This is a genomic window from Sphingomonas sp. (genome assembly GCF_036677245.1).
Classification (GTDB): Bacteria; Pseudomonadota; Alphaproteobacteria; order Sphingomonadales; family Sphingomonadaceae; genus Allosphingosinicella.
In genome coordinates this window covers 1-56,876 of the sequence record NZ_JAKFCG010000053.1, presented here as the reverse complement: position 1 = coordinate 56,876, position 56,876 = coordinate 1, and the positions used below count along the sequence as shown (strand labels likewise).

49 protein-coding genes (1 of these 49 running past the window's edge) are annotated in these 56,876 nt (G+C 67.5%); 20 read left to right on the top strand and 29 right to left on the bottom strand.

All coding sequences use genetic code 11. The annotated features are described in order from the left end of the window. Positions 1-1,813, bottom strand: the 5' portion of a protein-coding gene (locus tag V6M48_RS05955; protein ID WP_332811612.1) for a potassium transporter Kup. Its footprint begins 122 nt before the window's first position; only the first 1,813 of its 1,935 coding nucleotides appear in the window; its start codon is at positions 1,811-1,813; the stop codon falls past the left edge of the window. Positions 1,814-2,083: 270 nt separating this feature from the next. Here V6M48_RS05955 and ald point away from each other — a divergent pair, with 270 nt between their 5' ends. Next, positions 2,084-3,181 carry an alanine dehydrogenase gene (gene ald, locus V6M48_RS05950; protein ID WP_332811611.1) on the top strand — a complete coding sequence of 366 codons (1,098 nt, stop codon included), beginning with the start codon at positions 2,084-2,086 and terminating at the stop codon, positions 3,179-3,181. Positions 3,182-3,210: 29 nt separating this feature from the next. Here the strand turns inward: ald and V6M48_RS05945 are convergent, their stop codons facing one another. From V6M48_RS05945 to V6M48_RS05935, 3 genes are read right to left on the bottom strand one after another with little or no spacing between them, the layout of a single operon-like run. Continuing rightward, positions 3,211-3,546 carry a 2Fe-2S iron-sulfur cluster-binding protein gene (locus tag V6M48_RS05945; RefSeq protein ID WP_332811610.1) on the bottom strand — a complete coding sequence of 112 codons (336 nt, stop codon included), beginning with the start codon at positions 3,544-3,546 and terminating at the stop codon, positions 3,211-3,213. Beyond that, entirely contained in the window at positions 3,543-4,664 is a 1,122-nt protein-coding gene (locus V6M48_RS05940; protein ID WP_332811609.1) for a cysteine desulfurase family protein, read from the bottom strand. The genes V6M48_RS05945 and V6M48_RS05940 overlap by 4 nt, the downstream gene beginning before the upstream one ends. Further along, positions 4,661-5,722, bottom strand: a complete 1,062-nt coding sequence (locus V6M48_RS05935; protein WP_332811608.1) for a cysteine desulfurase family protein — start codon at positions 5,720-5,722, stop codon at positions 4,661-4,663. Before V6M48_RS05935 ends, V6M48_RS05940 begins: the two co-directional genes overlap by 4 nt. A gap of 118 nt (positions 5,723-5,840) precedes the next feature. Here V6M48_RS05935 and V6M48_RS05930 point away from each other — a divergent pair, with 118 nt between their 5' ends. Beyond that, positions 5,841-6,497, top strand: coding sequence for an alpha/beta hydrolase (locus V6M48_RS05930; RefSeq protein WP_332811607.1), 657 nt, complete (start codon positions 5,841-5,843; stop codon positions 6,495-6,497). Between the two features lie 57 nt (positions 6,498-6,554). Here V6M48_RS05930 and V6M48_RS05925 read toward each other — a convergent pair whose 3' ends face one another. After that, complete coding sequence (locus tag V6M48_RS05925; RefSeq protein WP_332811606.1) at positions 6,555-6,737, bottom strand: hypothetical protein; 183 nt, start codon at positions 6,735-6,737, stop codon at positions 6,555-6,557. A gap of 661 nt (positions 6,738-7,398) precedes the next feature. Here V6M48_RS05925 and V6M48_RS05920 point away from each other — a divergent pair. Both V6M48_RS05920 and V6M48_RS05915 read left to right on the top strand, forming a co-directional pair. Beyond that, complete coding sequence (locus V6M48_RS05920; protein WP_332811605.1) at positions 7,399-8,586, top strand: type III PLP-dependent enzyme; 1,188 nt, start codon at positions 7,399-7,401, stop codon at positions 8,584-8,586. A 136-nt stretch (positions 8,587-8,722) separates the two neighbouring features. Then, a complete protein-coding gene (locus V6M48_RS05915; protein WP_332811604.1) occupies positions 8,723-9,775 on the top strand; it encodes a 1,9-bis(guanidino)-5-aza-nonane synthase in 1,053 nt (350 codons plus the stop codon). A gap of 125 nt (positions 9,776-9,900) precedes the next feature. Here the strand turns inward: V6M48_RS05915 and V6M48_RS05910 are convergent, their stop codons facing one another. Genes V6M48_RS05910 through V6M48_RS05880 form a run of 7 tightly spaced genes read right to left on the bottom strand, consistent with a single transcriptional unit; the run spans position 9,901 to position 17,755 of the window. Continuing rightward, positions 9,901-11,085 carry a class I SAM-dependent RNA methyltransferase gene (locus tag V6M48_RS05910; protein WP_332811603.1) on the bottom strand — a complete coding sequence of 395 codons (1,185 nt, stop codon included), beginning with the start codon at positions 11,083-11,085 and terminating at the stop codon, positions 9,901-9,903. Between the two features lie 5 nt (positions 11,086-11,090). Then, a complete protein-coding gene (locus tag V6M48_RS05905; protein ID WP_332811602.1) occupies positions 11,091-12,467 on the bottom strand; it encodes an NAD(P)H-hydrate dehydratase in 1,377 nt (458 codons plus the stop codon). 2 nt (positions 12,468-12,469) lie between these two features. Beyond that, complete coding sequence (locus V6M48_RS05900) at positions 12,470-12,844, bottom strand: hypothetical protein (protein WP_332811601.1); 375 nt, start codon at positions 12,842-12,844, stop codon at positions 12,470-12,472. 28 nt (positions 12,845-12,872) lie between these two features. Continuing rightward, a complete protein-coding gene (locus tag V6M48_RS05895; RefSeq protein WP_332811600.1) occupies positions 12,873-13,601 on the bottom strand; it encodes an N-formylglutamate amidohydrolase in 729 nt (242 codons plus the stop codon). Further along, positions 13,598-14,455 carry a 4-(cytidine 5'-diphospho)-2-C-methyl-D-erythritol kinase gene (locus V6M48_RS05890; protein WP_332811599.1) on the bottom strand — a complete coding sequence of 286 codons (858 nt, stop codon included), beginning with the start codon at positions 14,453-14,455 and terminating at the stop codon, positions 13,598-13,600. The genes V6M48_RS05895 and V6M48_RS05890 overlap by 4 nt, the downstream gene beginning before the upstream one ends. Further along, on the bottom strand, positions 14,455-16,092 hold the full coding sequence (locus V6M48_RS05885) for a tetratricopeptide repeat protein (RefSeq protein ID WP_332811598.1): 1,638 nt from the start codon (positions 16,090-16,092) through the stop codon (positions 14,455-14,457). Before V6M48_RS05885 ends, V6M48_RS05890 begins: the two co-directional genes overlap by 1 nt. 13 nt (positions 16,093-16,105) lie before the next feature. Then, entirely contained in the window at positions 16,106-17,755 is a 1,650-nt protein-coding gene (locus V6M48_RS05880) for an electron transfer flavoprotein-ubiquinone oxidoreductase (RefSeq protein WP_332811597.1), read from the bottom strand. A 117-nt stretch (positions 17,756-17,872) separates the two neighbouring features. Here V6M48_RS05880 and V6M48_RS05875 point away from each other — a divergent pair, with 117 nt between their 5' ends. The 4 genes from V6M48_RS05875 to V6M48_RS05860 all read left to right on the top strand — a co-directional run bounded on the left by V6M48_RS05875 (position 17,873) and on the right by V6M48_RS05860 (position 22,609). Further along, positions 17,873-18,607, top strand: a complete 735-nt coding sequence (locus tag V6M48_RS05875; protein WP_332811596.1) for a uracil-DNA glycosylase family protein — start codon at positions 17,873-17,875, stop codon at positions 18,605-18,607. After that, positions 18,604-20,367, top strand: a complete 1,764-nt coding sequence (locus tag V6M48_RS05870; protein ID WP_332811595.1) for a lytic transglycosylase domain-containing protein — start codon at positions 18,604-18,606, stop codon at positions 20,365-20,367. Before V6M48_RS05875 ends, V6M48_RS05870 begins: the two co-directional genes overlap by 4 nt. Before the next feature lie 172 nt (positions 20,368-20,539). Further along, on the top strand, positions 20,540-21,616 hold the full coding sequence (locus V6M48_RS05865) for a PA0069 family radical SAM protein (protein ID WP_332811594.1): 1,077 nt from the start codon (positions 20,540-20,542) through the stop codon (positions 21,614-21,616). A gap of 366 nt (positions 21,617-21,982) precedes the next feature. After that, a complete protein-coding gene (locus V6M48_RS05860; protein WP_332811593.1) occupies positions 21,983-22,609 on the top strand; it encodes a DUF922 domain-containing protein in 627 nt (208 codons plus the stop codon). Positions 22,610-22,672: 63 nt separating this feature from the next. Here V6M48_RS05860 and dnaE read toward each other — a convergent pair whose 3' ends face one another. From dnaE to V6M48_RS05825, 7 genes are all read right to left on the bottom strand, one after another. After that, positions 22,673-26,176 (bottom strand): DNA polymerase III subunit alpha, encoded by a 3,504-nt coding sequence (dnaE, locus tag V6M48_RS05855; protein ID WP_332811592.1) that lies wholly within the window; start codon positions 26,174-26,176, stop codon positions 22,673-22,675. A 97-nt stretch (positions 26,177-26,273) separates the two neighbouring features. Next, on the bottom strand, positions 26,274-28,277 hold the full coding sequence (locus tag V6M48_RS05850; protein ID WP_332811591.1) for a hypothetical protein: 2,004 nt from the start codon (positions 28,275-28,277) through the stop codon (positions 26,274-26,276). Between the two features lie 187 nt (positions 28,278-28,464). After that, a complete protein-coding gene (locus V6M48_RS05845; RefSeq protein WP_332811590.1) occupies positions 28,465-29,400 on the bottom strand; it encodes a lysozyme inhibitor LprI family protein in 936 nt (311 codons plus the stop codon). Positions 29,401-29,444: 44 nt separating this feature from the next. Then, positions 29,445-30,116 (bottom strand): ABC transporter ATP-binding protein, encoded by a 672-nt coding sequence (locus V6M48_RS05840; protein WP_332811589.1) that lies wholly within the window; start codon positions 30,114-30,116, stop codon positions 29,445-29,447. Continuing rightward, positions 30,109-31,359 carry a lipoprotein-releasing ABC transporter permease subunit gene (locus tag V6M48_RS05835; RefSeq protein ID WP_332811588.1) on the bottom strand — a complete coding sequence of 417 codons (1,251 nt, stop codon included), beginning with the start codon at positions 31,357-31,359 and terminating at the stop codon, positions 30,109-30,111. The genes V6M48_RS05840 and V6M48_RS05835 overlap by 8 nt, the downstream gene beginning before the upstream one ends. Continuing rightward, positions 31,356-32,681: a proline--tRNA ligase gene (proS, locus tag V6M48_RS05830; protein WP_332811587.1), complete on the bottom strand. Its 1,326-nt coding sequence runs from the start codon at positions 32,679-32,681 to the stop codon at positions 31,356-31,358. The genes V6M48_RS05835 and proS overlap by 4 nt, the downstream gene beginning before the upstream one ends. A 443-nt stretch (positions 32,682-33,124) precedes the next feature. Beyond that, positions 33,125-33,790 carry a glutathione S-transferase family protein gene (locus tag V6M48_RS05825; RefSeq protein ID WP_332811586.1) on the bottom strand — a complete coding sequence of 222 codons (666 nt, stop codon included), beginning with the start codon at positions 33,788-33,790 and terminating at the stop codon, positions 33,125-33,127. A gap of 150 nt (positions 33,791-33,940) precedes the next feature. Between V6M48_RS05825 and V6M48_RS05820 the strand changes: the two genes are divergently transcribed. Continuing rightward, the gene (locus V6M48_RS05820) at positions 33,941-34,636 is read left to right on the top strand and encodes a L,D-transpeptidase family protein (RefSeq protein WP_332811585.1); all 696 of its coding nucleotides are present in this window, start codon (positions 33,941-33,943) and stop codon (positions 34,634-34,636) included. A 24-nt stretch (positions 34,637-34,660) separates the two neighbouring features. Here the strand turns inward: V6M48_RS05820 and V6M48_RS05815 are convergent, their stop codons facing one another. Further along, entirely contained in the window at positions 34,661-35,302 is a 642-nt protein-coding gene (locus tag V6M48_RS05815) for a sulfotransferase family protein (protein WP_332811584.1), read from the bottom strand. Positions 35,303-35,431: 129 nt separating this feature from the next. Between V6M48_RS05815 and V6M48_RS05810 the strand changes: the two genes are divergently transcribed. From V6M48_RS05810 to V6M48_RS05795, 4 genes are all read left to right on the top strand, one after another. Beyond that, positions 35,432-35,851, top strand: a complete 420-nt coding sequence (locus V6M48_RS05810; RefSeq protein ID WP_332811583.1) for a secondary thiamine-phosphate synthase enzyme YjbQ — start codon at positions 35,432-35,434, stop codon at positions 35,849-35,851. A 7-nt stretch (positions 35,852-35,858) separates the two neighbouring features. Continuing rightward, on the top strand, positions 35,859-36,326 hold the full coding sequence (locus V6M48_RS05805; RefSeq protein WP_332811582.1) for a YbaK/EbsC family protein: 468 nt from the start codon (positions 35,859-35,861) through the stop codon (positions 36,324-36,326). A 324-nt stretch (positions 36,327-36,650) separates the two neighbouring features. Then, positions 36,651-37,592 (top strand): DUF5996 family protein, encoded by a 942-nt coding sequence (locus tag V6M48_RS05800; protein WP_332811581.1) that lies wholly within the window; start codon positions 36,651-36,653, stop codon positions 37,590-37,592. Positions 37,593-37,884: 292 nt separating this feature from the next. After that, a complete protein-coding gene (locus tag V6M48_RS05795; RefSeq protein WP_332811580.1) occupies positions 37,885-38,352 on the top strand; it encodes a DUF1203 domain-containing protein in 468 nt (155 codons plus the stop codon). 126 nt (positions 38,353-38,478) lie between these two features. Here the strand turns inward: V6M48_RS05795 and V6M48_RS05790 are convergent, their stop codons facing one another. Next, positions 38,479-39,411 (bottom strand): MlaD family protein, encoded by a 933-nt coding sequence (locus tag V6M48_RS05790; RefSeq protein ID WP_332811579.1) that lies wholly within the window; start codon positions 39,409-39,411, stop codon positions 38,479-38,481. A gap of 223 nt (positions 39,412-39,634) precedes the next feature. On the opposite strand from V6M48_RS05790, the gene V6M48_RS05785 reads away from it, so the two are divergent. Then, positions 39,635-40,036: a PRC-barrel domain-containing protein gene (locus V6M48_RS05785; RefSeq protein WP_332811578.1), complete on the top strand. Its 402-nt coding sequence runs from the start codon at positions 39,635-39,637 to the stop codon at positions 40,034-40,036. 27 nt (positions 40,037-40,063) lie between these two features. On the opposite strand, the gene V6M48_RS05780 is transcribed toward V6M48_RS05785, so the two are convergent. From V6M48_RS05780 to tpiA, 3 genes are all read right to left on the bottom strand, one after another. Beyond that, positions 40,064-41,710: a CTP synthase gene (locus V6M48_RS05780; protein WP_332811577.1), complete on the bottom strand. Its 1,647-nt coding sequence runs from the start codon at positions 41,708-41,710 to the stop codon at positions 40,064-40,066. 147 nt (positions 41,711-41,857) lie between these two features. Beyond that, on the bottom strand, positions 41,858-42,274 hold the full coding sequence (gene secG, locus V6M48_RS05775) for a preprotein translocase subunit SecG (protein ID WP_332811576.1): 417 nt from the start codon (positions 42,272-42,274) through the stop codon (positions 41,858-41,860). Between the two features lie 258 nt (positions 42,275-42,532). After that, on the bottom strand, positions 42,533-43,273 hold the full coding sequence (gene tpiA, locus V6M48_RS05770; protein ID WP_332811575.1) for a triose-phosphate isomerase: 741 nt from the start codon (positions 43,271-43,273) through the stop codon (positions 42,533-42,535). Between the two features lie 211 nt (positions 43,274-43,484). Here tpiA and V6M48_RS05765 point away from each other — a divergent pair, with 211 nt between their 5' ends. From V6M48_RS05765 to V6M48_RS05750, 4 genes are read left to right on the top strand one after another with little or no spacing between them, the layout of a single operon-like run. Further along, positions 43,485-45,431: a peptidylprolyl isomerase gene (locus tag V6M48_RS05765; protein WP_332811574.1), complete on the top strand. Its 1,947-nt coding sequence runs from the start codon at positions 43,485-43,487 to the stop codon at positions 45,429-45,431. 7 nt (positions 45,432-45,438) lie between these two features. Next, the gene (locus V6M48_RS05760; RefSeq protein ID WP_332811573.1) at positions 45,439-46,101 is read left to right on the top strand and encodes an anthranilate synthase component II; all 663 of its coding nucleotides are present in this window, start codon (positions 45,439-45,441) and stop codon (positions 46,099-46,101) included. A gap of 55 nt (positions 46,102-46,156) precedes the next feature. Continuing rightward, a complete protein-coding gene (gene lexA / locus V6M48_RS05755) occupies positions 46,157-46,837 on the top strand; it encodes a transcriptional repressor LexA (protein WP_332811572.1) in 681 nt (226 codons plus the stop codon). 16 nt (positions 46,838-46,853) lie between these two features. Then, positions 46,854-47,189, top strand: coding sequence for a VOC family protein (locus V6M48_RS05750; protein WP_332811571.1), 336 nt, complete (start codon positions 46,854-46,856; stop codon positions 47,187-47,189). Between the two features lie 19 nt (positions 47,190-47,208). Here the strand turns inward: V6M48_RS05750 and V6M48_RS05745 are convergent, their stop codons facing one another. Both V6M48_RS05745 and V6M48_RS05740 read right to left on the bottom strand, forming a co-directional pair. Continuing rightward, positions 47,209-47,565 (bottom strand): PilZ domain-containing protein, encoded by a 357-nt coding sequence (locus V6M48_RS05745; protein WP_332811570.1) that lies wholly within the window; start codon positions 47,563-47,565, stop codon positions 47,209-47,211. 107 nt (positions 47,566-47,672) lie between these two features. Then, a complete protein-coding gene (locus V6M48_RS05740; protein WP_332811569.1) occupies positions 47,673-49,835 on the bottom strand; it encodes a ComEC/Rec2 family competence protein in 2,163 nt (720 codons plus the stop codon). Between the two features lie 27 nt (positions 49,836-49,862). Here V6M48_RS05740 and gltX point away from each other — a divergent pair, with 27 nt between their 5' ends. Beyond that, positions 49,863-51,299 carry a glutamate--tRNA ligase gene (gltX, locus tag V6M48_RS05735; protein ID WP_332811568.1) on the top strand — a complete coding sequence of 479 codons (1,437 nt, stop codon included), beginning with the start codon at positions 49,863-49,865 and terminating at the stop codon, positions 51,297-51,299. After that, positions 51,300-52,586, top strand: coding sequence for a citrate synthase (locus V6M48_RS05730; protein ID WP_332811567.1), 1,287 nt, complete (start codon positions 51,300-51,302; stop codon positions 52,584-52,586). A gap of 74 nt (positions 52,587-52,660) precedes the next feature. On the opposite strand, the gene V6M48_RS05725 is transcribed toward V6M48_RS05730, so the two are convergent. The 3 genes from V6M48_RS05725 to V6M48_RS05715 all read right to left on the bottom strand — a co-directional run bounded on the left by V6M48_RS05725 (position 52,661) and on the right by V6M48_RS05715 (position 56,514). Next, entirely contained in the window at positions 52,661-54,082 is a 1,422-nt protein-coding gene (locus tag V6M48_RS05725; RefSeq protein WP_443019054.1) for an ATP-binding protein, read from the bottom strand. Then, the gene (locus V6M48_RS05720) at positions 54,079-55,182 is read right to left on the bottom strand and encodes a DUF2336 domain-containing protein (protein WP_332811566.1); all 1,104 of its coding nucleotides are present in this window, start codon (positions 55,180-55,182) and stop codon (positions 54,079-54,081) included. Before V6M48_RS05720 ends, V6M48_RS05725 begins: the two co-directional genes overlap by 4 nt. A 132-nt stretch (positions 55,183-55,314) precedes the next feature. Beyond that, a complete protein-coding gene (locus V6M48_RS05715; protein WP_332811565.1) occupies positions 55,315-56,514 on the bottom strand; it encodes a hypothetical protein in 1,200 nt (399 codons plus the stop codon). Between the last annotated feature and the right edge of the window lie 362 nt (positions 56,515-56,876).

Sequence of the window (56,876 nt, the reverse complement as noted above, 5' to 3'; positions counted from 1 at the left end):
CCGGCCGCGACGAGGCGAGCAAGGTCTGGCGCGCGAGGAAGAAGCTGGTGTCCATCATCTTGAACATCGGCCCGCAGCCCTCGAGCTGGGTCAGCGACGCCGGGACATTGACCTCCTGCATGAAGCCGAAGCGCAGGATCAGCCGGTAGAAGCCGCTGCCGAGATCGTCGAGGTCGTTGCGCTTGTCGGCGTCGACATAGGGGACGTCCTCGATCCGCACGGTGAGCAGCACGATCCGCTCGTGCAGCACCTTGTTGTGCTTGAGGTTGTGCAGCAAGGCGTGCGGGATGCCGTCCGGCGTCGTGGTCATGAACACGGCGGTGCCGGGCACCCGGGTCGCGCTGTTCGCCGCCGATTTGATGAACACCTGCACCGGCATCGACGCTTCGTTCATCCGGTCGATCATCAGCTTGCGCCCGCGCGCCCAGGTGGTGAGCAGGGTGAAGGCGATCAGGCCGATCAGCAGCGGCACCCAGCCGCCCTCGGGAACCTTGGTCAGATTGGCGGCGAAATAAGCGAGGTCGACCGCCAGGAACATCGCGACGAGCAGGCCGGCGGCGAGGCGGTTCCAGCGCCACAGGTGGAACAGCACGACGCCGATCAGCACGGTGTCAATCAGCATCGCGCCGGTCACCGCGATGCCATAAGCGGCGGCGAGGTTGGTCGAGCTGCGGAAGGTGAGCACGAGCACGATCACCATGATCATCAGCGCCCAATTGACCACCGGGATGTAGATCTGGCCGGCGGCAGAGGCGCTGGTATGCAGGATCCGAAGGCGCGGCACGAAGCCGAGCTGGATCGCCTGCTGCGTCACCGAGAAGGCGCCCGATATCACCGCCTGGCTGGCGATCACCGTCGCAGCGACCGCAAGCAAGGTCAGCGGCAGGCGCAACATCTCGGGCGCCAGGAAGAAGAAGGGGTTGGTCACGGCGTGCAGCGCCGCCGCGCTGTCGAGCGATAGCAGCATCGCCCCCTGCCCGAGATAATTGAGCATCAACGCCGGAAGCACGAACGACATCCACGACACGCGGATCGGGTTGCGCCCGAAATGGCCCATGTCGGCGTAAAGCGCCTCGGCGCCAGTGACCGCAAGCACGACCGAACCCATCGCGAGGAAGGCGCGGACGCCGTCGACCGCGAAGAAGCGGATGGCATGATAGGGGTTGAGCGCCGCAAGGATGGTCGGCATCTGCACGACGTGGATGATGCCGAGCACCGCGATGGTCGCGAAATAGAGCAGCATCACCGGCCCGAACAGCATTCCGACCTTGGCGGTGCCGCGTCCCTGGATCGCGAACAGGGCAATCAGGATGGCGATCGCGATCGGGATCACCCAGGGGGTGAAGCTGCGGTTGACGGTCTCCAGACCCTCGACCGCCGATAGCACCGAGATCGCCGGGGTGATCATGCTGTCGCCGTAGAACAAGGCAGTCGCGAACACGCCGAGCAGGACGATCCCCTTCGTCCAGCGCCGCGGCCCTTCCGAGCGGCGGTTGATCAGCGCCAGCAAGGCCAGGCTGCCGCCCTCCCCCTTGTTGTCGGCACGCATGATGATCGTGACATATTTGAGCGTCACGACGATCATCATCGACCAGAAGATCAGGCTCAGCACGCCGTAGATGTGGAGCGGGTCGGGCGCGAGGACGTGATGGCCCGCGAAGGTCTCGCGAAACGCGTAGATCGGGCTGGTGCCGATGTCGCCGAAGACGATGCCGATCGCGCCGATCGCGAGCTTGACCAGGCCGGCGTCGCGCGGGCCGTGGCCCGGCTCGGCGTCCCCGGCCGCGTCGACCTTACTGCTGTTATCGTTCATGGACGGTGCGGCCCAGCCTTCGGTGAACGGACGTCATCGCCAATTTGTCACCTGCTTGGAACAGGCCAGCGGAACAGGGACGCGCCCCTAGCACTTCGGTGCTTGAGCTGCAACGGCAGGGCAAATCCCCCATTGGGCCGGTCTCCGCGCGACGAAGTGAACGTGGCGATCCACTCACGGGAAGCAATGATGGCCACTCACGGGAAGCAATGATGGAACGTGCACTTTCGCCGCGGCTTTGTATATCCAGCTCTTTGGAGGAAGCAGTCCATGCGGATCGGCGTCCCGCGCGAGATCAAGAACCACGAATATCGCGTGGGGCTGACACCGCCCTCGGTGACCGAGCTCGCCGCCGCCGGCCATGAAGTGTTCGTCGAGACCGGGGCCGGGCTCGGCATCGACTTCGACGACCGCGACTATGTCCGCGCCGGCGCGACGATCCTGCCCTCGCCCGCCGAGGTGTTCGCCGCGACCGAGCTGATCGTCAAGGTGAAGGAGCCGCAGCCCGCCGAAATCGCGCTGCTCGAGCCGCGCCATATCCTCTTCACCTACCTTCACCTCGCCGCCGACAAGCCGCAGGCCGAGGGGCTGATGCGATCGGGCGCGACCTGCATCGCCTATGAGACGGTGACATCGCCGAGCGGCGCCTTGCCGTTGCTCAAGCCGATGTCCGAGGTCGCCGGGCGGATGGCGATCCAGGTCGGCGCGCATTATCTCGAAAAGGAGCAGGGCGGGCGCGGCATCCTGCTCGGCGGCGTTCCCGGCGTCAGGCCCGGGCGGGTCGCGATCCTCGGCGGCGGAGTCGCCGGCCTCAATGCCGCGCAAATGGCGGTCGGCCAGCGCGCCGACGTCACCATCTACGACATCAGCAACGATCGTCTCGCGGAGCTCGACACCTATTTCGGCAGCCAGATCAAGACCGTCTATGCGAGCAAGGCGGCGATCGCGGCGGCGGTCGCCAACGCCCACCTCGTCATCGGCGCGGTGCTGGTGCCCGGCGCGGCGGCGCCCAAGCTCGTCACCCGCGAGATGCTCAAGACGATGAAGCGCGGATCGGTGGTCGTCGACATCGCGATCGATCAGGGCGGCTGCTTCGAAACCTCGCACCCGACGACGCACGACGACCCGGTGTTCGAGGTCGAGGGCGTGATCCATTATTGCGTCGCCAACATGCCGGGCGCGGTGGCGCGCACCTCGGCGTTCGCGCTCAACAATGCGACCCTGCCGTTCGTGCTCAAGATCGCGAATCTCGGCGCCGAACAGGCGCTGAAGGCCGACCCGCATCTCGCCCGCGGCCTCAACGTCGCGGCCGGCAAGATCCGCCACGCTGCGGTCGCCGAAGCGCTCGCGCTACCCTATTCCGCCTGACCCTGTTTTCGTGATCGTGGGGCGGCCGATCAGCGGCCCATCATATTGTGCACGGTCCCCGGCATCCGCACGGTGAGGCTCTCGAGCTCGTCGGTGAGCCAGATCTGGCAGGCGAGCCGTGAGGTGCGGGTGACGTTGGCGGCGAGGTCGAGCATATCCTCTTCCTCCTCGCTCGCACGCGGCAGCCGCTCGAAATCCTCGGCAGCGACGATCACATGGCAGGTCGAGCAGGCCATCTGCCCCTCGCAGGTGCCCTCGAGCGGCTCGCCTTCGGCCTGGGCGACGTCGAGCAACCGTGCTCCCGCGGGCGCATCGACCTCGCGCACGGTTTCGCCGTCCTCCGCGATGAACCGCACCAGGGTCATGCCGCGAAGCTCCGCTGCAGCCGCGCCGCATCGTCGATCAGGGTCAGCGCGCGCACCAGATCCTGCTCCTTGGTATAGCGGCCGAAGCCGAGCCTGATGCTCGAGCGCGCTTCGACCGCGCTCAGGCCGAGCGCCGAGAGCACGTGGCTCGGCCGCCCGGAACCGCTGGCGCAGGCTGAACCGGCGGAGAACGCCACCTCGCGCACCTCGGAGATCAGCCGCGCCGCATCGATCCCGGGCGCGCGGATGTTGAGGTTGCCGTGATAACGCTGCTCGGCCGAACCATTGAGCCGCCAATCGTCGCCGAGCGCTCCCCAGGCCGCGGCCCACAGCGCCTCGACATGCGCCTTGTCGGCCGCACCGCGCTCGCGCAGCAGCCGCGCTGCAGCACCGAAGCCGGCGCAAAGCGCCGGGGACAAGGTGCCGGAGCGGATCCCGCCTTCCTGGCCACCGCCATGGAGCAACGGATCGATCGCGACACCGTTGCGCAGCCAAAGCGCGCCGATGCCCTTGGGGCCGTGCACCTTGTGCGCCGAGACCGCGACCATGTCGTATTGTTCGAGCGGAATCGGAACGCGTCCGAACGCCTGCACCGCATCGCAGAACAGCAGCGCGCCCTGGGCTCGGGCGAGCGCGGAAATCGCTGCGAGCGGCTGGATCACCCCGATCTCGTTGTTGACCAGCATCGCCGCGACGATCCCGGTGCGCTCGTCGATCGTCTCGGCAAGATAGGCGAGATCGACCAGGCCATCTGCCTGGATCGGAACGATTTCGATTTCGAAGCCCTGGCCGCCGAGCCATTCGGCGGTGTCGAGCACGCAGGCATGCTCGGAGGCGAGCGTGACGATCTTGCGGCGGCCGGCGGGGAGCCGCGCTGCAGCGCCCTTCAACGCCATATTGGCGGCCTCGGTCGCGCCCGAGCAAAAATAGATCTCATCCTCGGCTGCGTCCATCGCCGCCGCGACCTCGCCGCGCGCGAGCGCGACCGCGGCGGCCGCCTCGCGACCGAGGCGGTGCGGCGAATGCGGATTGCCGAAGCGATCGTCGATCCACGGCCGCATCGCCGCCGCCGCCTCCGGCGCAACCGGCGTGGTCGCCTGATAATCGAGGTAGATCATGCCGCGCGGCGCCTTGCCGCCAGCCGCGCCCAGAGGGCGGCAAAACGATCCACGTCGGCCGCGTCGGTCGCGGGTCCGAAGCTGACGCGGATCACCTCGCTCAGCGCCGGCTCCTCCCATCCCATTGCGGCAAGGACGTGGCTTGGCTTGAGGCTCCCCGACGAACAGGCGCTTCCGGCGGAGACCGCGATGCCGGCCATGTCGAACTCGATCAGCTGTGCCGCCGCCGCGACACCCGGCATGCGATAGGCGCCGATCGTCGGGATGCGCGCGCTGCCCGCCGCGACGCAGGTCCCGCCCGTGGCCGCGATCGCCTCCTCGAGCCGCGCGCGCAGCGCCGCGGCGCGGTCGATCCAGGGCTCGGATGCATCGAGCGCAGCGGCCATGCCGAGGATCGCGGGGAGGTTTTCGGTCCCGTAGCGATAGCCCTGCTCCTGGCCGCCGACCGGTTCGATCAGCGCCCAGTCGCGAAGCAGCAATGCCCCGGCTCCGGGCGGCCCGCCGAACTTGTGTGCGGAGAGCGCGATCATGTCGGCGTCCGGAAGCGGCAATTTTCCCGCCGTCTGCGCGCAATCGGCGAGCAGGATCCCGCCTTTCGCGCGCACCGCCTCGGCGACCTGCTCGAGCGGCTGCAGGACCCCGGCCTCGTTGTTGGCGTGCTGGACGGCGACCAGCGGCTGCGCGCCGGCGACCGCGGAGAGATGGGCCAAGTCGACAATGCCGTCGCTGCCGACCGCCAGGCGCCGTGCCGTCGGCGCCGCCCGCAGCAATGCGTCATGCTCGACGGCGGAGATGATGCGCTCGCCGGCGCGCCCGCGCTGCAGCGCGATCGTCAGCGCCTCGCTCGCGCCCGAGGTGAACAGGACCGGACCCGGCCAGCCGAGCGCGGCGGCGATGCGCGTGCGCGCCTGCTCGAGCGCCGCGCGCGCCGCCCGTCCCTCGGCGTGGGGCGAGCTCGGATTGTGCCAGCGCGCCAGCGCGTCGGCCATCGCCTCGCGCGCTGCGGGCAGCAGCGGCGTCGTCGCGGCGTGATCGAGGTAGAGGCGCGTCCGGCTCACTCCGGCTCCATGATTGCTAAGCGGGCTCGGAACCCTATATAGGGCGCCGCTCCGGATGGCATCCGTCCATCTGGTGCCGATGTGGGTTTCTTCCCAAACCAGTCCAAGCGCAGGTGCTATGCCCGAAGTCATTTTCCCCGGTCCCGAAGGCCGTCTCGAAGGTCGCTTTCAGCCGGGGCCGCGCCCGCGTGCGCCGGTGGCGATGATCCTCCACCCGCATCCGCACGGCGGCGGGACGATGAACAATGCGGTCGTCCAGGCCCTCTACAAGACGTTCGTGCGGCGCGGCTTCGCGACGTTGCGCTTCAACTTCCGCGGCGTCGGCAAGAGCCAGGGCGTGTTCGACAATGGCATCGGCGAGCTGTCCGACGCCGCCTCGGCGCTCGACTGGGTGCAGCAGATCCATCCCGAAGCCGAGCAGACCTGGATCGCCGGCTACAGCTTCGGCGCGTGGATCGGCATGCAATTGCTGATGCGCCGGCCCGAGGTGCGGGGCTTCATCTCGATCTCGCCGCCCGCCAACATGTACGATTTCACCTTCCTTGCGCCCTGCCCCTCGTCCGGGATCATCGTCCAGGGCGAGAGCGACGAGGTGGTGACTCCGCTCGCGGTGCAGAAACTGGTCGAGAAACTGCGCACCCAGCGCCACATCACGATCCACCACGAGACGATCCCGGGGGCGAATCACTTCTTCGTCAACGAGATGCCGCAGCTGATGAAGGCGGTGGACAATTATCTCGACTTCCGCCTCGATCCGAGCTGCACGATCAGGTGATGCCCGAGCGCGGGCGCGCTCTCTGAGGTGAAAAGCTTTCGGGCGCTGCCCTCCGCCTCAGACGGCGGGGAAAGGAAGCGTCCAGATCAGCACGTTGGCGAGCAGCACCAGGGCCGCGACGATCATCAGCAACGCCTTCTGCCGCTCGTTGCTGCGATACATCCGGATCGCGCCGGCAATCAGCAGCAAGGCGGCGATCACCGCGATCGAGAACAGCAATGCCGGCAATCCTGTGTGCATCGCGCCGCCATGCCACAGCGGCATGCGGGACGAAAGCCGCGGACTTCCGGTAAGGAACGCCGCGTAATCAGGGCAAATGCGGATTTCGGCGACAGGAAAAAGCACGGATTGGTCGTGCAATGAGCTCAAGCCTCCCTTCCCACTCGCGGGACTGCTGCAAAAAATCCGTTCGCGGTGAGCCTGTCGAACCGCTTTCCTTCTTTCTCAGAGAAGAGAGGGCCTTCGACACGCTCAGGCCAAGCGGTTTTTGGCCGAACGGTTTTTGGATGCCTCGGCTGCTTATGCAGCAGTCGCGCAAACGGGAGGGGAAAGTGTCCGACTCGCAGGCCTTCGATGCCGTCTCAGCTGCTGTGTTCCGGCAGCAAGTCCAACGCCGACGAACCCCGCAGAGCCGTCTGAGACTCGGCGATTTCGGCGCTCCGCCCAAACCGCGAAAACCACGAAAAACTCGCGGCCTTTCGCGGACTTGCGCTGCGTTTCGGCGCTGCAATGACACCGTTCGGCTCTGGCGAATCCGGTTCGCCCCTTTGCGGGAAAAAGTCGCCGGCCGGCGGCCCTTTACAGGGGGGTTCAACAAACATATATCGCGGCCCGCTGCCCCATGGGGACTTCCAACCGCAAGGCAGCTTTCTGTCCACTACCCCGTTGGAGGTCCCTTGAGTTGCACAAGCATCATAGCGCGCTGGGGCTAGCTACGTCCCTACGGCCGGTTCAACCGGTCACGCTGATCCGTCCGCACGCCGCACGACGTGCCGCCCGATTCTTCGTGGAGAAGTTTCCGGGCCGCTCGCTCTATGCGGTGAAGGCGAATCCGTCACCCGATCTGCTCGCCTTGCTGTGGGAAAGCGGAGTCACGCATTACGACGTGGCGTCGATCGCCGAGGTGCGCCTGGTCGCCCAGGTCCTGCCCGAGGCGGTCCAGTGCTTCATGCACCCGGTCAAGGCGGAAGAGGCGATCGAGGAAGCCTATTTCAGCTTCGGCGTGCGCACCTTCTCGCTCGACACGATGGAGGAGCTGCAGAAGATCGTCCGCGCCACCCGCGGCGCGACCGATCTCAACCTGTGCGTGCGGCTGCGCGTGTCCTCGGATCATGCCAAGCTCAGCCTCGCCTCGAAGTTCGGTGCCGATCCTGCCGAGGTCAAGGAACTGCTGCTCGCGGCACGCCAGGCGGCCGACGCGCTCGGCCTGTGCTTCCACGTCGGCAGCCAGGCGATGTCGCCGGCCGCTTACGGCGAAGCAATGGCGCGCGTGCGCGCCGCGATCGTCGAGGCGGCGGTGACGGTCGACATCGTCGATGTCGGCGGCGGCTTCCCCTCCTCCTATCCGGGCATGGAGCCCCCGCCGCTCGAGGCCTATTTCGACGTCATCCACACTTGCTTCGAGGCCTTGCCGATCAGCTATTCGGCGGAGCTGTGGTGCGAGCCGGGCCGGGCATTGTGCGCCGAATATGCGAGCGTGCTGGTGAGGGTCGAGAAACGGCGCGGCGACGAGCTCTACATCAACGACGGTGCCTATGGCGCGCTGTTCGATGCGGCGCATATCGGCTGGCGCTTCCCGGTGAAGCTGGTCCGCGAGGAAGATTCGGACGCGCGCGACATGGGTTTCAGCTTCTATGGGCCGACCTGCGACGATCTCGACCATATGGCGGGACCGTTCATGCTCCCCGCCGACGTCGATGCCGGCGATTATATCGAGATCGGCATGCTCGGCGCCTATGGCTGCGCGATGCGCACCGGCTTCAACGGCTTCGGCTCGGACCTCAAGGTGATCTGCGAGGATGAGCCGATGACGACCTTGTACGGCGCCGACGAAGACGAGACGCTTCGCTCGAACGTTGTGAAACTGTAGCAGCGCATTATCTGCATTTGCGAGGACGTCGCGCCGGCCGGTCCGGCGCGCGTTCCGCAAGCTTTCGAGCTCACGCTTTTGAACATATGCCGATGGCCGCTTGGCCAGGGCGGCGCATTTTTTCAAAGGAAAACCAATGACCAACGACGCCCCGATCAACGACACGCGCAAGGCCGAGCTGCTTTCGACCGAGGTCGAGCATATCGACATCAAGAGCTTCGACGCGCGCCCGATCGTCGACGCGATGAAGAAGATGAGCTTCACCAGCCGCGATCTCGGCCGCGCCGCCGAAATCTACAACACGATGCTCGCCGACAAGGACTGCTCGATCATTCTCGTCGTCGCCGGCTCGACCTCGGCCGGCGGCTGCATGGATCTCTACGCCGATCTGGTGAAGCACAATATGGTCGACGCGATCGTCGCGACCGGCGCGACCATCGTCGACATGGATTTCTTCGAGGCGCTCGGCCACAAGCATTATCAGGCGCTCGAGGTGCCCGACGACGATACCTTGCGCTCGCTCTACATCGACCGCATCTACGACACCTATATCGACGAGGAAGCGCTGCAGCAGACCGATCACACGATCGGCGCGATCGCCAACAGCCTCGAGCCGCGGCCTTATTCGTCGCGCGCGTTCATCCGCGAGATGGGCAAGTGGCTGGTCGAAAACGGCAAGAAGGACAACAGCCTGGTCAAGCTCGCCTACGAGCATGACGTGCCGATCTTCTGCCCGGCGTTCACCGACAGCTCGGCGGGCTTCGGCCTGGTCAAGCACCAGGTCGATGCGATGAAGGCGGGCCGCACCTATCTGACGATGGATTCGATCGCCGATTTCCGCGAGCTGACCGACATCAAGATCAAGGCCGGCACCACCGGCCTGCTGATGATCGGCGGCGGCGTGCCCAAGAACTTCACCCAGGACACGGTGGTCTGCGCCGAGATCCTCGGCCACGACGTCGAGGTCCACAAATATGCCATCCAGATCACCGTCGCGGACGTGCGCGACGGCGCCTGCTCCTCCTCGACCCTGCAGGAGGCGGCGAGCTGGGGCAAGGTCTCGACCGCGCTCGAGCAGATGGTGTTCGCCGAAGCGACCAGCGTGCTGCCTTTGCTCGCCTCCGACGCCTATCACCGCGGCCACTGGCGCGACCGCGCCAAGCGCGCGTTCGGGAAATTGTTCGACTGATTTTCTATTCCGGGCACACAATACTTATTTCCGCGGGGCGGTGAAATGCGGGGACACAATACTTAATTCCCTCGGCGCTGTTTGGTAACGACCGTTTGAGCCGAATTAAGTATTGTGTCCCCGAATTATCGCGCGAAGGCGGCGGCCAGCTCGACGTGGACTGACCAGCGGAACTGGCCGACCGGCTTCACCCACAGCAGCCGGTAGCCGCCGTCGATCAGCGTTTTCGCGTCGCGGGCGAAGGTGGCGGGATTGCAGGAGACATAGGCGATCCTGGGCACCGAAGAGCGGGCGAGGTGCGCGACCTGCTCCTTGGCGCCCGCGCGGGGCGGATCGAGCACGACCGCATCGAAGCGCGCCAGATCCTTTTCGTCGAGCGGCGCGCGGAAGAGGTCGCGATGATCGACGAAGATCTGGCGCTGGGCGCGGTTGGCGGCGCTCTTGAGCGCCAGCACCGCATCGCGATCGCCCTCGGCCGCGAGCACTCTCCCCTCGATCGAGAGGGCAAAGGTGCCGAGCCCGGCGAACAGGTCGGCGACGATCGGCGCGCCGCCGAGGCCCTGCCTGACCGCCTCGACCAGCGCCGCCTCGCCTTCCTGCGTCGCCTGGAGAAAGGCGCCGTGCGGCAGCGGAACCGCCGCACCGCCAAGGGTGATCGTCACCGGCTCGGGCTCCCAGCGCGTCTGCGCGCCATGACCGTCGTCGATCGCGAGCCGCGCGAGACGATGGTCCTGCGCGAACGCGCTGAGCGCCTCGGCGGCGCGCAAGCCGTCGGCGGCGACATTCTCGAGGAGCACGTCCGGGCCCTGGTCCGCGAGCGTCATCCGCACGTTGCCATCCTTGCGCGGCGCCAACAGCTCGCCCATCAGCCGCCGCAGCGGCTCCACGAGTGCGAACAGTTCGGGGCGCAGGATGTGGCATTCGCGCATGTCGATGATGCGGTTGCTGGCCTCGGCCTTGAACCCGAGCAGCACGCGGTTGCCGCGCTTCTCGGCGCTGAGCGCGGCGCGCCGGCGGCTGCGCGGCGGAGAGATGTGCGGCGGCAAGATCTCCGGCGATACGATCCCCTGCGTCGCCAGCGCCGCAGCGATCCGATCGGTGAGGAAAGTGGCAAAGGCCGAATCGTCGAGATGCTGGAGCTGGCATCCGCCACATTCCGGAAAATGCCGGCACGGCGGCTCGGCATGATGCGGTCCCCGCGTCACGATGCCGTCGCCGCTCACCAGATCGCCCGGCGCCGCCAAGGCCACGTGGCGGTTGGTCTCGGTCACGCCGTCGCCGCGCGCCGCGACCCGTAGGATCGTCTCCATTCCGCTCACCGTGCCTGCGCCAGCGCCATCGGAATGGCCGAGACGAGATCGTCGGCGATCAGGGCGTCGCCGGCCAGCTCGGCGGCACGGCCGTGGAGCCAGACTCCGGCGCAGGCCGCCTCATAGGCTTCCAATCCGCCCGCCCGCAGCGCCGCGATGATCCCGGTGAGGACATCGCCGGTGCCCGCGCTCGCCAGCGCCGCCGGCGCGGGCGGCGCAATCGCGGCGCGCCCGTCGGGGGCGGCGACGACCGTGTCCGCGCCCTTGAACACGACCACCGCGCCGGTGCCGCGCGCCGCCGCCCGCGCCTGGTCGATCTTCGTTCCCGGCGGCGTGCCGAACAGCTGCGCAAACTCGCCGGCGTGCGGCGTCAGGATCGAGTCGGCCGCGCGCTGCGGCATGTCCGCGCGGCGGGCGAGCAGCACCAGCGCGTCGGCATCGAGCACCAGCGGCGCACGCGACGCCAAAGCCTGCTCGAGCAGCCGCTCCGCCGCCGTGTCGCGGCCCAGCCCGGGGCCGATCGCGATCGCGCCGATGCGCTGATCCTCGAGCGGATCGCCGCTCCCGTGATCGCGCACCACCGCCAATGGCACCGGCACGTCGCCGCCGCCGATCAGCCGCACATAGCCGGCGCCGGCGCGCAACGCGGCGCTCGCCGTGAGGCCGGCCGCGCCGGCCATCGCGCCGGCGAGCACGGCGACATAGCCGCGGCTGTATTTATGATCGTCGGGCCCGGGCAATCGCAGCGAAGGGCGCCCGATCGCGTGCAGCTGGCTTTGCGCCGGAACGCCGATGTCGGCGAGCACCAGGCGGCCGATGTGGCGCGCCGCCGGTTGAAGCAGATGCGAGGGCTTGAGCGCGGCGAAGGCGATCGTGAGATCATAATCCGGGACCGGGGAGAGCAGGCTGCCGTCATCGGTGGCCGCGCCGCTCGGCAGATCGATCGCGACTATGACCTGCGCCTCGGACGCAAGCCGCATCAGCGCCGCCGCCGCGTCAGGATCGAGCGGCCGGACGAGGCCGATCCCGAACAAGGCGTCGATCAGCAAAGGCGCACCGTGCGTGGTCAGCAAATCCTCGACATCGCCGGTCCAGCCGGCCCGCGCCCAGCGGGCGATGGTGGTGCGGGGCTCGGCCAGCGCCGCGACTCTGACCGCTACGCCCCGCGCCGCCAGCAGCCGAGCGATCACATAGCCGTCGCCGCCATTGTTGCCCGGTCCGCAGAGCACCAAAGCGGGGCGCGGTCCGGCATAACGCCAGATCGCGTCCGCGGCGGCGGCTCCGGCGCGCGCCATCAATTCCTCGCCCGAGGTGCCCGCAGCGATCACCGCCTCCTCGGCGGCGCGGATCTCGTCAGCGGTCAGGATGAAGCGCCGGCCCATGCTCAGCGCGGCGCGGATTTCACCGTCGCCGGAAGACGATAACGGTCGTTGCCGATCGCGACCTCGATCAGGCCCTCGCCGGCCGGCGTGACGAGCGCCGGCTCGGCTCCATCGGCGGCGACCACGCCGCGGCCGTCGCTGGTGATCGCAAGACGACGAAAGCCGCCGTCAGGCCCGCGCACCACGAGTATCGGGCCATCGGGGCCCTGGGTCGTCTCGACCGTGCAGGCGCGTTCCCATTGCCGGCTGCCATCGGTGGCGCAGGCGATCAGGGCCTCGCCCCTTGCCGCGCCGGCGCCCTCCCCACTCGGTGCGCCGGAATCGCCGCAGGATGCGAGCAGCAATGCGACGGCGATCGACGGTGCGGCATTTCTCATGCGCCGGAGTCTGGGGGAATGTCGGCGATCAGGCAAGCGCGGCGCAGGTGCGGCTGATGATCGGCGCGAGCCGCTCCGCCCATTGCTTCACTCCACGCGCGTCGCCGATCAGATCCTGCCGCACCTCGAAGCCGAGATAGGGAATGCCGCGGCGCTCGGCGTGCCGATTCATCGTCGCGTTGAGATCGCGCCCGGAATAAGGCTGATTGTCGCCGGTGACGATGCCCTGCGCGCGCAGCAGCGGGATCGCGATCTGTGCCGCACGATCGTCCTGATTGTAGAGGATTCCTACCTCCCACGGCCGCGCCTCGTGAGGCCGGCTCGCAAGTTGCGGGGTGAAGCTGTGCAGGCTGACGATCATGGCCGGGCGGAGCGCATCGAGCCGATCGCCGATCAGGTCATGATAGGGCGTCCAGAAGCGCTCGATCCGCGCCTCGCGCTCGCGCTCCCCGAGCCCGGCGTTGCCGGCGATGACATGGCCGTCGCTGATCGCGGGGATGAGGTTCGTCTCGTCGGGATCGCGGTTGAAATCGATCACCAGCCGCGAAACCCGGGCAAGCACCGCCGGTGCGCCAAGCCGCGCGGCAAGCGCCCGCGTCAACGGCTCGATACCGATATCGGCGGCGACGTGCTCGGTGAGCAACGCAGGTGCGATGCGAAGATCGATGCCCTCGGGAATATGGTTCGAGGCGTGGTCGGCGATCAGCAGCAGATCGCTCGGCACGGCGGCGGCAAGGAATTCGACGGCTTCGTTCATAGGCTCCGACTCTGGGGTGTTGCGCGCAGGCGCGTCGCGCACTGCCACCAGCCGGGATGGCGGACGGCGATCGCGGCGGAGGCGGCGTCACGGTCGGCCTCGGTCGCGAACAACCCGAAGCAGGTGGCGCCCGATCCGGACATCCGCGCCAACCGCACATTCTTGGCGGCTGACAAAGCGGCGAGGACATCGCCGATCTGCGGCGCGATCGCCAGCGCCGCCGGCTCGAGATCGTTACGGCCGGCTTGCGCGGCGGCGATCACGTCGCCGGCTGCGAGCGGACCGCGGTCGACGCCGTCCCAGGCAGCGAACACGGCGGCGGTGGAGACCGCAATCCGGGGATTGACGAGCAGCAAAGGTGCCCTTGCGAGCGCCGTGCCGTCGATCGCCGCAAGATCGTCGCCCCTGCCCTCGCCCCGCAACGGTGCCGAGATGATGCATGCGGCAACGTCGGCGCCGAGGCTGCGCCCGATCTCGAGCAAGGCTTCGGGCTCGTGCGGCAATTCCCACCAGCGCTGGAGCAGGCGCAGCGCGGCCGCCGCGTCGGCCGAGCCGCCACCGATCCCGGCCGCGACCGGCAGGCGCTTGTCGAGACGAAGCGCGGCGCCGCGCACGATCGAGTAGCGCTGGCGCAGCGCTTGGGCGGCCGCGAGAACGATATTGGCTTCGGTGGGTGGGAGGGAAGCGGCGAACTCGCCCTCGCCCTCGAGGCTCAGCTCCTCCCCTTCGGCGACTGACAGCCGGTCACCCTCCTCGGCAAAGGCGAACAAGGTCTCGATATGGTGATAGCCGTCGGGCGCGCGGAGCCGGACGTGCAGCGCCAGGTTGATCTTGGCAAAAGCGATCTCTTGCATCAGGGAGCGGCAAGCTCCGGCGCGAGGCCCGTCTCCAGTTTCGCCCGGATCCGCTCGGCGTCCTTGCGCTCGGCCGACACCAGGGCGGCGCTCCAGGCGTAGCGGGCCTCATAGCGGCGCCCGGCGCTGAAATAGGCGTCGCCGAGATGCTCGTTGATCGCCGGATCGGCGGGCTCGCCGCGCACCGCCGCCTCGAGCAGCTCGATCGCCTTGGCGAGATCGCCTTGCAGATAGCGCGCCCAGCCGAGCGAGTCGGTGATCTGCGGGCTTTCGGGGTCGAGGCGCTTGGCGGCGCGGATCAGCTTCTCCGCCTCGATCATATTCTCGCGCCGCTCGAGCTGCGCATAGCCGAGGTAATTGAGCACCACAGGCTGATCGGGCGCGAGCTTGTAAGCCGCCTCGAGAGACGCCTTGGCATCGGGCCAATTGCCGGCGCGCAGCAACGAGCCGCCGCGCAGCAGCCATAGGGTCCATTCCGGCGTCGCCGACGTATCGCGCGGGGCGCTTCGAGCATGGGTATAAGCCTCGGCCGCCTCCCGATGACGGCCAAGCTCGTCATAGAGATCACCGAGCCTGATCCAGTCGGATGCGCCCGCGGCCTTGTCGCGCGCGGCCTTCTCGGCCTGCTTGAGCGCGAGTGTGGCTTCGCCGCTCGCGGTCAGCAGCCGGATGCGGGCATCGGCCGCCGCGTCGGCGAGCGGATCATCCCGGCCGATATGGTCCAGCGCCGCGAGCGCCGCGCCCTTCTGGTTCTGCGCCGCGAGCAAGCTGCCGACGATCAGCCAGGCTTCGGAATCGTCCGGCGCGAGGAAGGTCGAGAGGCGGGCGAACGACAAAGCCAGCGCGGTGACGTCCTGGCGGCGCAGGTCGATCGCCATCGCGAGCAGGAATTCGGCGAGCCCCTCGGGCGCCGTGTCGATCCCGCCCCCAAGCGGCTTGCCTTCCTGCACCCGCTGCCGCGCGTCGACGAGCGGTTCGGCATCGCCTTTGAGCCAATCGAGCGTGCGCTGGCGGTCCGATCCGCGCGCGAGGCGTGCAGCCGCCGAAAGCTGAACCCGATACGCGCGGCCGTTATTGGCCGCGATCAGCTTGCCCAGCGCCTCCAGGCCTTCCTTCTCGCGCCCCATCGCCAGCAGCAGCAGCGGCCGATGCTCGGCGACATAGGACAAGGCCAGCGAATCGCTGCCCGCGGTCGAAAGCGGTTGCAACGGATCGCCGTTCCTGGCGCCGAACGCGGCCCAGGCGCGCATCACCGGCGCCATGAACGAAAACACCTCGTCGCGCTCGATGCTCGCGATCTGGACGTCCGCCTTGCGCCAATCGCCGCCGCGGACCGCCTCGACGAGCAGGACGAAGCGCGCGTCCGGCGCGACGACGGCGCCGGCCTCGAGCACCCGCGCGGCCTTGACCGCCAGCGGCAGGTTGCCGGCCAGCACCGCCTGGGTCAGCGCGCGCGAGGCGAGCATCTGATTGCCGGGCGCCGACGCCAGCGCAATGCTGTAATCGAGCGCCGCCCGCTCCGCTGCGCCGAGGCTGTCGGCCGCGCGGGCGCGGGCGTAGATGGCGAGCAGCTGCTGATCGGACCGGATCGCCGCGGCCAGCGGCTGCGGCGCAAGCAGTGCGCAGGCCAGGCCCACGCCGATCCCGATCCTACATATTGGGATAGTTCGGTCCTCCCCCGCCTTCGGGCACCACCCAATTGATATTCTGGGTGGGATCCTTGATGTCGCAGGTCTTGCAGTGGACGCAATTGGGCGCGTTGATCTGAAGGCGGGGATTGCCCTCTTCCTCGCCGATGATCTCGTAGACGCCAGCCGGGCAATAACGCTGCTCGGGCGCGTCGTAGAGCCGAAGATTGACGTCGACCGGCACGGCGGCGTCCTTCAAGGTCAGGTGGATCGGCTGATCCTCCTCATGGTTGGTGTTGGAGACGAACACCGAGGAGAGCCGATCGAAACTGATCACGCCGTCGGGGCGCGGATAGGCGATGGGCCGGGCGAGATCCTTGCGCCAGAGCTGGGCGTGATCGGGATGATGCCTCATCGTGAACGGCAGCCCGATCTTGAGCGTACGCATCCACATGTCGGCGGCCGCGAGCAGGGTGCCTGCAAAACCGCCGAACTTGGCGACCATCGGCTCGACGTTGCGGACCAGCTTGAGCTCGTCGGCGACCCAGCTCGAGCGAAGCGCATCCTCATAGGCGGACAAGGTGTCGCCGCGGCGGTCCGCCGCGACCGCCTCGAAAGCGGCTTCGGCCGCAAGCATGCCCGATTTCATCGCCGTGTGGCTGCCCTTGATGCGCGGCACGTTGACGAAGCCGGCCGAGCAGCCGATCAGCGCGCCGCCCGCGAAGGCGAGCTTCGGAATGGCCTGCCAGCCGCCCTCGTTGATCGCCCGAGCGCCGTAGCTGACTCTTCGGCCGCCCTCGAGCAGGCCGCGAATCTCGGGATGCTGCTTCCAGCGCTGGAATTCCTCGAACGGCGACAGATAGGGATTGCGATAGTTGAGCGCGACGACGAGCCCGAGCGCGACCTGGTTGCCTTCCTGATGATAGAGGAAGCCGCCGCCCCAGGCGTCGCGCAGAGGCCAGCCCTGGGTATGGATGACGCGGCCGGGCTTGTGCTTGGCGGGATCGACGTCCCAGAGTTCTTTGAGCCCGATCCCATAGACTTGCGGGCTGCTCTCCTCATCGAGTGAGAAGATGCGCTTCAGCTCCTTGGTGAGATGGCCGCGCGCGCCTTCGGCGAAGAAGGTATAGGCGCCGTGAAGCTCCATCCCGGGCTGGTAATCGGGTTTGCGGCTGCCGTCGCGCGCTACCCCCATGTCGCCGGTCGCGACGCCCTTCACCGACCCGTCGTCATGAAACAGGATCTCGGCCGCGGCGAAGCCAGGAAAGATCTCGACCCCGAGCGCTTCCGCCTCGCCGGCCAGCCAGCGGCACAGATTGCCGAGCGAGACGGTATAATTGCCCTTGTTGCTCATCAACGGCGGCATCAGCAGGTGCGGCAGCGAATATTTGCCCTTCGCGGTGAGCACCCAATGGTGGTTTTCGACGACCGGCACGGTCAGCGGGCTGCCGCGTTCCGTCCAATCGGGGAGAAGCTCGGTGAGGGCGCGCGGATCGACGACCGCGCCCGAGAGAATGTGGGCGCCGACCTCCGAGCCCTTTTCGAGAATGCAGACCGAGATTTCGCGGCCTTGTGCGGCGGCGAGCTGCTTCAGCCTGATCGCCGCGGCGAGGCCCGCGGGCCCCGCACCGACGATCACCACATCATAGGACATCGACTCGCGATCGGCCATTTTCGCTCCCGCTCGGCGCTGCCTGGACTCCTGTCGTCGCACGCAGCCAACGTCTGGCAGATAAGCGGCAATTTTTGAGTTGACCACCCCTCCTACTGCTGACTCAGTGCAGCGGTGGTGTGGGGAAAACAGCCGGTCTGCGCTGCAGACGTCGCGAGCGCGCTGCAATGGTGGAGCGATGCGGGGGTCGACTGCCTGGTCGACGAGGCTCCGCGCGACTGGCTGCGTCCAAAATCCGACCCGATAGCAGCGAGCGGCAACGGCCCTCCGGCAACGGTTGCCGAGGCGCGCGAGAGCCTGCCCGATCAGCTCGAACTGTTCCGCGCCTACCTTGCCGAGAGCGATACCCTCCCCTTTGCCGCGCCCGGCGCGCCGCGCGTCTGCCCTTCGGGCGACCCGGCATCGGGCGTGATGCTGCTGACCGACATGCCGGCGGCCGAGGATTGCAGCGCAGGCGTGCTGCTGTCCGGCGATGCGGGGCGGCTCTTCGACCGGATGCTGGCGGCAATCGGGCGCAGCCGCGAGACGATCTATCTCGCCGCTTTTTCCTGCCTGCGCTCGCCGAGCGGCTCGTTCAACGAGGGCAGCGCAACTCAATGCGCGACGCTCGCACGCCATCATATCGGCCTCGCCGCCCCCAAGGCGCTGCTGCTCCTCGGCGACAATTGCTCGAAAGCCCTGCTCGGCATGCCGATGATGCAGGCGCGCGGCCGCTGGCACCAATTATCAACCCATATGGGCGATATTGCCGCAATGGCGAGCTTCGCCCCCTCCTACCTCCTCGATCAGCCCGGCGCCAAGAAACACGCCTGGGCCGATCTCCAGATGCTGATGGACAAGCTCGAGCAATGACCAAGTCCGGATTCCTGCTGCTCGCCGCCACGATGTTCGTCGCCGCCCCGCTGCAGGCGGCAAGCGAACCGGCGACGCACGATCTTTCCGCAACAATGCCGGCGGAGCTGACGCAAGCCCAGCGCGCCGATTATGCCGCGATCTTTGCCGCTCTCCGGGCCTCGGACTGGATCGGCGCCTCGACCCGTCTCGCGCTCGTCGGCGAGGGCCCGCTGACCGCGCTCGCCACCGCCGAGCTCTATCTTGCCAAAGGTTCGCCGAAGGTCGAGCTCGAGCCGCTGATGGCGCTGCTCGCGCGCGCGCCCGAGCTGCCGCATGCGGCGCAGCTTTCACGCCTTGCCGCGACTCGCGGCGCGCTCGAGCTGCCGCCCGTTCCGGAGGCGCAGCGGTTGATCTGGGGCGAGACCCAGCCGCGCCGGTCTCGCGCCAAAAGCGTCAAGGGCGACATCGTCGCGTCGGAGCTCGAAGGCCTGATCCAGCCGCTGATCAAGGACAACCAGCCGGCCGCCGCGGAAGCTTTGCTCAGCGAGCGCGAGTCGGCGCTGACACAAGAGGCGCTGACCGAATATCGCCAGCGGATCGGCTGGTCTTATTATATCGTCGGCGACGACCGCTCGGCTCGGCGCATGGCCGACAAAGCACGCGCCGGCATCGGCGAGTGGGTGCTCCAGGCCGAATGGCTAGCCGGTCTCGCTGCCTGGCGGTTGCGCGATTATGACGCCGCCGCCGCCAGTTTCGCGACGGTCGCCGCCCGTGCCACCGAGGTCGAGCTCTCCGCCGCGGGCCATTATTGGGCCGCGCGCGCCGACATGGCGGGGGGCCACCCGGAGCGCATCCAGCCACGGCTTCGCACCGCCGCGCGCATGAACGAGACCTTCTACGGCATGCTCGCGCAAAGCGCGCTCGGCATCGCCGCCGCCAATCCCAACGCCTTCCACAATTACCGCGATGCCGAATGGCGCGGCGTGGCCGACCGCTCCAACGTCAAGGCCGCGATTGCGTTGGTCGAGATCGGCGAGCGCGACCGCGCCGAGGACGTGATCCGCCATCAGGCCAAGATTGCCCCCGGCGACCATAACGGCCTGCTCCACCTCGCCGCCGCGCTCGATCTTCCCGCGACCCAGCTTTGGCTGGCCCACAATCGCCCACGCGGCGCCCAGATCAACATGGCGGCGCGTTATCCCGCGCCTGCCTGGAAGCCGGCACGCGGCTGGAGGGTCGATCCCTCGCTCGTCTTTGCGCACACCTTGCAGGAATCGGGCTTCCGGGCGCAGGTCGTCAGCAGCGCCGGCGCGACCGGCCTGATGCAGGTCCGGCCCGGCACGGCGGGCGACATCGCGCGCGGCCGCGGCGAGATCTTCGATCCGCGGCACTTGACCGAGCCCGGAACCAACATCGAATATGGCCAGAGCTATCTCGAGTATTTGCGCGACGATCGCAGCACCGGCGGACTGCTCCCCAAGGTGATCGCGGCCTATAATAGTGGGCCGTTGCCGGTCGCCGAGTGGAACTTGCGCCAGATCGATGGCGGCGACCCCCTGCTCTACATCGAATCGATCCCTTATTGGGAGACGCGCGGCTACGTACCGATCATCCTGCGCAATTATTGGGTCTACGAGCAGAAGGCCGGACGCCAGCAGTCGAGCAGCCGTCTGGCGCTGGTGCAGGGCCTGTGGCCGAGGTTCCCCGGCTTGCCCGGCGCGACCTCCGTCCGGGTGAAGCGCAAGAGCTACGCTGCGGTAAGCAGCGGGACGAAATAAGCGGCAAGAAAAGCCCTCTGCCCTTGCGGGAGAGGGTTGGGAGAGGGGTTTCTTCCGCCCGCGCTCCGCTTTCCCCACCCCCTCTCCCCGGCCCTCTCCCGGCCCTCTCGCGCAAGGGGGGAGAGGGAGAGAAGTTCTTGATTTGTTCTCATCGTTGGCGCATTATTCGTGCGTGAAGAGACCCGACGCACGCCACGGCCGCGGCGCCCCCGAAAACCGGACTCCGACCCGCTTCGGCCTCGCCGTCCGCGAGGCTGACGGCGACTGGCTCGACATGCGCGAGGAACTCGACGGCGGGCCGCCGCCGCTGCGCACCACGGTGACGATCGAGAAACCCAAGACGATCCTCACCAGGAACGTTTCGCCCGACGTCGGCTTCGACCGCTCGATCAATCCCTATCGCGGCTGCGAGCATGGCTGCATCTACTGCTTCGCCCGGCCAACCCATGCGTTCCACGATCTCTCGCCCGGCCTCGACTTCGAATCGAAACTGTTCGCCAAGCCCGACGCAGCCAAGCTGCTGAGGGCCGAGCTCGCCAAGGCCGGCTACAAAGTGGCGCCGATCGCGATGGGGACCAATACCGATCCCTACCAGCCGATCGAGGCGCGCTGGCGCATCACCCGGTCGGTCGTCGAGGTGCTTGCCGAGACTCGCCATCCGCTGATGATCACCACCAAGTCGGACCGGGTGCTGCGCGACCTTGATCTGCTCGCGCCGATGGCCGCACAGGGCCTGGTTTGCGTCGCGCTTTCGGTCACTTCGCTGACGCCCGAAATCTCGCGCACGCTCGAGCCACGCGCGGCATCGGCAAAAAAGCGGCTTGCCGCGGTCAGGGCCCTGGCCGAAGCCGGCGTGCCCGCGCATGTCGCGATTGCGCCGGTCGTGCCGGCCGTGACCGATCACGAGATCGAGGCGATCGTCGCCGCGGCGGCCGAAGCGGGCGCCCGAGGCTGCTTCTACATCCCCGTGCGCCTCCCTCACGAGGTCGCGCCCTTGTTCCGGGCATGGCTGGACGAACATTATCCCGATCGTGCCGAGAAAGTGATGGCGATCATCCAGTCGCTGCGCGGCGGCCGCGACAATGATCCCAATTGGTTCACCCGGATGCGCGGATCGGGCCCCTGGGCCGCGCTGCTCGAGACGCGGTTCAAGATCGCCGCCGCTAAGCACGGGCTCAACAAGGAGAAGATCGCGCTTCGCACCGACCTGTTCGAACCGCCCCAGGGGCCGCAGCTCAGGCTTTTCTAGTTCAGCGGGTGCTATCGATCACGGGAGGAGCGAAGCCCACACCTCCCGCAATCGGGAGGGAGGATATGTCGGCCGCGACGCGGATGCATGGGGTGGGCACAAAGGTGCCTTCCCCCCCGCGCGATTTTTGGATTGGAGGAACCGAAGCCCACCCCCTGCCCCTCCCGCAAGCGGGAGGGGGGAGTGTCATCTGCGAGCAGCCTCCCCTCCCGCTTGCGGGAGGGGATTGAGGGGTGGGCACTGAGGCACCTCGCGCACCTGCCGGGCTTCGAGCAGCACGTCTTGGAAGCGCTTCATCATTGACGCAGCGGCGGGGCGCGCGGCACGGCCGTTGATGCTCTGCCGCAATCGCCCTAACCAGGGTCGATGACGCCACAGCGCCCCGCCCCGCCGACCACGTTCCTCGCCCGCCTGCGCCTGTGGGCGGCGGCATCGATCTGCGCCTTGCCGGTCGCCGCCTGCGCGAACGATCCGCGCCAGCCGGGCACGCGGGCACCGTCGCCGTTCGCGGGCATCCCGAACCTCGAACTGGCTTATTACGACGTCTCGGGGCGCACGGCGGACGAGATCCGGCGCTCGCTCGACGCGCGGCAGCCGCGCGATCCCAACGACGATATGCCCGTCGCGGCGCTCAGCAGCTGGTCGATGCACTGGAGCTGGCGCGCGCGCCCCGGCGGCGGCTGCGATCTTTCCAAGCCGTCGATCGATTTCCGCGCGCGGACCTTGCTGCCGCGGCTGGTGAGCGAGCGCGACCTCACCCCGGAGCTGCGCGCGCGCTGGCGAGCGTTCCTCGCCGCGGTCCACGCCCATGAAGCCCGCCATGTCCGCTATGCCTATGAGCATCGCAGAGACGTCATCGCCGCCATTCGGGCGAGCGATTGCGCCAACGCCGAAGCCGCGGCGGCGGCGGCGGTGCGGGCGATCGCCCAGCGCGATGTCGATTACGACCGGGTGACGCGCCACGGCACCACCGAGGGCGCGATCTTCCCCTAGCCTGCCGCGTTCGTCTTAAAGGAGACGGCTGCGATCCCGCCGATCGGGCCGTTCGAGGCGCCGTCAGGAAACCAGTGCTAGACGCGGTGCTTCGGCGACCGAGAGCCGGACCGAGGTCACGCCGTCGATCCGCTCGATCCGCGCCGCGGTTTCGGCGTCGAGCTTGAGGTCGCGGCCGAGCACCAGATCGGCGTGGCCGCCGGCGATCGGCACGCGCAATTTGAGCTGGCCGTTGCCGCCACGCTCGCCCGCGATGGCGGCGGCGAGGAGCGGCAGCACATTGTCATTCTCGATCTCGATCTCGAGCTGCAGCCGGGTGCGCTTCGAAAGGCTCTCGAACGACTGGATGCTCTTGATCGTGACGCGCGGCGCCTCCTCGCCGGGCCGGCGGTCAAGCTCGACGTTGAGCAGGCCGCAGGCACCGGTCTTGGCGGCATCCTCGATCTGCGCCGCAATCGCATCGTCGAACACGGTGGCGACGAACTGCCCCGATGCGTCGGACATCGTCGCGAGCAGATAGCGCCGGCCGCGCGCCGAGGTGCGCCAGCGCGCCTCCTCGACCAGAGCGGCCATCACCGAGGCTGAGCGGCCGCCGTCGGCGGGCGCGGGCAGCGCGCCGAGATCGGCGAAATTCTTCGCGCCATGGGCGTCGGCGAGGTGCCGATAGCGGTCGATCGGATGCGCCGAGAAGTAGAAGCCGAACGCCTCCTTCTCCTGCGCCATGCGCTGCGCCAAGGTCCAGCTTGCCGACGCGGGCATGCGGATCGGGACGACGTTGGAGCCGCCCTCGCCGAACAGGCCGCCCTGGCCGCTGATCCGGGCATCGGCCGCGCTCGAGGCATGGGCGAGGATCGTCTCGGCCGCGGCGAACACCGCCGCCCGTTCGCGCGCGACGCTGTCGAACGCGCCGCCGGCGGCGAGACTTTCGAGCTGGCGGCGGTTGAGGACGCGCGGGTCGATTCGTTCGGCAAAATCGTCGAGCGACGTGAACCCGCCGCTCGCGCGCCGTTCGTCGACCAATTGCTCCATCGCTTTCTCGCCGACGCCTTTGAGCGCGCCGAGCGCATAGCGCACGGCATGGCCTTCGCCATGGGGTTCGACGCTGAATTCGGCTTCGCTGGCGTTGATGTCGGGCGGCAGGCAGGCGATCCCGAGCCGTCGCATGTCGTCGGTGAAGATGCCGAGCTTGTCGGTCTGCGTCATATCGAAGCACATCGACGCAGCGTAGAATTCGACCGGGTGGTGCGCCTTCAGCCAGGCGGTCTGATAGGCGATCAGCGCATAGGCCGCGGCGTGGCTCTTGTTGAAGCCGTAGCCCGCGAACTTGTCGATCAAGTCGAACAGCTCGTTCGCCTTGGGCCGGTCGATCGCATGCGCGGCGCAACCGGAGACAAAGCGCTCGCGCTGCGCGTCCATCTCGCTCTTGATCTTCTTGCCCATCGCGCGGCGCAGCAGATCGGCCTCGCCGAGGCTGTAGCCGGCGAGCACCCGCGCCGCCTCCATCACCTGCTCCTGGTAGACGAAGATGCCGTAGGTCTCCTTGAGCACATCCTCGAGCATCGGGTGCGGATAGTCGATCGGCTCGCGGCCGTTCTTGCGCGCGCCGAACATCGGGATGTTGTCCATCGGGCCCGGCCGGTAGAGCGAGACGAGCGCGATGATGTCCTCGAAGCTGGTCGGCTTCACCGCCGCCAGCGTGCGGCGCATGCCTTCGGACTCGAGCTGGAACACGCCGACCGTCTCGCCGCGCTGGAGCAATTTATAGACTTCGGAATCGTCCCAGGTCAGGCGCGCGAGATCGACGTGGATGCCGCGGCGGGCAAGCATCTGCACCGCCTTTTGCAGGACGGACAGGGTCTTGAGCCCGAGGAAGTCGAACTTCACCAGGCCCGCAGCCTCGACATATTTCATGTCGAACTGAGTGACCGGCATGTCCGATCGCGGGTCGCGGTAGAGCGGCACCAGCGCGTCGAGCCGGCGGTCGCCGATCACCACGCCGGCGGCGTGGGTCGAGCTGTGGCGCGGTAGGCCTTCGAGCTTCATCGCCAGATCGAACAGCCGGCGAACGGCGAGGTCGTTCTTATATTCGGCGGCAAGCTCGGAAACGCCGTTCAGCGCCCGCTCGAGCGTCCAGGGATCGGTCGGGTGGTTGGGTATCGCCTTGGCGAGCCGATCGACCTGGCCATAGCTCATCTGCAGCACGCGGCCGGTGTCCTTTAGCACCGCGCGCGCCTTCAATTTGCCGAAGGTGATGATCTGGGCGACCCGATCGGTGCCATAGCGCTGCTGGACGTAGCGGATCACCTCCCCGCGGCGGGTTTCGCAGAAATCGATGTCGAAGTCCGGCATCGACACGCGTTCGGGATTGAGGAAGCGTTCGAACAGCAGGCCGAGGCGGATCGGATCGAGATCGGTGATCGTCAGCGCCCAGGCGACGACCGAGCCGGCGCCCGAGCCGCGGCCCGGCCCGACCGGAATGTCATTCTCCTTGGCCCATTTGATGAAGTCGGCGACGATCAGGAAATAGCCGGGAAAGCCCATCCCGGCGATGATCTCGACCTCATAGTCGAGCCGGGTGAAATAGGCTTCACGCTCCTCGGCGCGGAGGTCGTCATAAGCGGCAAGCCGCGCTTCGAGCCCATCGCGCGCGTCCCGCCGGAGCTGCTCGGCCTCGGCTTCGACGTTGCCGGCAAGGCTCGGCAGGATCGGCTTGCGCTTGGGCGCACCGACCGCGCAGCGCTGCGCGATCACCGCTGTATTGTCGATCGCTTCGGGCAGGTCCTCGAACAGCCTGCGCATCTCGGCGGGTGGCTTGATCCACGCTTCGGGCGAGGATTTGATGCGATCGTCGCGGTCGATCTGGCTCGATTGGGCGATGCACAGCATCGCGTCATGCGCCTGGTGGAATGCCGCATCGGCGTAACAGGCAGGATTGGTCGCGACGAGCGGCAGATCACGCGCATAAGCGAGATCGATCAGCGCCTCCTCGGCGGCTTCCTCGACCGGATCGCCGCGCCGGCAGAGCTCGATGTAGAGCCGGCCGGCGAACAGCTCTTGAAGACGATCGAGATAGTCGCCGGCGGCTTGCGCCTGTCCTTCGGCAAGCAATCGCGCGAGCGCGCCCTCGCCTCCCGCGGTGAGCGCGATCAAGCCATCGGTCCGGCCCTGGAGCGCGTCAAATGCAACATGCGCCGCCTCCTCAACCGGACGGCCGAGATGCGCGTCGGAGACCAAGGCGCACAGATTCTGATAGCCCTCCTCATCCTGGGCATAAAGCGCAAGCCAGTCGAGCAAGGGCGGCTTGCCCTCCGCTCCCGCGGGCCGGGCACCGCCGGGGCCAGAACCCGGCCTGGAGATCGCCAGCATCGTGCCGATGATCGGCTGCACGCCCTCGGCAGCGCAGGCGTCGCTGAACGGCATCGCGGCGTAAAGGCCGTTGCGATCGGTGAGCGCGGCGGCCGGGAAGTCGAGCTGCTTGGCGCGCTTGGCGATCGCCTTCGGCTCGATCGCGCCCTCGAGCATCGTATAGCAGGAGAAGATTCGCAGCGGGACGTAGGGCGCGGGCATGAAGACATTATGGGGTGCGGCGCCGCTCAAGGGAACACAAACCCGCGTCTTTTCCACAGCTAATGGAGCCAGCCTGGCCCATCCACCAAGCGCGGGTCTAGTAGCGGGCCTCCGCCATGATCTCGCGGATTTCGGCCATTCGATCGGTATAAGCGGATTCGAGGCATGCCTCGTCGCGGCAGCGATCGCGCCAGCTGATGAAACGGTTGCGGGTTCGGGAGAGCTCGGCCCGCGTCCAGCCATCGGCATCGCTCATCGCGGCCGCCATCAGCGACGCAGTCCGGCGGTCGAGCGCAGCCAGGCGCCGGTCGGAGCAAATCAGATACTGGCTCGGTGTCCGGCTGAAGCTGCAGCTGGAGCGCGACGCGCTGCGAAGCGGCGTCGCCACAGGTTTGGGCGCCGCGACTTGCTGGACCAGATTTGGCTTCGGCTTCGGCGCAGGCTCGGATTTCGGTGTCGGCGTCGCCTGCGCGAGCTGCGAAGTGATCGGCTTCGTCGCCTTTGCCTTGCCGGATGCTTTGGTGATGACAGTCTGCGCGGCGGCGGGCGTGGATGGCTTTCGCGCGGATGCCAGCACCCGCTTCGCTTCCACCGGCTCGAGACGCGCCAGCACGGCCTGGAGCTCACCCAGGCGCGATGGTTTGGGCTTCGCCGCGGCACGTGCCTGCGCGACCGATTTCGCATTGGCTCCGGGCCCCTTGGCTTCGCGGATCACCTTTGGCTCGGTTCCGCGCGAGCGCTTTTCGGTCGCCGGCCGAGCCAACTGCTTGGCCTTGGCGCTGCGATCGGCGCGCGCCTCGCGCACTGGCTTGGATTTGACGGTCGCCGCAGCTTGGCGAACCCACTTTTCCGCGGATTTCGCGGCGAGCGCCGACGCCGTGGATGATTTGCCGCTCCGCTTCGCCTTCGCCTTGGCCTCGACCACCGGCTTGGCTGCGGCTTTGGCCGGCCTCTCAGCCCGCTGCGCAAGCTTGACCTTCGCCTTCGGCTCCGACCGGGCCTGCTGCACTGGCTTGGCTGCGGTTTTGGTAGGCTTCTCGGCCCGCTGCGCAAGCTTGACCTTGGCCTTCGCCTCCGACCGCACCTGCTGCACCGGCTTGGATGCAGATTTGGCCGGCTTCTCGGCCCGCTGTGCAAGCTTGTCCTTCGCCTTCGCCTCGGACCGGGCCTGCTGTACCGGCTTCGCCGTGGATTTGGCCGTCCCCGCGGCAGGCGGCACGACATCCCGCTTCGCGGAAATTTTCGCCGTCGGAAGCGGGCGCGGCCTGCCGGTGCTCGCAGCGCTCGCCACCTGCACGGGCTTGGCCAGCTGCGCCTTCACCGGAAGCTTTGGCACGGCAGCGGCTTGCCGCACCACCTTCAGCGCGGGTGCCGCCGCGGCTTTGGCGTCCCGAGCCCGTCCTTCGATTGTCTTCGGCTCGAGGGGCAGCATAGGAACGCCGGCCAGCGGCACTTCGCGGGCCGCGAGCTTGACGGGAGGCGAAGCCTCGAGCTGGTCCGCCGCGTCGTAAGCGGCCTGAAGGGTCTTGGTCGGCAACGGCTGCTGACCGTCTTCGCTTGGGAGGGGTGCGGTGCCGTCCTTCGGAAGCCACGCCAGCCGCGCCTGCTCGCCGGCAATCGGCGGACCATAAGCCTTCGCGCGAAGATCGAACGCCGCCAGCTTGTAGATGATCGGCTCGGCGCCGCGCACATGGTAGACGAGCCCGCTGCCATCGGCGGCGGGCTGGGCGGCATATTCGATATCGGCGATCAGCCGCCGTTCGCCGCCGAAGCCACGCTCCGCCCCCGGCGGCACGTCCAAGATGAAGCGGCCGCTGCAGACGGTGACGTCGAGAGTCGGATCATGGCTTTTGACGAACGGGGCCTCCATCCGCACGACGCTGTAAGCGGCGAGCGTCGCGAGATTGACCGGATCTGCGTTGCGGATCTTGATGGCCTCGTCGAAGGCATATTTGGTCAGCCGGACATAGGCGATGCGCGAAGCGCAGGCATTGTGCCGAAGCGTGTGGCGAACCTGCGCCACAGCGGCTGCGCGCGGCGATTCCTTCTTCTCCAGCTGATCGCAAGCGCCGACCGTCACCGCAGCCATGATCGCAGCCATGATCGCGGCCATGCCCGTGGTTGTCAGGCGAGCAATTGGGGATACACGCATAAAAGCCCCCCAGCCACGCAACTAAACCCCTCGAATCGCGATCTTATCCCATCGGCTGCACGAGTCAAAGCGGCATCGAGGGAGATTCCGCGCAAGTGTCTCGCCCCGAACCGGAACAGAGCGCGCGGCGGCGCTGCTATTCCCCGTCCGCCACGATGTCGCGGATCTCGCGCATCCGCCCGCCATAAGCTTCGGCGACACAGGCAGGATCGGGGCAGCGTTCACGATAGGCCAGGAAGCGGTCGCGCGTCCGGCGCAGCTCGGCCCGGGTGCGCCCATCGGCGTCCGCCATCGCCGAATAATAAAGCGATGCCATCGAGCGGTCCTGGCGCGCCAGCCCGGCGTCGCCGCACACCATCCGTTCGCTGCGCGTTTGCGCGTAACGGCAGTTGAAGCTCGGATTGGGTCCTGTGGGCCCGGCATCGCGCGCGGTTTCGATCGGGCGCGACGGCGGCGGCGGCGCGGGAGACGGCTGCGGCGGCAGCGAAGGCGGCGCTGGCGCCACGATCACATTCGTCGGATCGGTTGAAAGTGGCGGCGCAGCAGCGGCGACACGCACGGGCGGCGCGAACGGCCGGCCTTGCATGTCGAACGCCGCGAGCCTGGCGACGATCGGCTCAGCGCCGCTCATCCGGTAGGCAAAGCCGCTGCCGTCGGCTGCGGCATGGGCGGTATAGGCGATGTCCGCGACCAGCCTGCGGTCACCGCCGAAGCCGCGTTCGGCACCGGGCGGAAGCTCGAGGATGAAGCGGCCAGTGCAATTCGTCACGTTGAGCACCTCGTCGCGGCTGACGGCGACCGGCGTCTCCATCCGCACCACCGCCGAATTGGCGAGGGTCTCGAGGTTCTTGGCGTCGGCATTGGGGACGCCGATCGCCTCGTCGAACGCCATCCGCTTCAGCTTCTCATAAGCCGCCGACGAGGCGCAGGCGTCCTGCACCTCCTCCTTGCGCTCGGCGAGCTCGGCCTTCGCGACCGGCTCCTCCTTCGGCTTGAACCAGCCGCAGCCTGAGGCGGACAGAAGCACGCCGACGGCGATCGCCGACCGCATGAAAAACCAGGATTCTCGCATTGTTCGTCGCTCCACGCCTACTGGGAATGCCCGAGCCACCGTGGCTATTCGAGCACTCCGTCGTGCAAACGCATAACGCGGTCCATCTTTGCAGCGATCCGTTCATTATGCGTCGCGACCAGCGCGGCGCTGCCCTCGCCGCGGACGAGGCGCAGGAATTCGGCGAAGACGATGTCGGCTGTCGCCTCGTCGAGATTGCCGGTCGGCTCGTCGGCGAGCACCAGTGCGGGACGATTGGCGAGCGCACGCGCGACCGCGACCCGTTGCTGCTCGCCGCCCGAAAGCTGGCTCGGACGATGGGTCAGCCGTTCCGCCAGTCCCAGCGTGCCGAGCAAGGATGCGGCGCGTTCACGCGCCTGCGCCGGCTCCGCATCGCGGATCAGCTGCGGCAGCACGACATTCTCCTCCGCGCTGAAATCGGGCAGCAGATGGTGGAATTGATAGACGAAGCCGAGCGCGTCGCGGCGCAGCCGAGTGCGGGCATCGCTGTCGAGGCTTGCCGCTTCCTCGCCGTTGATGCGGATCGATCCTTCGAAGCCACCCTCGAGCAGCCCGACCGCTTGCAGCAAGGTCGATTTGCCCGAGCCCGACGGGCCGAGCAACGCGACGATCTCGCCGGCTTGAACATTGAGGTCGACCCCGCGCAGCACGTGGATCGTGACCCCCGCCTGCTCGAAGCTGCGCTTGAGGCCGGCGACGCTCAGCACCTCATTCATAGCGCAGCACCTGCACCGGATCGGTGCTCGCCGCCTTCCAGGCGGGATAGAGGGTCGCGAGGAAGCTGAAGCCGAGCGCCATGATGACGATCGCCGTCACTTCCAACGGATCGGTCTTGGACGGAAGCTCGGTCAGGAAGCGGATCGACGGATCCCACAAATTCTGGCCGGTGACGAACTGGATGAAATTGACCACCGACTGGCGGAAGAAGAGGAAGATCGCGCCGAGCAGCATGCCGGCGGCGGTGCCGAGCACGCCGATCGTGACGCCGACGGTCATGAACACCTTCATCAGCCCGCGCCGTGTCGCGCCCATCGTGCGCAGGATCGCGATGTCGCGCGTCTTGGCGCGGACCAGCATGATCAGCGACGAGAGGATGTTGAACACCGCGACGAGGATGATGATCGAAAGCACGACGAACATCGCGATGCGCTCGACCTCGAGCGCCTCGAACAACGTCGCGTTCATCTGCCGCCAGTCGACCACCGCCGCCTCGCGCGAGACCTTGGCGGCGAGCGGCGCCAGGATCGCGCCGACATTGTCCGCGTCGACGGTCTGGACCTCGACCATGCCGACCGCGTCGCCGAGCATCAGCAGGGTCTGCGCGTCCTCGATCGGCATCACCACGAACGCCTTGTCGTAATCATAGACCCCGACCTCGAAGATCGCCGCGACATTGTAGGAGACGATGCGCGGCACGGTGCCGAACGGCGTCGTCCGGCCCTGCGGGCTGATCAGGCTGATCTGGCCGCCGACCGTGGCGCCCAGCGCCTCGGCGAGCCGCGCGCCGATCGCGACGTTCTGGGTCCCCGGGCGCAAGCTGTCGAACGAGCCCGACAGCACCTTGTCCTGCAAGGTCGGGTTGCTGAGAATGTCCTCACGCTGCATGCCGCGCACGATCACGCCTTCGACCCGCCCCTCGTAGCTTGCCATCAGCGGCTGCTCGATCAGCGGCAGCGCCGAGGTCACGCCGGGCGTGGCGCGGGCCTCGCGGACGATGTCGCGCCAGTCGGGTAGGCGGCCGCCATAGCCCTGCACCACCGCATGGCCGTTGAGGCCGACGATCTTGTCGAACAGCTCGGCCCGGAAACCGTTCATCACGCTCATCACGATGATCAGCGCCGCGACGCCAAGCATCACCGCCACCAGGCTGATGCCGGCGACCAGGAAGATGAACGCCTCGCCGCGGCCGGGAAGCAGATAGCGCTTGGCGATCATGCGCTCGTAGCGGGAGAGGATCATGCGGCCGCGAGCCTGCCGAGCGCGCTCTCCGCCGAAAGCTCGTGCCGTTCGCCGGTCGCGCGCTGCTTCAGCTCGACGATTCCCTTCTCGAGACCCTTGGGACCGACGATCAGCTGCCAGGGAAGGCCGATCACATCCATTGTCGCGAACTTGGCGCCGCCCCGCTCGTCGCGGTCGTCGTAGAGCGTTTCGACGCCCGCGGCGCCGAGGCGGCGATAAAGATCGTCGCAGGCCGACGCACAGGCAGGATCGTCGGCGCGCATGTTGATCAACCCGACCTTGAAAGGCGCGACCGCATCGGGCCAGACGATGCCATTGTCGTCGTGGCACGCCTCGATGATCGCGCCGACGAGCCGCGACACGCCGATGCCGTAGCTGCCCATCTGCGGGTGGACCTGGCCGCCGTCCCTGGTCTGGACGGTCATCCCCATGCTCGCGCTATATTTGGTGCCGAACGAGAAGATGTGGCCGACCTCAATGCCGCGGCCCTCGCGGCGGCGGGCCTCGGGCACCTGGTTCCAGCGCGCCTGATCGTGCGTCTCGTCGGTCGCGGCGTACATGCCGCTCACCTGATCGAACAACCGGCTGAGGTCCTCCGCACTGCCGTAATCGACCTCCGATTGCTGCCAATCGAAGCCGTCGAACGCGCTGTCGTAAAAGACCTCGCTCTCGCCGCTTTGCGCGAGGACGATGAATTCGTGGCTGAGATCGCCGCCGATCGGCCCGCTCGCGGCCTTCATCGGCACCGCCTTGATCCCCATCCGCTGGAAGGTGCGCAGATAAGCGAGGAGCTGGGTGTAATAGCTCAGCCGTGCGCCTTCCTCGTCGAGGTCGAAGCTGTAGGCATCCTTCATCAAGAACTCGCGGCCACGCATCACCCCGAAACGCGGGCGGACCTCGTCGCGGAACTTCCACTGGATATGGTAGAGCGTGCGCGGCAGATCGCGGTAGCTCTTCGCGGCGTCGCGGAAGATCGCGGTGATCATCTCCTCGTTGGTCGGCCCGTAGAGCATCTCGCGCTCGTGGCGGTCGGTGATGCGCAGCATCTCCGGGCCGTAAGCGTCATAGCGGCCCGACTGGCGCCACAGGTCGGCCGATTGGATCGTCGGCATCAGCAGCTCGATCGCGCCGGCCTTGTCCTGCTCCTCGCGGACGATCTGCTCGATCTTCTTGAGCACCCTGAACCCGATCGGCAGCCAGGCGTAGATGCCGGCCGCGGTCTGGCGGACCAGGCCGGCGCGGAGCATCAGCTTGTGGCTGACGATCTGGGCGTCGGCGGGCGTTTCCTTGGTGACGGGCAGGAAGTAGCGGGAAAGGCGCATCGAGGAGGTCGGTCCGGCTAGAGCTGAGGTGCGCCACTCTCTAGAGGGTGACCGCCTTTTGTCGAAACACTTTGTTTCGGCAATGGTGGGTCCGGATTGTGCCTTGCTGCCCCTGCCCGATCCGCCATGTCCGCTGTGGCGGCGACGCCACAGCCGCCGCACAAATGAGCGCCAAATGAGCGATCGTCGGCGATTCCCAATGACAAGCTATTTTGCCTTGCCTAGCGTCAAGGCTCGAAACGTAAGCCGAATGGCCACGGTTCGGGGAGGGTCTAGGCCCCGCGACCTCTTGCGAGGGGAGGTAGCGAGCGGGCCAGACATTCTTCAGGGGGTTGGTGACCGGGCGACCGGATCATCACGCGGGTGCCCGGGCAGCGATGCCCGGGCACTTGTCATTTTGGGCGACTGCACACTTCGCGCGGAAACAGGATCCGCGGTGATCCTCAATAATCCGCCGGCCATTCGAGCGGGAACAAGGTGCGGTACGGCCGCGCTTCCTCGATCACCCGCGCGAACGACGGCCGCGCCAGCAGCCGCTGATAATAAGCCGACAGCGCCTCGTGGCGCTCGAACGGCACGGCGATGTTCGCGTAGAACAGCGCCGGCGCGGCAGCGCAGTCGGCGAGCGTGAAGCCGTCACCGGCGATCCAGCGGCCGCCGCGCCCAAGCTCCTCGTCGATGATGCCGTAAGCCGTCGCGATCGTCGCTTTCGCCTGCTCGACTCCGTCGGGATCGTCGCGGCCCTCGGAACGGAACTGGTCGGTCACGACCTTGGTGAGCTGCGTCGCGACATAATTGTCGAACAGGCGATCCCAAAGATGCACCCTCCTCGCCTCCTCGGGATCATCGGGAAGCAGCCGGATGGTTTCCGGCCGATGGCGGTCGAGATAATCCACGATCAGGCTCGACTCGGGCAGGATGACGTCGCTCGCCGTATCGCGCAGCACCGGGAATTTCGCGAGCGGCCACAGCCGGCTGAGCTCCGCGCGCTGGGCGGCATCGCCAAGATCGATCAGCCGCGGCTCGAACTCGATCTCCTTTTCGTAAAGCGCGATCAGCACCTTTTGGCAGAAGGAGGCGAAGGGATGATAATATAGGGTAAGCGTCATGGTCCTATTCCCTCACCGGCCATCAATAGGAACTGCCCCGATCGTCCCGAACCGAAACACGCCCGGCGCGAGGCAAGGCCTCCTATAGCCATGACGCGGCCGGCCCCATAAATTGCGGCCATACGTTCAACAGCCATGGTGATGCCGCAAATGCCGAGCCGACGGAAGAACAGGGTTGCGCTGAACGCGTTGGCCGCCGCGATCCTGGTCGCGCTGCTCGCCTCGCCTGCGCCCCCTCCCGTTTCGGCACAGATCGAAGCGCCGGCGAGGAACGTCGCGGCTCCGGTCACCACGCCAGTCACGACGCCAGTCACGACAACCGCAGCCCCTGCGCCGATCCTCGCCGCAGCGCCTGCAAAGCCGGAGTTCGCGGTCGTCTCGCCGCTTTCGCCCGACGCGCCGATCCGGCCGGGCGATTATGCCTGGAACGCGGACGGAGTGCCGGCGGGGCCGCTGACCGTCGTCATCGATCTCGAGTGGCGGTACGTCTACGTCTATCGCGGCGGGATCGAGATCGGACGCTCGTCGATGATCTACGGCGCCGACGACAAGCCGACTCCGACTGGGATCTATCCGATCCTGCAGCGCAAGCGGCACCATATCTCCAACCTCTATGGCGCGCCGATGCCTTATATGCTTCGGCTGACCAACGACGGCATTTCGATCCATGCGAGCGAAGAGATAAGGGACGAGTACGCGACCCACGGCTGCATCGGCCTGCCGGACGAATTCGCGGCCGCCTTGTTCGCCGAGGCGAAGGTCGGCGACTATGTGCTGGTCACCAAGAATTGGAAGCGCGACATCTACGGGGCGCAGCCGTTCGCCCCGATGCAGCATACGACCTGACGACAGGCGCAACCTGGGATCTATTTAATGCGCCGCCTCTTCCCGCGTCGCGCCCGTCATTCTCTGGACATTGTCCCACAGTTCCTCGACGTCGTTCGCGCGGGGGAAGGCGTCATCGGGAACGTCGTGGCCGAGGAAGCGGCACAAAGGCTCCCAGCCGTCGCGCACGTCGAACACCAGCAGGCGGTCGGCCGGGATGGTGTCGATCACCGTCTTGGTATGCTGCTCGTAGACCGAGATCGCGTGATCGCGGTCATGGATCCGCCCATCGAACAGCGAATAGACGATCTTGGTGCACATCTCGAGCATCAGCGGCGGGATCTGCTTGAGCATCACCGGGCTGAAGATCGTCGCCTGGGTGCTGTCGAACCAGCGCTGCGGATCGCGGACCGTGTGGATGATTTTCGCGTTGGGATAATAATCAGCGAGCTCGCGCCAATAAGCGGCGGCAGGCCAATCGACGGTCGAATTATAGCCTGCGAAAATCGCGTCCCAATCGGCCGACGAGGGGTCGTCGGCGGCTGCGGTCCAGGCGGGCATCTTGCTCGGATCGGCGATCAGCTCATTCATGTGGAAGCATTCGCCGTAACCGAGCCGCTCGAGCGCCTGGTGCAGCGACAATGTGCCGGTCCGGCCGAACCCACTGCCGATGACTTTGATTGTCATCCTCAACACCCTTCATGATCATCTTATATCTGTTGATCATATCGGAGATTCGACCGGACGATCAACCATCGTTTGAGAGTGGCGCGTCGGGCGCTGTCCAAGCGCTGCGTTACGGGCTAAGCGGCCGCGATGCGGCAGGCGACGGGCACGATCGAGGTGGAGACGCAGCGTCAGGGGCTGGTCGAGATCTCGAGCAACGTCACGCGCTGGGTCGCCGCGCAGGGCATGGAGCAGGGCCTGCTGACGATATTCTGCCGCCACACCTCCGCCTCGCTGCTGATCCAGGAAAATGCGGCGCGCGAGGTGCGCAGCGATCTCGAAGCCTATTTCGCGCGCATCGCACCCGAAGACCCGGCTGCTTACGCGCATGACGACGAAGGACCCGACGACATGCCCGCGCACCTGCGCACGGCGCTGACCCAGGTGCAGCTCTCGATCCCGCTCACCGGCGGCGCGCTCGCGCTCGGCACCTGGCAGGGCATCTATCTGTTCGAGCACCGCCGCCGTCCGCACCGCCGCAGCCTCGCGCTCCATCTTCTCGGCGAATGACGCAGACATGAGCGTCGAAGCGGTTCGCGCCTGGCTGGCCGATCATGCCCCCGATCTGCCGATCATCGAAACCGAGCAGAGCACCGCCACCGTCCAGGAAGCGGCCGTCGCCCTTGGCGTCGCGCCGGGCCGCATCGCCAAGACCTTGGCGGTGCGCGCCAACGGCGAAACCTTCCTGCTCGTCGCGCGCGGCGATGCGCGGCTCGACAATGCCAAGGCCAAAGCCGCGTTCGGCGGGCGACCGCGCATGCTCGGGGCGGAGGAGACGCTCGCACTGACCGGCCATCCGGTCGGCGGTGTCTGTCCGTTCGGCCTGCAGACGCCGCTGCCGGTGTTTCTCGACCGCTCGCTGCGGGATTTCGACGAGGTTTTCCCCGCGGCGGGATCGCTCAACAGCTCGGTGCGGGTGACGCCCGAGCGTCTCGCCGCGCTGGTCGACGGCAAATGGGTCGATGCCTGCCGCCTCCCCGGCTGAGCTTCCCGTCTACGCCCTGCGCGGCGGGAGCTTAAGAATTTTCACAGATTTCCCGGTTATGCGCTATCGGAGCAAGGGAGTCTGATCATGAAGCACGGACCATCCACACTGCTCTTCGCGCCGCATGTTCAATGGGTGAGCGCCGCTGCCGCGATCGCGATCGCGCTGTTCCAGACCGTCTATCTCGGTTCCGGGATGGCCGCCTGAGCGCGGCGGGCGGGATCGCGTCGAGCGCGGGAAGCCTTCGGGCGAGCGACGCCGCCGCTGCCCAACCCCCTGACTTGTCTGCTATAGGGCAGCCCTTGTCGATTGGGGGACGCGTGGATGGCCACAAAAGCTGATGTCTGGCCGCCGCTCGTCTGGGGGACGTGGCGCGAGACGGCGATCACGCTCCAGCTCTGGATGCAGATCGTCGGCAAGGTGCGGCTGGCGCTGACGCCATGGCTCAACCACAGCTGGCACGTTCCGCTCTATGTCTCGGCGCGCGGGCTGACCACCTCTCCGATGCCCTACCTCGATGACGCGTTCGAGCTCGAATTCGACCTGATCGAGCAGCGCCTGCTGTTCCGCGACAGCGTCGGCGGCGAGGACGCGCTGGCGCTGCAGCCGCAAAGCGTCGCCGACTTCCACGCTGGTCTGTTCGCGATGCTCAGCCGCCATGGCATCGAGGTCGCGATCCACGAATATCCCAACGAGATGGCCGATCGGATCCGCTTCGCCGACGACCGCACGCATTGTGCCTATGATGCCGAGGCGGTGCGCCGCTTCTGGCGCGTGCTGCTCACCGCCAACCGGCTGCTCGGCCAGTTCCGCACCGCCTTCGTCGGCAAGGCGAGCCCGGTCCATTTTTTCTGGGGAAGCTTCGATCTCGCCGTGACGCGTTTTTCCGGCCGCCCTGCCCCGCCGCATCCGGGCGGCGTCCCGCATCTGCCCGACGAGATCGCGCGCGAGGCCTATTCGCACGAGGTCAGCAGCGCTGGCTTCTGGCCAGGCAACGACGCCTTCCCGCATGCCGCTTTCTACTCCTACGCCTATCCGGCGCCGAACGGCTTCGCCGCGGCGCCGATCATGCCCGCCGGCGCGCGGTTCGAGCCGATGCTCGGCGAGTTCGTCTTCCGCTACGAGGATCTGCGCACCTCGCCCGACCCGGCGCAGGCGCTGATGATCTTCCTCACCTCGACCTATGAAGCGGCGGCCGAGCTCGGCCGCTGGGACCCGGCGCTCGATTGCGCGCCGGGCCTCCCCCGCCGCCCCCGCCCGGTCTAATTCGGGGACACAATACTGATTAGGGCTCGAGGATGCCCTTGAGAGCTAATTCGGGGACACGATACCTATTAAGGCTCGACGGGTTGGCAGAACTGCTGTCGAGGCGAATTGAGTATTGTGTCCCCGCAATTGCCTCCCGCCGCCCGCGTCCGGTCTGATCGTCGCCGCCGGCGGGGAGGCGCACAGAGCGCGCCAACTACCCGCGCCCGCGCGGCATTGTTCGAGCGCAAGAAACGGAGCGCGCGACCTCGCCGCGAGCGCGATGACGAGACGCGACTATCGGAGAGCGATCATGAGCTTTCGTATCACCGGGCTGAGCCCGGACTTCTTTGGCCATTTGTTCGGCCTGCCCGACGAGCTGCTTGCCCGGCACGGCGTGAAGCGCTGTATCGCGGACCGCAAGCCAGGCTTTCCCGATCGGATCGAGGTCCGCGACGCCGAGCCCGGCGAGCGCCTGTTGCTGCTCAATTACATGCACCAGCCGGCGGCGACGCCCTATCGTGCCAGCCATGCCATTTTCGTCCGCGAACATGCCGCCCGGCGTTACGACAGGATCGACGAGATTCCCGAAGCCCTGCGTCTGCGGCTGATCTCGCTTCGGGCGTTCGACGAGGGGGATGAAATGATCGACGGCGCGGTGCTGGACGGCGCCCGGCTCGAGGAGGGCATCGAAGCGATGTTCGCCGACCCGGCGGCGCGCTACCTCCACGCCCATTATGCGTCGCGGGGCTGCTATGCCGCGAGGGTCGACCGCGCCTGAGGCTCGCTAATACAGGGACACAATACTGATTAGCGCTCTGAGATGTCCTTGGCAGAACAGACGTTGGGAGAATTAAGTATTGTGTCCCCGAAATTGGATGCGGCGAGGGTCGACCGCGCCTGAGGCTCAGCGCGGCTTATAGTCGGGCAGCGCCGGGGGCGACACCGCCGGGCCGATTCCCGAGCGGTCGATCTGCTGGACGTTGGTGCCGAGTTCACGTGCGCTGCTGCGCATATCGCGCACCTGCTGGTGGAGCCCAGGCTGCGAGAACGAGCGAACGCTCGGTTCCATCGCGTCGATGCTCGCATCGAGCCGCGCCATGCCGGCACGCGCCTCGCGCAGCGACTGGCGCATCGCCCGCGCGTCGCCGCTGCCCTGGGCCGCCAGCCGCCGCTCGGCGGCATCGGCCGAGCGGCCCATCGTCGCCAGCCCTTGCCCGGTTTCCCGGATTGCCGTCCGCGACGTCGCCATCTTCTGGGCGAGCGCGGGGCCGTTCGCGGCAAGGCGCGCGCTGCGGCGCTCGACCTCGGCAATCCGCGCGGAAATGCTCTGCTGCCCCGCCGGGGTGAGCATCCGGTTGAGCCGTTCGGCGGTCGCGGAGATCTTCTCGACCGTGCTGACCGTGTCTCCGCCGAGCAGCCCGCTTCCCTTCTCCGCCGGGATGATCGGGATCTCGCCTGGCCTTCTCGGTTTGATCGGCGGCGCACCCGCTGCCGCGCCGTCGAGCGAGATCAGCGCCCCTCCGAACAGGTCGCGGTGGAGGTTGGCGGTGGTGCCCTGCAGGATCGGCGCCTCGGGGTCGGTGACGAGGATCCGCACGCGGACGAGCTGCGGGTCGACCGGATCGAAGTCGATGTCCTGGATCCGTCCGATCGCGACCCCGGAGAAGCTCACCGGCGAACCCTCCGCCAATCCCGCGACCGAGCCGTCGAACTTGATATCGTAGAGCTGGCTGTTGCTGCCGGCGTTGGGCGAAGCCCAGACGATATAGCCAAACAGCGCGGCCAGCAGCGCCACCAGCACACCAGCGACCAGGAAGCTATGCGACTGGGTTTCCATCGGCGCCCACGATAACGCGTCGCGCACCGTTCGACCACCAGCATCGGCACCAGCATCGGCGCGCGATCTGTGACCGGCGGGACGGAACAGACACTTGCCTTGCCGCGTTCATTCGATCCGTACAGGGATCGATTGGAAGCTGCCGCCGGCTGGCGGCCAAAGGAGCGCCTCAGCCGGGAGCTGGGGCGTTCCTTTTTTGCATCCCGTCGAATGGAGGCGGACAATGGCCATTCAAGACACGCAGGAGATATCGTTCGAACGAGTCACCGATGACGCCCATGAGCTGATCTCGTCGCGGCGGGTGGAGGGCACCGCCGTCTACAACCGGCAGGAACAGAAGCTCGGCACGATCCACTCGGTGATGATCGAGAAACGCAGCGGCCAGGTCGCTTATGCCGTGATGTCGTTCGGCGGCTTCCTCGGCATGGCCGAGCGCGCGCATCCCATCCCGTGGGACATGCTCACCTATGACGTCGATCTCGACGCTTATGTGGCGGACCTGTCGGCCGAGCAATTGCGCAACGCCCCGACATTGCGCCTCGACGAGGCCGATCGGCCGCGCGACCGCAAGCATGACGAGGAGGTCGCCGGCTATTACGGGCGCCTGCCCTGGTGGGGATTGTAGGCGCTGAGCACTGCCGAAGGCCGGCAGCTAGACGAGCCGTGACTGCTTGACTGCCGCCTCGATGAAGCTTGCGAACAACGGGTGCGGGTCGAACGGCTTGCTCTTGAGCTCCGGGTGGAACTGGACGCCGACGAACCAGGGATGGTCGGGCCGCTCGACGATTTCGGGAAGCTGATTGTCCGGGCTCATGCCGGAGAAGATGAGGCCGCCCTTTTCGAGCGCGTCGCGATAATGAGCGTTGACCTCGTAGCGATGGCGGTGACGTTCGCTGATCGGGTTGTTGCCGTAGATGCTCGCGACGTGGCTGTTGGGGCTTAGCCGCGCCTCATAGGCGCCGAGCCGCATCGTCCCGCCAAGATCGCCGTTCGCCGCGCGGCGCTCGAGACCTTCCTTGCCCATCCATTCGGTGATCAGGCCGACCACCGGCTCGTCGGTCGGGCCGAATTCGGTGGTCGAGGCGTCGGGCAGGCCGGCAAGATTGCGGGCACCCTCGATGCACGCCATCTGCATCCCCAGGCAGATGCCGAAGAACGGCACGCCGCGCTCGCGCGCGAACTGGACCGAGGCGATCTTGCCCTCGCTGCCGCGCTCGCCGAAGCCCCCCGGGACGAGGATGCCGTGCACCGGCTCCAGCATCGGCGCGACATTGTTCAGGCCGTCGGGGCCGTTCTCGCTGAACAGCTCGGCGTCGAGCCAGTTGATCCGCACCTTGACCCGATTGGCGATCCCGCCGTGGATCAAGGCCTCGGTGAGGCTCTTATAGGCATCGGGAAGGCCGACATATTTGCCGACCACGCCGATCGTCACCTCGCCCTCGAAATTCTCCAGCCGGTCGATGATGTCGTACCAGCGAGACAGATCGGGCGCCGGCGCATCCTCGATCCCGAACGCGCGCAGCACTTCAAAGTCGAGCCCTTCGCGATGATATTGGAGCGGCACCGAATAGATGCTCTTGGCATCGAGCGCAGGGATCACCGCTTCCTTGCGGACGTTGCAGAATTGGGCGATCTTGGCGCGCTCGCTCTCCGGCAGCGGGCGATCGACGCGGCACAGCAAGACGTCGGGCTGGATGCCAAGGCTGGTCAGATCGCGCACGCTATGCTGCGTCGGCTTGGTCTTCAGCTCGCCGGCCGCCGCGATATAGGGCACGAGCGTGGTGTGGATCGAGACCGTGTTCGCGCGCCCGATATCGTTGCGCAACTGGCGGATCGCCTCGACGAACGGCAGGCTCTCGATGTCCCCGACCGTGCCGCCGATCTCGCAGATCACGAAGTCGAGCCCATCGGTGTCCGCGAGCGCGAACTCCTTGATCTCGTTGGTGACGTGGGGGATGACCTGGACGGTCGCACCGAGATAATCCCCGCGGCGCTCCTTGGCGATGATGTCGCGGTAGATGCGGCCGGTGGTGATGTTGTCCGACTGACGGGCAGGAACGCCGGTGAACCGCTCATAATGGCCGAGATCGAGATCGGTCTCGGCGCCGTCGTCGGTAACGTAGACCTCGCCATGCTGATAGGGCGACATCGTCCCCGGATCGACATTGAGATAAGGATCGAACTTACGGATGCGGACTTTGAAGCCGCGCGCCTGGAGCAAGGCTCCGAGCGAAGCGGCCATCAGGCCTTTCCCCAGGGATGAGACCACGCCGCCGGTGATGAAAATGAACCGCGCCATGGGAGAACAGGACTAAGGCCGGACCCCCCGCGAGGGCAAGGTGCCGAATCGGATCGGGCGGAATATTTTGCGCTTCTAGCGCCTCGCTCCGAACGCTTGACTCGATCGTGCTTGATGGCCCGCGATCGCGTCCACTGACTAAATTGCTTAGCGCGCGAGCGGCACGCTCTCCGTCTGGTTGGCGATGCCTGCCAGAGCGGCGCTGGTGCCGACACCGGCTGCGCCGGCGAGCGGATCGGCCGCCATCGGCACCTGCCCGGGGAGCGGAGCCCCTGTGGCGGGCAGCGCCGGACCAGCTGGCACGGTCTTCGCGAGCGACGTGTCGATCGTGGTGGGCGCGCGCTGGACCGTGGCGATGCCGGCGAGCGCGATGCTCAGCACCACGAACAAGGTGGCAAGGATCGCGGTCGCGCGGGTGAGGAAGTCCGCCGCGCCGCGCGCGGTCATCAGCCCCGAGCTGTTGCCGCCGACGCCAAGCCCGCCCCCTTCCGAACGCTGCATCAAAATGACGCCGACGAGCGCGGCGGCAATCAGCGTCTGAACGATGAGCAGAAACTTGAACATGACGAACGGTCTTTCGGGGAAAGGATATGTGGAGGCGATCTAGTCGATCCGCGGTTGCGGTTCAACGGGGCCGGTTCAATGCGAACGAACTCCCCTCCCGCACGCGGGAGCGCTGCATAAATCATCCATTCCTCCCCTGAAGGGCCCCTCCACCGCTGCGCGGTCCCCCTCCCCCGGAAAACCGGGGGAGGAATAGGGGGTCATGCGGTTCGACACGGTCCGGCGAACGGGGTTTTGCAGCGGGAGGGAAGAGGAACGTCAGCCCCTCGCAGCCTCGACAATCGGGACGAATTGCGCAGCCGTCAGGCTCGCGCCTCCGACCAGCGCGCCGTCGACGTCGTCGAACGCGAACAATATGGCGGCATTGTCGGCCTTGACCGATCCCCCATAGAGGATGCGCACGCGGCCGCCGCGATCGCCGAAATTCTCCAGAAGGTGGCCGCGGATCGCCTTGTGCATCTCGGCGACGTCCGCAGGGGTCGCGGTCTTGCCGGTGCCGATCGCCCAGATCGGCTCATAAGCGACCACCAGCTCGCCCTCGCCCGCCTCGGCCGGAAGCGACCCGCGGAGCTGCCTGGTGACGATTGCGACGGCGTCGCCGGCCTCGCGCTGGGCCTCGCTCTCGCCGACGCAGACGATGGCCGTGAGGCCGTGGCGCAGCGCGGCTTCGGCCTTGGCGCGGACGAGCGCGTCGCTCTCATGCTGCTCGGCACGCCGCTCGCTGTGGCCGACGATGACCAGCCGCGCGCCGGCCTCCTTGAGCATCCCCGCCGAGACGTTGCCGGTATGCGCGCCGCTTTCCGCATGATGGCAGTCCTGCGCACCGATCGGCAGGCCGGCCGACCGAGCGACCGACGAGGCGATCAGGGTGAACGGCGGGCAGATGGCGACGTCGACCCCCGCCGCCTCCTTGGCCGCCGCCGCCACCGCGGCGACTTCGCCGAGCTGTGCGAGACTGCCGTTCATCTTCCAATTGCCGACGACCAATTTGCGACGCACTTCTTTCTACCCCTTGTGTTCCCGCTTGCGCGGAGCGAGCGGTCCGGTGCGCTCTTAAGAGAGAAGGCCCGCGGCTAGCAAGGCACGGGACTTTTCCGCACGCTGGATCAGGCCCTGGACCGCCCCCTTGCGCCAGACCGCGGCTCGCTTGCAGGAGCCCACGCGCTCTGCCAAAGACGGCTCACTTTCGCAGCCGCAGCCAGAGGCGCCGATGATCAGTTTTTTCCGCCGCGCCCTCTCCTCCTGGATCGTGATCGCCCTGCTCGGCCTGATCATGCTCGCATTCATCATCACCGGCGTCAGCGCGCCCACCGGCGTCTCGCTGACCGACGACGGCGACATCCTGGCCCGGGTCGAGGACGAAACGGTCACCGGGACCGAGCTCAGCGACCAGCTCAATCGCCAGTTGAGCCGCATCCGCGAGGAGCAGCCGCAATCCGATGTCGATATGGCCGCCTTCCTCCGCGAGGGCGCGTTCGAGCAGAATCTGGCGCAAATGGTGACGGCGAAGGCGCTCTCCGCTTTCGGCCACGAGCAGGGCATGCGCGCGTCGAAACGGCTGATCGACGGCGAAATCGCCAGCATACCGGCGTTCCGCAATCTCGCCGGGGAATTCGACCAGACCACCTTCCGGCGCGTGCTCGCCGGAGAGCGGATCAGCGAAGCGACGCTTCGCTCCGATCTCGCGGGCCAGATCATCCAGCGTCAGCTCCTCGTGCCGGTCGCTGCTTCGGCCAAACTGCCGGCGACGATGGCGCGCTATTATGCCGGCCTGCGCCTCGAAACGCGCAACGGTGCGGTCGGTCTCGTCCCCGCCGCTGCGGTTGGCCCCGGCAGCGAGCCGACCGAGGCCGAGATCGCCGCCCATTTCAAGCGCCGTCAGGATCGCTTCACGATCCCCGAACGGCGCGTCCTTCGCTATGCCGCGTTCGGCCGCGCCGACGTTGCCGCCACCGCAAAGGCGAGCGACGCTGAGATCGCGGCCGCCTATCGCGCCGCGGCTGCCAATTACGGCCCGAAGGAGACGCGCGCCTTCTCGCAAGTGGTGCTTCCCACCGACGCGGCCGCCAAGGCGTTCGCGGCCAAGCTCGCGTCCGGCACGAGCTTTGCTTTGGCCGCCGCCCAGGGTGGGTTCGCGGCCGGCGACATCGCGCTCGCGGCGCAAAGCAAGGCTGATCTTGCCCGGCTGTCCAGCCCCGAGGTGGCGAACGCGGCGTTCGCGGCCGCCAAAAGCCAGGTGACGGCGCCGGTCCGCTCGCCGTTCGGCTGGCACATCCTGCGCGTCGACGAGGTCACCACGACCCCTGCCCGCCCGCTCGAAGCCGTACGCGCCGAGATTGCGGCGCGGATCGAGCAGCAGAAAGCCGACGACGCGATCAACAAGCTGGTGACCGCGGTGGAGGATGCGATCGGCGATGGCGCGAGCTTCGCGGAAGTGGCGCGCGCGCACAAGCTCCAGGTCCAGGAAACCGCGCCGATCACCGCTGGCGGCACCGCTCCAGGCGTCGCCGATTTCAAGCTTCCTCCGGACGTCGCGCCGCTGCTGAAGCCGGGGTTCGAGATGAGCGCCGACGAGGATCCGGTGGTCGAGACGATCACGCCCAACCAGCGCTTCGCCTTATTTGCCGTCAGCCGGATCGTCCCGGCCGCCCCGCCGCCGCTCGCCGCGATCGGCGACGCGGTGAAGGCGGACCTGGTGCAAGAACGCTCGCTCGCGCGTGCCCAGGCAGTGGCATCGGCGATCGTCGCCAAGGCGAATGCCGGGACCCCGCTCGCGCAGGCATTCGCAGCCGCCGGCGTTCGGCTGCCGCCGGTTCAGCAGGTGAAGGTGCGGCGGCTCGACCTCGAGCAGATGCGCGAGCGTGTGCCGCCGCCGCTCGTGATGATCTTCAGCCTGCCCAACGGCAAGACACGCCTCCTTGCAGCGCCCAACGGCACCGGCTGGTTCGTCGTCCACGTCGAGCAGGTCGTGCCGGGCGATCTCAGCAAGGTGCCGGGATTGCTCGAGCAGACGCGCAGCCAAATCAGCCAAGGCGTGAGCGAGGAATATGGCGCGCAATTCGCCCGCGCGGTCGAGCGCTCGCTCGACGTCGAGCGCAACCAGGCGGCGACGGCGCGGGTCAAGCGGCAGCTCCAGTCCGGCGGCGCGGTCGAGTAAGGGGTCGATGATCCCGCAGCGCGAGCCGTTCAGCCGCCCCAACATCCTCATCGTCGACAATTACGACAGCTTCACCTGGAATCTCGTCCATTATCTGCGCGAGCTCGGCGCCGCCGTCGAAGTGGCGCGCAACGACGGCATCACCGTTGCGCAGGCCTTGGCGAGCGGCGCCGACGGCTTCCTGATATCGCCTGGTCCCGGCGCACCCAACGGTGCCGGGATATCGCTGGCGCTGGTCGAAGCCTGCGCGGCCGCCAACCAGCCGTTGCTCGGCGTCTGCCTCGGCCACCAGGCGATTGCCCAGCATTTCGGCGCTCACATCGGCAAGGCACCGCGCCAGATGCATGGCAAGACCAGCACGCTCGCGCACGACGGCACCGGCCTGTTCGAGGGCATCCCGTCGCCGTTCACGGCTGCCCGCTACCATTCGCTCGCCGTCCGTCCGGAAGGCTTCCCGCAATGCCTCCACGTCAACGCGACCGCGCCCGATGCGACCATCCAGGGCCTGCGCCACCGCGTGCTGCCGATCCACGGCGTCCAATTCCATCCCGAAAGCATCGCCACCGATCATGGCCATCTGATCCTCGACACCTTCCTCTACATCGTCGCGGCGGTCACCGCGACGCGGCAGCAGGCCGGCACTGGCAGCGTTCCCGACGTCCTCGCTTGACAGCATCCGAAACGTTTCCTACACGTTCTTCATTCGTTCCGGATGGGAGCCCTTTATGCTGACGCGCAAGCAACATGAGCTTCTTTGCTATATCCATGATCACCTCGCCGAGCAGGGCGTCTCGCCGTCGTTCGAGGAGATGAAGGATGCGCTCGATCTCAAATCCAAATCGGGCGTCCATCGGCTGATCTCGGCGCTGGAGGAGCGCGGCTTCATCCGCCGCCTCGCCAATCGCGCCCGCGCGCTCGAAGTGCTCCGCATGCCGGACCGGGCGGGCAGCGCCCCGACCCCCGGCGACAATGTCGTGCCGCTGCGGCCGGCAGCGACCCCGCCGAACCCGCGCATCGTCGCCAACGACGTCGTCGAGCTGCCGCTCCACGGCCGCATTGCCGCCGGCACACCGATCGAAGCGCTGCAAGGCACCGAAAGCCTCGCCGTTCCAGCCGCCTTGCTCGGCCCGGGCGAGCATTATGCGCTCGAGGTGGCCGGCGATTCGATGGTCGAAGAAGGCATTCTCGACGGCGATTATGCACTGATCCGCAAGACTGACGTCGCGCGCGACGGCGAGATCGTCGTGGCGCTGGTCAACAACGAAGAGGCGACGCTCAAGACCTTCCGCCGCGAAGGCACGATGATCCGGCTCGATCCCGCCAATCGCAATTATTCGCCGCAGCGCTATCGGCCCGAGCAGGTCCAGATCCAGGGGCGGCTGTCCGGCCTGCTCCGCCGTTATTGAGCGCGACGATCGAGCCATGGCGCGACTGAACTACGTCGAGCTCCCGACGAGCGACATCGCCGCCGCGCGGCGCTTCTACGAACAGGCGTTCGGCTGGACGATCGCCGAATTCGGGCCGAGCTATGCGGCGACGACCAGTGGCGACACCGATATCGGCCTTCAGGCGGACGCTGCAGAGGCGACGCGCGCGCCGTTGCCAGTGATCGACGTTAGCGATCTCGAGGCGGCGCTCGATGCGATACTGGCTGCCGGCGGCACGATCGTGCGGCCGATCTTTGCTTTTCCCGGCGGGCGACGCTTCCATTTCGTCGATCCGAGCGGCAACGAGCTCGCTGCCGTGAAGCTGGATTGAGGCCGCGCGGCCCTTCGGCTCAGCCGCGGCCGTGAACCTTGACCCATTCGCTGAGAAAGTCCTCCGGGATCGGATTGGCGAACTCGATCCCGAACAGCCGGCCACCGTGCCAGCGCACATTGCCTGAAAATGTCGGAAAGCCGATCATCTTGACGGTCACGGGTCCCTGCGGAAGCGGCGCGTCGCTCTCGACCTTGACGCCCTTTTCGGAAACGTCGCACAGATTCGCCTCGATCCCGCCCGAGCCGATGTCGAGTGTGACGATGGCGGTGACCGGAAGTCGGCGCTGCCGCTCGCGATAAGTCGGCGCTCCGCCGAGCTTGCCACCGGCTGCCGTTTCATGATCCTTGGTCACATCGTCGATCCCGTTCGTCACGCCGATATTATCTACCAATGTTGAACAGCGGATTGCGCGGCAACCTTCGCAAAACCGCTGGTTGCCTCCCCCGCCGGCCTTTTCGCGAGGAAGGCGGCTCGGCTTCCCTACGGGCGCTCGGTTTGAGCCCATGGGTGCCGGCCGACGAGCTCGGAAACCGTTCTCACCCGAGGTTCTGCGCCCAAAGTGACGGCAATGCCACCGCTGCGGCGAAGAAAGGCGCGATCCGCCTTTAGCCAGCGCGGCGCGCAGCCGGGCGGAAGCCACCGGTCGCTGACGACGATATCGGCACGCGCGCAGGCCCTCCTCAGCGCCGGAAACGGCACCAGATAGGGACTGCGCGTCGCCAGGATCGTCCAGCGGCGGCCGCCCCGAATCATCTTAATGCTGCAAAAATCCTTGTTGCAGCGCGCGCCCCGCCATTCTTCGAGCGCGCCAAGTTCCCCCTCGGTTCCCGAGGTCTCGCCGAGCAGGTCGCGAATATAATCGCCGGCCCGTGAGCGCAGGATCGCAAAGCTGCCCTCGTCGGTGCGGAGCGCGAGATGGCGGCCGTCTCCAGTGACGATCAGGTCTGGTGCCGGCGTGGCAAGCGTCCACAGCGCCCCCACGGCCAGCGGAACCAAGCCCCAGCGCCGCCAGGCAGTGCGCCACAGCAGCAGCCAAAGTCCGCCGGCAATCATCAGCGCGAAGGCCGGCACCGGCATTGTCGGAAGCATCGCCACCGCTCCAGGCGCTGCTGCCGTCGCGTGCGCGAGCATCAGCAAGCCGCGCAGCGCAACTCCGGTCGCCCACCACAAGGGAGCGCCGAGCCCGACCAGGTCGAGCAGCAGGGCCGCGGCCTCGAGCGGCATGATTACGAACGTCGTGAGCGGGATCGCGATCATGTTCGCGAGCGCGCCGTAAAGGCCCGCCTTGTGGAAATGATAGAGTGCGATCGGCGTCAAGGCGACCTCGACTGCCAGCCCGGTCAGCGCCAGCGCCAGCAAGACCCGGCCGAACCGCGGCAGCAGCGGCTCGTCGCGGCGCGCGAACAAGGCACGCATGCGGGGGTGTTCGTGCAACGCCACGATCGCGGTGATCGCAGCGAAGCTGAGCTGGAAGCTCGGACCCACCAAAGATTCCGGCCATAGCAGCAGCACGATCAGCGCTCCGGTCGCGACCAGCCGTAACGTCAGCGCCTCGCGCCCGAACGCGATCCCGAGCAGGATCAGCAATGCCGCGATGCACGAGCGGACGGTGGGCACCTCGGCGCCGGTGAGCAAGGTGTAAGCAATGCCGGCGAGCGCCGCCGCGCCGGCGGCGATCAGAACCAGCGGCCAGCGCAGCGCCAAGGTCGGGCTGAGCGCGAGCAGTGCGAGGCTCAGCAGCATCACCGCCCCGACCACGGCGGTCAGGTGAAGCCCGCTCACCGACAGCAGGTGCGCGAGGCCGCTCTGCCGCATCGCCTCGGCGTCGGCCTCTGGCACGCCGCCCTGGTCGCCGGTCGCCAGCGCGGCGGCGATCCCGCCGGCGCCGCCCCCGAGCTGTTCGCGAACATGCGCCGACAGGCTCTGCCGCCACCCCGCGATCGTCGCTCGCCAGCCCTGGCTGGTCGCGCCGGTCACCAACGCGACGTCGAGCGCGCGGCCGCTGCCGCCGATGCCCTTGAACCAGGCGGTGCGCGAGAAATCATAGGCTCCCGGCACCGCCATTGGTGCCGGCGGCATCAGCCAGCCACGCAGCCGCACCGACGCGCCCGGCGCCAGATTGGCGATCATCTTGTCCTGATCGACGTTGATCCGGAGCCTGGCCGGAAGATCGGATCCGTCGACCGGCGCCACCACCAGCCGCGTCATCTCGCGCGCCGGCACCGGCTGGACCTCCTCGACGACCGCGGTGAACTGCGCCATTTTCGGATGCGCGAGCACCGGCGCGGCCGCACGCTCGGCTTTCGTCCAGACCAAGGCGCAGCCGAGCAAGGCGGCGAGCGAGAAGAGCGACAGGGCGCGCCCCCAGCGTGTCCCCGGCGCAATCGCCCTGCAGGCCAAGGTCAGCCCGCCCGCGAGCAGGAGGAAGGCAATCCACGACCGCTGGTCCGGTAATGTGAACCAGGCGGCGATGCCGAGGCCGAGGCCAACCGGAAGCCATAAAGCGAGCTGGTCGCGCTCCGCTTCGAACAACGCCTCGAGACGGGCATTGAGACGCGCAGCAAGGCCCGCGAGCCCGGCTTTCCAGGCCGTTTGTCGCGGCCCATCTGCTATGCTAGGGGCGCTCGCGTCATCGGTCCGCATCGGGACCCATCCTTGGAGAAAGCGCGCGTGAGCGCAACCAGCGAAACCCAGGCGGTCGTCACTCGCTTCGCGCCCTCGCCCACGGGATTCCTGCACATCGGCGGCGCGCGCACGGCCTTGTTCAACTGGCTCTACGCCCGCCACAACGGCGGAAAATTCCTGCTGCGCATCGAGGATACCGATCGCGCCCGTTCGACCCAGCCCGCGATCGAGGCGATCCTCGACGGGATGCGCTGGCTCGGGCTCGACTGGGACGATCAGACCCATTTCCAGTCGGAGTTCGCCGAGCGCCACGCGGAGGTGGCGCACGCGCTGGTCGAATCCGGCCACGCCTATCGCTGCTATCTGACCTCCGACGAGCTGGCGCAGATGCGTGCCGCGGCCGAGGCCGAGCGGCGCCCGCTGCGGGTCCGCAGCCGCTGGCGCGACTGCTCGCCGGGCGAGGCGCCGGCGGGCGCGCCGTTCGTGGTCCGCCTGCGCGCGCCGCAGGACGGCGAGACGGTGATCGAGGACAAGGTCCAGGGCCGGGTCGCGGTGCAGAACAACGAGCTCGACGATTTCATCCTGCTGCGCTCGGACGGCACGCCGACCTATATGCTCGCGGTGGTGGTCGACGATCACGACATGGGTGTCACCCATGTGATCCGCGGCGATGATCACCTCAACAACGCCTTTCGCCAGCTGGCGATCATCCGCGCGATGGGCTGGCCGGAGCCGACCTACGCCCATGTCCCGCTGATCCATGGGCCGGACGGCGCGAAGATGTCGAAGCGCCACGGCGCGACGGGGGTAGACAGCTATCGCGACGAGCTCGGCATCCTGCCCGAGGCCTTGTTCAACTATCTGCTCCGGCTCGGCTGGGGCCATGGCGACGACGAGATCATCAGCAGGGAAGATGCGATCCGCTGGTTCGATCTCGACCATGTCGGCCGCTCGCCGTCGCGCTTCGACATCAAGAAGCTCGAGAATCTCAACGCTTATTATATCCGCGAGGCCGACAATCAGCGGCTGGCCGCGCTGGTCGCTCCCGAGATCGAGCGCCTGATAGGCCGCCCGCTCGGCGAGGATGAGCGGGCGCTGCTCGTGCGCGCGATGGATGAGCTCAAGCCGCGCGCGAAAACATTGCATGAGCTGGCCGAAGGCGGGACATTCCTTTTCGCGGCGCGCCCGCTGGAGATGGACGAGAGGGCTGCGAGCTTGCTAGAGGGCGGAGCCTCGGAGCTGCTCGCCCGCGCCCACGCAGCCCTTTCGGGGCTCGACCAATGGACCGCAGCGGCGACGGAGGGGGCCGTCAGGAAGCTGTCCGAGGACGCCGGCGTCAAGCTTGGTCAGGTGGCGCAGCCGCTTCGCGCGGCGCTCACCGGCCGCGCGACCTCGCCGGGGATTTTCGATGTGCTGGTTTTGCTCGGCCGCGAGGAAAGCCTCTCGCGCATGGCCGACGTTATGACGAAACAGGAGTCTTAGATGGCAAAAGAAACCGCCAGCATCAGGATTGGCGATCAACAACAGGAATATGCGGTCCGCGCCGGCACGGTGGGTCCGTCGGTTGTCGACATCCGCAAATTCTATGCCGACACTGACCATTTCACCTACGATCCCGGCTTCACCTCGACCGCAAGCTGCGAATCCAAGATCACCTATATCGACGGCGATGCCGGCGTCCTGCTCTACCGCGGCTATCCGATCGACCAGCTCGCCGAGCGCTCGACCTTCATGGAAGTGGCCTATCTCCTGCTGCACGGCGAGCTGCCGTCGAAGACCGAGCAGGAACGCTTCGTCTACACGATCACGCGTCACACCATGCTGCACGAGCAGCTCGCGACTTTCTATCGCGGCTTCCGGCGCGATGCCCATCCGATGGCGATCATGTGCGGCGTCGTCGGCGCGCTTTCCGCTTTCTATCACGACTCGACCGACATCACCGATCCGCACCAGCGCATGGTGGCAAGCCATCGGCTGATCGCGAAGATGCCGACGATCGCGGCGATGGCCTACAAATATTCGATCGGCCAGCCGTTCATGTATCCGCAGAACGACCTCAGCTACACGGGCAACTTCCTGCGCATGACGTTCGGCGTTCCGGCCGAGCCGTACGAGGTCAATCCGATCGTCGAGAATGCGATGCGGAAGATCTTCATCCTTCACGCCGATCACGAGCAAAACGCCTCGACCTCGACCGTCCGCCTGGCCGGTTCGTCGGGCGCCAATCCGTTCGCCTGCATCGCCGCCGGCATCGCCTGCCTGTGGGGCCCCGCGCATGGCGGCGCCAACGAAGCGGCGCTCAACATGCTGCGCGAGATCGGCCGCCCGGAGCGGATCAAGGAATATATCGCCCGCGCCAAGAACAAGGACGATCCGTTCCGGCTGATGGGCTTCGGCCACCGCGTCTACAAGAATTACGATCCGCGCGCGAAGGTGATGCAACAGACCGCCGAGGCGGTGCTCAAGGAGCTCGGCGTCTCCGACCCGATCTTCGACGTCGCTCGCGAGCTCGAGCAGATCGCGCTCAACGACGATTATTTCGTCGAGAAGAAGCTCTATCCGAACGTCGATTTCTACTCCGGCGTGATCCTCTCGGCGATCGGCTTCCCGACGTCGATGTTCACCGCCTTGTTCGCGCTCGCCCGCACGGTCGGCTGGGTGGCGCAGTGGAACGAGATGATCTCCGACCCCGAGCAGAAGATCGGTCGCCCGCGCCAGCTCTACACCGGCGCGACGCAGCGGGACTATATCCCGGTCGACAAGCGCTGATTGCGGCGGCGCCGTGGTCTAGGCCCGGCGCCGTTCGGCGCTTCAGTCCCCGTCCGATTCACGCAACGGCAAGGTCATTCACGCAACGGCAAGGTCAACGTGAAGCGAGCGCCTTTGCCCGGCGTGCTCGTCAAGGTGATGTCGCCGCCCATCGCGCGGGCGAGACGGCGCGCGATATAGAGGCCGAGGCCGGTGCCGCCGGCTTCGGTCGGGTCTACCCGCTCGAACTTCTCGAAGATGCGCTCCTGATCCGCCTTGGCGACCCCCTTGCCGCGGTCGGCCACGATCACCGCGGCAAAACCGGCCTTGCGCTCGGCCCGTACCGACACGGTCTCGCCTTCGGGCGAGTAGCGGATCGCATTGGTGATGAGGTTGACGAGGATCTGCAGCACGCGCTTGAATTCGCCGGTCGCGGGCAGAAGCGCGTCATCCGCCGGGCGCTCGATGCGGACCTTCCTGTCCGCGGCCCGCACCGCAAGCAGCCCGGCCGCCCGGCGCGCGAGGTCGGCAAGGTCGATCGGCTCCGCCTCGGCGGTAAAGCCCGGCCGCTCGATCGCCTGCAGATCGACGAGATCGTCGACCAGTGCCAGCAGATGCCGCCCGGCCGCCGCGATGTCGTGCGCATAGCCGGCATAGTCGCGGCGTAGCGGCCCTTCGGGCTGCGAGCCGATCGTCTCGGCATTGGCGATGATATGATCGAGCGGCGCGCGCAGCGCCTTGTCGAGCCGCTCGCCGAACGCTCCTGCCGGCGCGGAGGACGGCGCGGACGGTGCGGAGGGCGCAGAGAAAGTGGCCGCCGCCGCGGCGGTGGCCGAACCGCGAAAGCCGGTGAAGCGTCCGGCGCCGTCGATCAGCGGCACGCCGCTCAGCATATAATGGCCGTTGCCGCCGCGCAGCTCGGTCGGCTGGCCGTCGAAACGGCGCTGCTCGGCGAGCGCCGAGAGGATCGGCAGGCTGCCCTGATCGCCTTCGCCGAAGCGGAACAGGCGCGAAAGCGGCTTGCCGAGATAGTCGGCCGCGGACTTGCCGACGCTCGCGGCGGCCGCAGGCGACAGGAAGGTGATGCGCAGCTTCGCGTCGGTCTCCCAGATCCAATCGCCCGAGGCGCGCAGGAAGTCGGCATCGCGTTCGGCCTCGGCGGCGCCCGCCGGCGCGCGCGGCGAGCGCTCGTTCCACCCCGTGATCGAGAGCTCGACCTCGTCGCCGACCGGTTTGGCGCGAACCCACAGGTCGAGATCGCTCTCGCCATCGGCCGCGACCGCACCGCGCGAGATGACCACGCCGAGCCGCTTCGAAAGCCGGGCGAGCGCGGCGATCTGCGGCAGCGCAAGGACGCCCCCCTCCTCGCCTCCGGCCCTTTTGTGCAAACCGGCAAGCGCCGCATCGGCCTCGATCAGGCGTCCATCGGCATCGACCCGTCCGCGCACCGGCTGTGTGTTCGGCTGCCCTGGCGGCTGGCCGGGCGGCTGCCCATGCGCCTGATCCTTGCTGCTCACGCCGATGACGCCGCGCCGACCGGCATTGGAGCCGCGAGCGGAGCGACCCTCGCGATCGCATCGCGATAAGCGGGGTCGATCTGCCACAAGCGGAGCGCCGTCCGGGCCCTGTCGATCGAGACGCCGTCGAACAGCTCGGCCTGCCGCACGACCGCCTCGTCATCGTCGAAATGCGCCGCCAGCAATATCTGCACCGCGGGCTCGCGCGCCATCGCGCCGCCCCGCAGCAGCAGCGCCGGTCCCTGCCCCCGCGGGTCCGAGAAGATATCCCAGGCCGCGTCGACCGGCAGCTCGCAGCGCAGCGCGATCGCCGCGAGGAACAGCGGCAAGCCGCCTTCGATGATGGCGCGGCTGACGAAATCATCGTCGAGCCGCCGGAGCCGGTTGAGCGCTCGGGCGAGGCGGAGACAGCGGGCATCGAGCCCTTCGCCTTCGTCATAATCGACGAGCCGGGTGGCGGCGGAAAGCGAGACCGCCTCGTCCGCAAGGCCCGGATCGACGCCGTGGCGATCGATCAAATAGAGCCGCAGCGCGGCGGCGATGGTCCAGACGAGGCGATGCTCGAGCTCGGCCGGAAGCTCCGGCGTGGCGATCACCGGCTCCTGGAAGCGATCGAGACGCCGGCTCTGGGCGGTGAGCAGGCCCATTGCGGCGGCGGCGACGGCCTCATCCTCGTCGCGAACCAGCTCGACGAGCAGATTGCCCTGGCGCCGGTCCCGATGCGCCTGCGCGGCACGGTACAGCCGATGCTCCTCGACGCGGCGCAGCAGCAAGGCGATCAACGCCGGCTCGCGCAGCGCATCCGATGCTTCGAGGATCGGCAGCGCGATTTCGACATGGGCGGAGGTGATCGCACCCTGGATATCGGGCCGGACCTTGCCCTCGAGGCGCTCGGCGATGCCGGCGCGAAGCTCGTCCTCGATCGACCGGATGAGCCGCGTCAGCAATGTCGCCATCGTCTCACGCTGCCATTCGCTCAGCCGGAGGCGCCTGGGCAGGAACAGATCGGTAAGACCCACGGCAAGCCGCGCGCGCGCGGCCGCGTCGAGCAGCCGGGCGGCGTCACCATTTGTACCGCCACTTGTCCCATGATCTGTCATGTGATCCGACATGCGAGGGGCATAGCGCGGCCGGGGTTAAGCTGTCGTTATCCGACTTTGGTTAAGCACCGGCGCTGTCCCCGTTTCGTACACACAGGACAAATTGCTTAACGGCGCTTCGGCAAGCCCGAATCACGGCGGCGGGATACGTCGGTGAACCTCGTGCTGCGCCCAGAAGAACGAGCCCGCCGCGTAGAGCGTGAGCGCGAGCAGCCCGCCGAGCCAGGTCATGGTGAGCGCGAACGGCAGCATCAGCCAGACCATCCCCTTGCGATCGGCGAGGAAGATCTTCCCCCGCACGTCGCGGCCCTCGATCTCGATGCGCATCGCGCCGAGAAAGGCGAGCGCCGCCGCCGCGAGCACCAGGCATCCCCAGCCGCCGGCAAAGCTCAGCGAATAAGCGAAGGCCATCAGCGCGGCGGCACCCATCACCGGAAGCAGATTGGCCCACCAGCTCGGCTCGCCCCCGCCCTGCATGCGGAGCATCGCGAGCCGATCGGCAATATCGTCGAGGGGGGTGGCAAGCAGCAGCAGCAGGCCGCCCGTCCACAGCCAATCGCGCGTGAACAGCAAGGCCGCCGCTCCGGTCAGGAAGACGGCGAGGAAGCGCAGCCATTCGGGCATCACCCGGGTCGGCATCAGCAAGCGGGTCGCGGCCTGCTCCGCCGGCGCGAGCATGTAGCGCGACACCCAGCTATGGCGACGCGCAACGGCGCCCGCGAGGATCTGCTCCTCGATCTCCGCGAGATCGGCGCTGGTGTGGGCGATCTCGAGATGCGCGCTGCCGCTCTCCAGGCTGACCGAGAATTGGCGGGCGCCGCTCTGCACCGCCTTGCGCAACAGGGTCGACTGGAGGTCCCAGTCCTGGAGCATAGCCGCGGTCTGCTTGAGCGCCTGGCCATTGAGCAAGGCGAGGCCCGCCCAGCGCGACTGGGCGTCGATCCGCTCGAAGCGGTCGCTGATGCCGCGGTCCGGCACGGTCAGCAAGGCATTGCTGCCGGCGCTGAGCAGGCGGCTGATGTGGATTTCGTCGGCGACGAAGCCGTCGGCCACCAGCAGCAGGCGATCATTGGGATGGACGGCGTCGGCCGCTTCGGCGGCGCTGCGCGCAACCGTCACGCTCACGCCTTCGCTGCGCAGCCGATCGATCGCCGAGACCAGCTCGGACGGCACCCGCTCGACGAGGATGATGACGGGGGCCGCGCCGGCCGAAGCAGCCAGCCTGGCCTGGCGTTCGACCAGGGTGCGGCCGGCAAGCGGCAGGGTCGCGCGAAGGCCCGTGTCCGGCGCCGCGGCGTCTTGGTAAGCGGCAATCAGCGCTGCCAAGGTCATAGCGGCCCCATGTTCCCCATGGCTTCAGGGATAGGGGGCGCCCGGCCGATTGCAAAGGGGGAGTTGGTGTGGGGGAGGACGCGGCCGCATGCGGTGGGCACAAAGGTGCCGATCCTCTCGCAATCTTCCGACGGAGTGAGCGAAACCCACCCCCTGCCCCTCCCGCACGCGGGACTGCTGCATAAGTAGCGATTTGCGTGTGCGGAGGGGGTTGTTGGTGATCGGCGGCGAGTTTTTTCGCCTGATTGGGCCGGTTTGAGGGTTCACCGGAGAGGGTGAGCGGGGTGGAGACTGGCTTTCGCTGGATGAGGGGCTAGCCAGCGGTGAGCAGACGTGCTCGTCTCAGGTTCATGGCGATGAAG

Bases quoted from the DNA above. Each gene is read 5' to 3' on its own strand.
- ald (WP_332811611.1), top strand. From the start codon at position 2,084: ATGCGGATCGGCGTCCCGCGCGAGATCAAGAACCACGAATATCGCGTG.
- V6M48_RS05945 (WP_332811610.1), bottom strand. From the start codon at position 3,546: ATGACCCTGGTGCGGTTCATCGCGGAGGACGGCGAAACCGTGCGCGAG.
- V6M48_RS05940 (WP_332811609.1), bottom strand. From the start codon at position 4,664: ATGATCTACCTCGATTATCAGGCGACCACGCCGGTTGCGCCGGAGGCG.
- V6M48_RS05930 (WP_332811607.1), top strand. From the start codon at position 5,841: ATGCCCGAAGTCATTTTCCCCGGTCCCGAAGGCCGTCTCGAAGGTCGC.
- V6M48_RS05925 (WP_332811606.1), bottom strand. From the start codon at position 6,737: ATGCACACAGGATTGCCGGCATTGCTGTTCTCGATCGCGGTGATCGCC.
- V6M48_RS05915 (WP_332811604.1), top strand. From the start codon at position 8,723: ATGACCAACGACGCCCCGATCAACGACACGCGCAAGGCCGAGCTGCTT.
- V6M48_RS05910 (WP_332811603.1), bottom strand. From the start codon at position 11,085: ATGGAGACGATCCTACGGGTCGCGGCGCGCGGCGACGGCGTGACCGAG.
- V6M48_RS05905 (WP_332811602.1), bottom strand. From the start codon at position 12,467: ATGGGCCGGCGCTTCATCCTGACCGCTGACGAGATCCGCGCCGCCGAG.
- V6M48_RS05900 (WP_332811601.1), bottom strand. From the start codon at position 12,844: ATGAGAAATGCCGCACCGTCGATCGCCGTCGCATTGCTGCTCGCATCC.
- V6M48_RS05895 (WP_332811600.1), bottom strand. From the start codon at position 13,601: ATGAACGAAGCCGTCGAATTCCTTGCCGCCGCCGTGCCGAGCGATCTG.
- V6M48_RS05890 (WP_332811599.1), bottom strand. From the start codon at position 14,455: ATGCAAGAGATCGCTTTTGCCAAGATCAACCTGGCGCTGCACGTCCGG.
- V6M48_RS05880 (WP_332811597.1), bottom strand. From the start codon at position 17,755: ATGGCCGATCGCGAGTCGATGTCCTATGATGTGGTGATCGTCGGTGCG.
- V6M48_RS05870 (WP_332811595.1), top strand. From the start codon at position 18,604: ATGACCAAGTCCGGATTCCTGCTGCTCGCCGCCACGATGTTCGTCGCC.
- V6M48_RS05860 (WP_332811593.1), top strand. From the start codon at position 21,983: ATGACGCCACAGCGCCCCGCCCCGCCGACCACGTTCCTCGCCCGCCTG.
- dnaE (WP_332811592.1), bottom strand. From the start codon at position 26,176: ATGCCCGCGCCCTACGTCCCGCTGCGAATCTTCTCCTGCTATACGATG.
- V6M48_RS05850 (WP_332811591.1), bottom strand. From the start codon at position 28,277: ATGGCTGCGATCATGGCTGCGGTGACGGTCGGCGCTTGCGATCAGCTG.
- V6M48_RS05845 (WP_332811590.1), bottom strand. From the start codon at position 29,400: ATGCGAGAATCCTGGTTTTTCATGCGGTCGGCGATCGCCGTCGGCGTG.
- V6M48_RS05840 (WP_332811589.1), bottom strand. From the start codon at position 30,116: ATGAATGAGGTGCTGAGCGTCGCCGGCCTCAAGCGCAGCTTCGAGCAG.
- V6M48_RS05835 (WP_332811588.1), bottom strand. From the start codon at position 31,359: ATGATCCTCTCCCGCTACGAGCGCATGATCGCCAAGCGCTATCTGCTT.
- proS (WP_332811587.1), bottom strand. From the start codon at position 32,681: ATGCGCCTTTCCCGCTACTTCCTGCCCGTCACCAAGGAAACGCCCGCC.
- V6M48_RS05825 (WP_332811586.1), bottom strand. From the start codon at position 33,790: ATGACGCTTACCCTATATTATCATCCCTTCGCCTCCTTCTGCCAAAAG.
- V6M48_RS05820 (WP_332811585.1), top strand. From the start codon at position 33,941: ATGCCGAGCCGACGGAAGAACAGGGTTGCGCTGAACGCGTTGGCCGCC.
- V6M48_RS05815 (WP_332811584.1), bottom strand. From the start codon at position 35,302: ATGACAATCAAAGTCATCGGCAGTGGGTTCGGCCGGACCGGCACATTG.
- V6M48_RS05810 (WP_332811583.1), top strand. From the start codon at position 35,432: ATGCGGCAGGCGACGGGCACGATCGAGGTGGAGACGCAGCGTCAGGGG.
- V6M48_RS05805 (WP_332811582.1), top strand. From the start codon at position 35,859: ATGAGCGTCGAAGCGGTTCGCGCCTGGCTGGCCGATCATGCCCCCGAT.
- V6M48_RS05800 (WP_332811581.1), top strand. From the start codon at position 36,651: ATGGCCACAAAAGCTGATGTCTGGCCGCCGCTCGTCTGGGGGACGTGG.
- V6M48_RS05795 (WP_332811580.1), top strand. From the start codon at position 37,885: ATGAGCTTTCGTATCACCGGGCTGAGCCCGGACTTCTTTGGCCATTTG.
- V6M48_RS05790 (WP_332811579.1), bottom strand. From the start codon at position 39,411: ATGGAAACCCAGTCGCATAGCTTCCTGGTCGCTGGTGTGCTGGTGGCG.
- V6M48_RS05785 (WP_332811578.1), top strand. From the start codon at position 39,635: ATGGCCATTCAAGACACGCAGGAGATATCGTTCGAACGAGTCACCGAT.
- V6M48_RS05780 (WP_332811577.1), bottom strand. From the start codon at position 41,710: ATGGCGCGGTTCATTTTCATCACCGGCGGCGTGGTCTCATCCCTGGGG.
- secG (WP_332811576.1), bottom strand. From the start codon at position 42,274: ATGTTCAAGTTTCTGCTCATCGTTCAGACGCTGATTGCCGCCGCGCTC.
- V6M48_RS05765 (WP_332811574.1), top strand. From the start codon at position 43,485: ATGATCAGTTTTTTCCGCCGCGCCCTCTCCTCCTGGATCGTGATCGCC.
- V6M48_RS05760 (WP_332811573.1), top strand. From the start codon at position 45,439: ATGATCCCGCAGCGCGAGCCGTTCAGCCGCCCCAACATCCTCATCGTC.
- lexA (WP_332811572.1), top strand. From the start codon at position 46,157: ATGCTGACGCGCAAGCAACATGAGCTTCTTTGCTATATCCATGATCAC.
- V6M48_RS05750 (WP_332811571.1), top strand. From the start codon at position 46,854: ATGGCGCGACTGAACTACGTCGAGCTCCCGACGAGCGACATCGCCGCC.
- V6M48_RS05740 (WP_332811569.1), bottom strand. From the start codon at position 49,835: ATGCGGACCGATGACGCGAGCGCCCCTAGCATAGCAGATGGGCCGCGA.
- V6M48_RS05730 (WP_332811567.1), top strand. From the start codon at position 51,300: ATGGCAAAAGAAACCGCCAGCATCAGGATTGGCGATCAACAACAGGAA.
- V6M48_RS05720 (WP_332811566.1), bottom strand. From the start codon at position 55,182: ATGACAGATCATGGGACAAGTGGCGGTACAAATGGTGACGCCGCCCGG.
- V6M48_RS05715 (WP_332811565.1), bottom strand. From the start codon at position 56,514: ATGACCTTGGCAGCGCTGATTGCCGCTTACCAAGACGCCGCGGCGCCG.